The organism is Saccharothrix sp. AJ9571, assembly GCF_021725495.1.
Taxonomy (GTDB): domain Bacteria; phylum Actinomycetota; class Actinomycetes; order Mycobacteriales; family Pseudonocardiaceae; genus Amycolatopsis; species Amycolatopsis magusensis.
In genome coordinates, this window is sequence record NZ_CP091382.1 from 9,785,364 (window position 1) to 9,840,483 (window position 55,120).

Annotated in this window: 58 protein-coding genes (2 of these 58 only partly in view); 32 read left to right on the forward strand and 26 right to left on the reverse strand. The window is 70.7% G+C overall.

Annotation, left to right across the window (positions count from 1 at the left end; translation table 11 throughout):
- Positions 1–25, reverse strand: partial view of an ABC transporter substrate-binding protein gene (locus tag L3Q67_RS44560; RefSeq protein ID WP_499187405.1) — the 5' portion only. Its footprint begins 1,457 nt before the window's first position; only the first 25 of its 1,482 coding nucleotides appear in the window; it begins with the start codon at positions 23–25; the stop codon falls past the left edge of the window.
- Positions 22–1,977 (reverse strand): hypothetical protein, encoded by a 1,956-nt coding sequence (locus L3Q67_RS44565; protein WP_499187406.1) that lies wholly within the window; start codon positions 1,975–1,977, stop codon positions 22–24. The genes L3Q67_RS44560 and L3Q67_RS44565 overlap by 4 nt, the downstream gene beginning before the upstream one ends.
- A 286-nt stretch (positions 1,978–2,263) precedes the next feature.
- On the opposite strand from L3Q67_RS44565, the gene L3Q67_RS44570 reads away from it, so the two are divergent.
- Positions 2,264–4,678 (forward strand): glucan 1,4-alpha-glucosidase, encoded by a 2,415-nt coding sequence (locus tag L3Q67_RS44570; RefSeq protein WP_499187407.1) that lies wholly within the window; start codon positions 2,264–2,266, stop codon positions 4,676–4,678.
- 310 nt (positions 4,679–4,988) lie between these two features.
- On the opposite strand, the gene L3Q67_RS44575 is transcribed toward L3Q67_RS44570, so the two are convergent.
- The 3 genes from L3Q67_RS44575 to L3Q67_RS44585 are packed head-to-tail and all read right to left on the reverse strand — an operon-like array spanning position 4,989 to position 7,583.
- Entirely contained in the window at positions 4,989–5,882 is an 894-nt protein-coding gene (locus tag L3Q67_RS44575) for an alpha/beta fold hydrolase (protein WP_499187408.1), read from the reverse strand.
- 10 nt (positions 5,883–5,892) lie between these two features.
- The gene (locus L3Q67_RS44580) at positions 5,893–6,309 is read right to left on the reverse strand and encodes an acyl-CoA thioesterase (RefSeq protein WP_499187409.1); all 417 of its coding nucleotides are present in this window, start codon (positions 6,307–6,309) and stop codon (positions 5,893–5,895) included.
- Positions 6,303–7,583, reverse strand: a complete 1,281-nt coding sequence (locus tag L3Q67_RS44585) for a hydroxyacid-oxoacid transhydrogenase (RefSeq protein WP_499187410.1) — start codon at positions 7,581–7,583, stop codon at positions 6,303–6,305. Before L3Q67_RS44585 ends, L3Q67_RS44580 begins: the two co-directional genes overlap by 7 nt.
- A gap of 166 nt (positions 7,584–7,749) precedes the next feature.
- Between L3Q67_RS44585 and L3Q67_RS44590 the strand changes: the two genes are divergently transcribed.
- The 4 genes from L3Q67_RS44590 to L3Q67_RS44605 all read left to right on the forward strand — a co-directional run bounded on the left by L3Q67_RS44590 (position 7,750) and on the right by L3Q67_RS44605 (position 12,551).
- Positions 7,750–10,467, forward strand: a complete 2,718-nt coding sequence (locus tag L3Q67_RS44590; RefSeq protein ID WP_499187411.1) for a glycosyl hydrolase family 95 catalytic domain-containing protein — start codon at positions 7,750–7,752, stop codon at positions 10,465–10,467.
- Positions 10,468–10,512: 45 nt separating this feature from the next.
- The gene (locus tag L3Q67_RS44595) at positions 10,513–11,139 is read left to right on the forward strand and encodes a TetR/AcrR family transcriptional regulator (RefSeq protein ID WP_499187412.1); all 627 of its coding nucleotides are present in this window, start codon (positions 10,513–10,515) and stop codon (positions 11,137–11,139) included.
- Positions 11,140–11,141: 2 nt separating this feature from the next.
- Positions 11,142–11,801 (forward strand): enoyl-CoA hydratase/isomerase family protein, encoded by a 660-nt coding sequence (locus L3Q67_RS44600; protein ID WP_499187413.1) that lies wholly within the window; start codon positions 11,142–11,144, stop codon positions 11,799–11,801.
- A 270-nt stretch (positions 11,802–12,071) separates the two neighbouring features.
- A complete protein-coding gene (locus L3Q67_RS44605; protein WP_499187414.1) occupies positions 12,072–12,551 on the forward strand; it encodes a hypothetical protein in 480 nt (159 codons plus the stop codon).
- On the opposite strand, the gene L3Q67_RS44610 is transcribed toward L3Q67_RS44605, so the two are convergent.
- Genes L3Q67_RS44610 through L3Q67_RS44640 form a run of 7 tightly spaced genes read right to left on the reverse strand, consistent with a single transcriptional unit; the run spans position 12,511 to position 17,952 of the window.
- Positions 12,511–12,819 carry a DUF6191 domain-containing protein gene (locus L3Q67_RS44610; protein WP_499187415.1) on the reverse strand — a complete coding sequence of 103 codons (309 nt, stop codon included), beginning with the start codon at positions 12,817–12,819 and terminating at the stop codon, positions 12,511–12,513. The genes L3Q67_RS44605 and L3Q67_RS44610 overlap by 41 nt on opposite strands.
- A gap of 18 nt (positions 12,820–12,837) precedes the next feature.
- Positions 12,838–13,941, reverse strand: coding sequence for a cytochrome P450 family protein (locus L3Q67_RS44615; protein ID WP_499191792.1), 1,104 nt, complete (start codon positions 13,939–13,941; stop codon positions 12,838–12,840).
- Positions 13,923–15,317, reverse strand: coding sequence for a cytochrome P450 (locus L3Q67_RS44620; protein ID WP_499187416.1), 1,395 nt, complete (start codon positions 15,315–15,317; stop codon positions 13,923–13,925). The genes L3Q67_RS44615 and L3Q67_RS44620 overlap by 19 nt, the downstream gene beginning before the upstream one ends.
- Entirely contained in the window at positions 15,314–15,910 is a 597-nt protein-coding gene (locus L3Q67_RS44625) for a GTP-binding protein (protein ID WP_499187417.1), read from the reverse strand. The genes L3Q67_RS44620 and L3Q67_RS44625 overlap by 4 nt, the downstream gene beginning before the upstream one ends.
- Entirely contained in the window at positions 15,888–16,241 is a 354-nt protein-coding gene (locus L3Q67_RS44630) for a helix-turn-helix domain-containing protein (protein ID WP_499187418.1), read from the reverse strand. Before L3Q67_RS44630 ends, L3Q67_RS44625 begins: the two co-directional genes overlap by 23 nt.
- Entirely contained in the window at positions 16,238–16,651 is a 414-nt protein-coding gene (locus tag L3Q67_RS44635; RefSeq protein WP_308158754.1) for a roadblock/LC7 domain-containing protein, read from the reverse strand. Before L3Q67_RS44635 ends, L3Q67_RS44630 begins: the two co-directional genes overlap by 4 nt.
- Positions 16,648–17,952 (reverse strand): histidine kinase, encoded by a 1,305-nt coding sequence (locus L3Q67_RS44640; protein ID WP_499187419.1) that lies wholly within the window; start codon positions 17,950–17,952, stop codon positions 16,648–16,650. Before L3Q67_RS44640 ends, L3Q67_RS44635 begins: the two co-directional genes overlap by 4 nt.
- A gap of 276 nt (positions 17,953–18,228) precedes the next feature.
- On the opposite strand from L3Q67_RS44640, the gene rraA reads away from it, so the two are divergent.
- Positions 18,229–18,723: an RraA family protein gene (rraA, locus tag L3Q67_RS44645; protein WP_499187420.1), complete on the forward strand. Its 495-nt coding sequence runs from the start codon at positions 18,229–18,231 to the stop codon at positions 18,721–18,723.
- A gap of 140 nt (positions 18,724–18,863) precedes the next feature.
- Here rraA and L3Q67_RS44650 read toward each other — a convergent pair whose 3' ends face one another.
- The gene (locus L3Q67_RS44650; protein ID WP_209665095.1) at positions 18,864–19,262 is read right to left on the reverse strand and encodes a phospholipase A2 family protein; all 399 of its coding nucleotides are present in this window, start codon (positions 19,260–19,262) and stop codon (positions 18,864–18,866) included.
- A 144-nt stretch (positions 19,263–19,406) separates the two neighbouring features.
- On the opposite strand from L3Q67_RS44650, the gene L3Q67_RS44655 reads away from it, so the two are divergent.
- The gene (locus tag L3Q67_RS44655; protein WP_499187421.1) at positions 19,407–19,730 is read left to right on the forward strand and encodes a hypothetical protein; all 324 of its coding nucleotides are present in this window, start codon (positions 19,407–19,409) and stop codon (positions 19,728–19,730) included.
- Here the strand turns inward: L3Q67_RS44655 and L3Q67_RS44660 are convergent.
- Positions 19,723–20,421 (reverse strand): nitroreductase family protein, encoded by a 699-nt coding sequence (locus L3Q67_RS44660; RefSeq protein WP_499187422.1) that lies wholly within the window; start codon positions 20,419–20,421, stop codon positions 19,723–19,725. The two genes, L3Q67_RS44655 and L3Q67_RS44660, sit on opposite strands and share 8 nt — an antisense overlap.
- A gap of 35 nt (positions 20,422–20,456) precedes the next feature.
- On the opposite strand from L3Q67_RS44660, the gene L3Q67_RS44665 reads away from it, so the two are divergent.
- From L3Q67_RS44665 to L3Q67_RS44675, 3 genes are all read left to right on the forward strand, one after another.
- Positions 20,457–22,214, forward strand: coding sequence for a S9 family peptidase (locus tag L3Q67_RS44665; RefSeq protein ID WP_499187423.1), 1,758 nt, complete (start codon positions 20,457–20,459; stop codon positions 22,212–22,214).
- 712 nt (positions 22,215–22,926) lie between these two features.
- Complete coding sequence (locus L3Q67_RS44670; RefSeq protein WP_499187424.1) at positions 22,927–23,871, forward strand: HD domain-containing protein; 945 nt, start codon at positions 22,927–22,929, stop codon at positions 23,869–23,871.
- Positions 23,872–23,879: 8 nt separating this feature from the next.
- Positions 23,880–24,221: a VOC family protein gene (locus L3Q67_RS44675; protein WP_499187425.1), complete on the forward strand. Its 342-nt coding sequence runs from the start codon at positions 23,880–23,882 to the stop codon at positions 24,219–24,221.
- Between the two features lie 3 nt (positions 24,222–24,224).
- On the opposite strand, the gene L3Q67_RS44680 is transcribed toward L3Q67_RS44675, so the two are convergent.
- The 3 genes from L3Q67_RS44680 to L3Q67_RS44690 are packed head-to-tail and all read right to left on the reverse strand — an operon-like array spanning position 24,225 to position 27,048.
- On the reverse strand, positions 24,225–25,202 hold the full coding sequence (locus tag L3Q67_RS44680; RefSeq protein WP_499187426.1) for a TroA family protein: 978 nt from the start codon (positions 25,200–25,202) through the stop codon (positions 24,225–24,227).
- A complete protein-coding gene (locus L3Q67_RS44685) occupies positions 25,199–25,984 on the reverse strand; it encodes an ABC transporter ATP-binding protein (RefSeq protein ID WP_499187427.1) in 786 nt (261 codons plus the stop codon). The genes L3Q67_RS44680 and L3Q67_RS44685 overlap by 4 nt, the downstream gene beginning before the upstream one ends.
- Before the next feature lie 2 nt (positions 25,985–25,986).
- A complete protein-coding gene (locus tag L3Q67_RS44690; protein ID WP_499191793.1) occupies positions 25,987–27,048 on the reverse strand; it encodes a FecCD family ABC transporter permease in 1,062 nt (353 codons plus the stop codon).
- A gap of 85 nt (positions 27,049–27,133) precedes the next feature.
- Between L3Q67_RS44690 and L3Q67_RS44695 the strand changes: the two genes are divergently transcribed.
- The 4 genes from L3Q67_RS44695 to L3Q67_RS44710 all read left to right on the forward strand — a co-directional run bounded on the left by L3Q67_RS44695 (position 27,134) and on the right by L3Q67_RS44710 (position 31,152).
- Positions 27,134–27,736 (forward strand): P-loop NTPase family protein, encoded by a 603-nt coding sequence (locus L3Q67_RS44695; protein ID WP_499187428.1) that lies wholly within the window; start codon positions 27,134–27,136, stop codon positions 27,734–27,736.
- Positions 27,700–28,938 carry an alpha/beta hydrolase family protein gene (locus L3Q67_RS44700; protein ID WP_499187429.1) on the forward strand — a complete coding sequence of 413 codons (1,239 nt, stop codon included), beginning with the start codon at positions 27,700–27,702 and terminating at the stop codon, positions 28,936–28,938. The genes L3Q67_RS44695 and L3Q67_RS44700 overlap by 37 nt, the downstream gene beginning before the upstream one ends.
- A gap of 100 nt (positions 28,939–29,038) precedes the next feature.
- Positions 29,039–29,953, forward strand: a complete 915-nt coding sequence (locus L3Q67_RS44705) for an alpha/beta fold hydrolase (protein WP_499187430.1) — start codon at positions 29,039–29,041, stop codon at positions 29,951–29,953.
- 92 nt (positions 29,954–30,045) lie between these two features.
- Positions 30,046–31,152, forward strand: coding sequence for an endo-1,4-beta-xylanase (locus tag L3Q67_RS44710; RefSeq protein WP_499187431.1), 1,107 nt, complete (start codon positions 30,046–30,048; stop codon positions 31,150–31,152).
- Here L3Q67_RS44710 and L3Q67_RS44715 read toward each other — a convergent pair.
- From L3Q67_RS44715 to L3Q67_RS44725, 3 genes are all read right to left on the reverse strand, one after another.
- Positions 31,116–31,508, reverse strand: coding sequence for an STAS domain-containing protein (locus tag L3Q67_RS44715; RefSeq protein ID WP_499187432.1), 393 nt, complete (start codon positions 31,506–31,508; stop codon positions 31,116–31,118). The two genes, L3Q67_RS44710 and L3Q67_RS44715, sit on opposite strands and share 37 nt — an antisense overlap.
- 203 nt (positions 31,509–31,711) lie before the next feature.
- Entirely contained in the window at positions 31,712–31,900 is a 189-nt protein-coding gene (locus L3Q67_RS44720) for a DUF2795 domain-containing protein (RefSeq protein ID WP_499187433.1), read from the reverse strand.
- A gap of 17 nt (positions 31,901–31,917) precedes the next feature.
- On the reverse strand, positions 31,918–32,910 hold the full coding sequence (locus L3Q67_RS44725) for a Rossmann-fold NAD(P)-binding domain-containing protein (RefSeq protein WP_499187434.1): 993 nt from the start codon (positions 32,908–32,910) through the stop codon (positions 31,918–31,920).
- A gap of 136 nt (positions 32,911–33,046) precedes the next feature.
- Here L3Q67_RS44725 and L3Q67_RS44730 point away from each other — a divergent pair, with 136 nt between their 5' ends.
- From L3Q67_RS44730 to L3Q67_RS44750, 5 genes are all read left to right on the forward strand, one after another.
- Complete coding sequence (locus L3Q67_RS44730; RefSeq protein WP_499187435.1) at positions 33,047–33,388, forward strand: YciI family protein; 342 nt, start codon at positions 33,047–33,049, stop codon at positions 33,386–33,388.
- Positions 33,389–33,393: 5 nt separating this feature from the next.
- On the forward strand, positions 33,394–34,653 hold the full coding sequence (locus tag L3Q67_RS44735; RefSeq protein ID WP_499187436.1) for an RNA polymerase sigma factor: 1,260 nt from the start codon (positions 33,394–33,396) through the stop codon (positions 34,651–34,653).
- A 10-nt stretch (positions 34,654–34,663) separates the two neighbouring features.
- The gene (locus tag L3Q67_RS44740; protein ID WP_499187437.1) at positions 34,664–35,647 is read left to right on the forward strand and encodes a glycosyltransferase; all 984 of its coding nucleotides are present in this window, start codon (positions 34,664–34,666) and stop codon (positions 35,645–35,647) included.
- Complete coding sequence (locus L3Q67_RS44745) at positions 35,644–36,537, forward strand: aminoglycoside phosphotransferase family protein (RefSeq protein ID WP_499187438.1); 894 nt, start codon at positions 35,644–35,646, stop codon at positions 36,535–36,537. Before L3Q67_RS44740 ends, L3Q67_RS44745 begins: the two co-directional genes overlap by 4 nt.
- A 408-nt stretch (positions 36,538–36,945) precedes the next feature.
- On the forward strand, positions 36,946–37,530 hold the full coding sequence (locus L3Q67_RS44750) for a DUF4232 domain-containing protein (RefSeq protein ID WP_499187439.1): 585 nt from the start codon (positions 36,946–36,948) through the stop codon (positions 37,528–37,530).
- A 3-nt stretch (positions 37,531–37,533) separates the two neighbouring features.
- On the opposite strand, the gene L3Q67_RS44755 is transcribed toward L3Q67_RS44750, so the two are convergent.
- From L3Q67_RS44755 to L3Q67_RS44765, 3 genes are read right to left on the reverse strand one after another with little or no spacing between them, the layout of a single operon-like run.
- Positions 37,534–38,052, reverse strand: a complete 519-nt coding sequence (locus L3Q67_RS44755) for an MOSC domain-containing protein (RefSeq protein ID WP_499187440.1) — start codon at positions 38,050–38,052, stop codon at positions 37,534–37,536.
- Between the two features lie 4 nt (positions 38,053–38,056).
- Positions 38,057–38,281, reverse strand: a complete 225-nt coding sequence (locus L3Q67_RS44760) for a hypothetical protein (RefSeq protein ID WP_499187441.1) — start codon at positions 38,279–38,281, stop codon at positions 38,057–38,059.
- A gap of 42 nt (positions 38,282–38,323) precedes the next feature.
- Positions 38,324–39,643: an MFS transporter gene (locus L3Q67_RS44765; RefSeq protein WP_499191794.1), complete on the reverse strand. Its 1,320-nt coding sequence runs from the start codon at positions 39,641–39,643 to the stop codon at positions 38,324–38,326.
- 236 nt (positions 39,644–39,879) lie between these two features.
- Here L3Q67_RS44765 and L3Q67_RS44770 point away from each other — a divergent pair, with 236 nt between their 5' ends.
- From L3Q67_RS44770 to L3Q67_RS44805, 8 genes are all read left to right on the forward strand, one after another.
- Entirely contained in the window at positions 39,880–41,061 is a 1,182-nt protein-coding gene (locus L3Q67_RS44770; protein WP_499187442.1) for a cytochrome P450 family protein, read from the forward strand.
- Positions 41,055–41,720, forward strand: coding sequence for a TetR/AcrR family transcriptional regulator (locus tag L3Q67_RS44775; protein ID WP_499187443.1), 666 nt, complete (start codon positions 41,055–41,057; stop codon positions 41,718–41,720). Before L3Q67_RS44770 ends, L3Q67_RS44775 begins: the two co-directional genes overlap by 7 nt.
- A gap of 140 nt (positions 41,721–41,860) precedes the next feature.
- A complete protein-coding gene (locus tag L3Q67_RS44780) occupies positions 41,861–42,520 on the forward strand; it encodes a TetR/AcrR family transcriptional regulator (RefSeq protein WP_499187444.1) in 660 nt (219 codons plus the stop codon).
- Positions 42,517–42,714, forward strand: coding sequence for a ferredoxin (locus tag L3Q67_RS44785; protein ID WP_209665062.1), 198 nt, complete (start codon positions 42,517–42,519; stop codon positions 42,712–42,714). Before L3Q67_RS44780 ends, L3Q67_RS44785 begins: the two co-directional genes overlap by 4 nt.
- Positions 42,711–43,895 (forward strand): NAD(P)/FAD-dependent oxidoreductase, encoded by a 1,185-nt coding sequence (locus tag L3Q67_RS44790; protein ID WP_499187445.1) that lies wholly within the window; start codon positions 42,711–42,713, stop codon positions 43,893–43,895. The genes L3Q67_RS44785 and L3Q67_RS44790 overlap by 4 nt, the downstream gene beginning before the upstream one ends.
- Positions 43,892–45,082 carry a cytochrome P450 gene (locus L3Q67_RS44795; protein ID WP_499187446.1) on the forward strand — a complete coding sequence of 397 codons (1,191 nt, stop codon included), beginning with the start codon at positions 43,892–43,894 and terminating at the stop codon, positions 45,080–45,082. The genes L3Q67_RS44790 and L3Q67_RS44795 overlap by 4 nt, the downstream gene beginning before the upstream one ends.
- Positions 45,083–45,117: 35 nt before the next feature.
- Complete coding sequence (locus L3Q67_RS44800; protein ID WP_499187447.1) at positions 45,118–46,932, forward strand: flavin-containing monooxygenase; 1,815 nt, start codon at positions 45,118–45,120, stop codon at positions 46,930–46,932.
- Positions 46,929–48,449: an outer membrane protein assembly factor BamB family protein gene (locus L3Q67_RS44805; RefSeq protein ID WP_499187448.1), complete on the forward strand. Its 1,521-nt coding sequence runs from the start codon at positions 46,929–46,931 to the stop codon at positions 48,447–48,449. Before L3Q67_RS44800 ends, L3Q67_RS44805 begins: the two co-directional genes overlap by 4 nt.
- Here the strand turns inward: L3Q67_RS44805 and L3Q67_RS44810 are convergent, their stop codons facing one another.
- Positions 48,450–49,619 (reverse strand): epoxide hydrolase family protein, encoded by a 1,170-nt coding sequence (locus L3Q67_RS44810; protein WP_499187449.1) that lies wholly within the window; start codon positions 49,617–49,619, stop codon positions 48,450–48,452. It abuts the gene before it with no gap.
- Between the two features lie 81 nt (positions 49,620–49,700).
- Here L3Q67_RS44810 and L3Q67_RS44815 point away from each other — a divergent pair, with 81 nt between their 5' ends.
- A complete protein-coding gene (locus L3Q67_RS44815) occupies positions 49,701–50,276 on the forward strand; it encodes a CGNR zinc finger domain-containing protein (RefSeq protein WP_499187450.1) in 576 nt (191 codons plus the stop codon).
- A 3-nt stretch (positions 50,277–50,279) separates the two neighbouring features.
- Here the strand turns inward: L3Q67_RS44815 and L3Q67_RS44820 are convergent, their stop codons facing one another.
- Complete coding sequence (locus L3Q67_RS44820) at positions 50,280–50,759, reverse strand: MarR family winged helix-turn-helix transcriptional regulator (RefSeq protein WP_499187451.1); 480 nt, start codon at positions 50,757–50,759, stop codon at positions 50,280–50,282.
- Positions 50,760–51,016: 257 nt separating this feature from the next.
- Between L3Q67_RS44820 and L3Q67_RS44825 the strand changes: the two genes are divergently transcribed.
- Both L3Q67_RS44825 and L3Q67_RS44830 read left to right on the forward strand, forming a co-directional pair.
- On the forward strand, positions 51,017–52,108 hold the full coding sequence (locus L3Q67_RS44825; RefSeq protein WP_499187452.1) for an LLM class flavin-dependent oxidoreductase: 1,092 nt from the start codon (positions 51,017–51,019) through the stop codon (positions 52,106–52,108).
- Between the two features lie 17 nt (positions 52,109–52,125).
- The gene (locus L3Q67_RS44830) at positions 52,126–52,731 is read left to right on the forward strand and encodes an FMN reductase (RefSeq protein ID WP_499187453.1); all 606 of its coding nucleotides are present in this window, start codon (positions 52,126–52,128) and stop codon (positions 52,729–52,731) included.
- A gap of 1 nt (position 52,732) precedes the next feature.
- Here L3Q67_RS44830 and L3Q67_RS44835 read toward each other — a convergent pair whose 3' ends face one another.
- A complete protein-coding gene (locus L3Q67_RS44835) occupies positions 52,733–53,383 on the reverse strand; it encodes a GntR family transcriptional regulator (protein ID WP_499187454.1) in 651 nt (216 codons plus the stop codon).
- A gap of 112 nt (positions 53,384–53,495) precedes the next feature.
- Here L3Q67_RS44835 and L3Q67_RS44840 point away from each other — a divergent pair, with 112 nt between their 5' ends.
- Together L3Q67_RS44840 and L3Q67_RS44845 are read left to right on the forward strand one after the other, a co-directional pair.
- Positions 53,496–54,683, forward strand: a complete 1,188-nt coding sequence (locus L3Q67_RS44840; RefSeq protein WP_499187455.1) for a CaiB/BaiF CoA transferase family protein — start codon at positions 53,496–53,498, stop codon at positions 54,681–54,683.
- Positions 54,680–55,120 carry the 5' portion of an HpcH/HpaI aldolase/citrate lyase family protein gene (locus L3Q67_RS44845; RefSeq protein ID WP_499187456.1) on the forward strand. Its footprint extends 378 nt past the window's final position, so only the first 441 of its 819 coding nucleotides appear in the window; its start codon is at positions 54,680–54,682; its stop codon lies beyond the right edge, outside the window. The genes L3Q67_RS44840 and L3Q67_RS44845 overlap by 4 nt, the downstream gene beginning before the upstream one ends.

Here is a 55,120-nt window from a genome sequence, read left to right on the forward strand (position 1 = left end):
TGATCCGGTCGGTTCCCGTGCTCATCGATACCTCTCCGCGCGTTCGTGCAGGAGCATCGAGCCGCGGCCCCTGCCCTGGGCCAGGTGGTGGAAACTGCTTTCGATGGTGCTGTCGAGCGTGCCGCCGGGGTCGCCGATCGGGTCGCGGGCGAGCCAGAGCGAGACGAGCAGCCAGGCGAGCGTGCTGTCCAGTTCGTCGGCCCACTGCCCGGCGTGCGCCTGCACCTGGTCGTACGGCTCGGCGGTCTTGTCCAGCCGGTTCGGCGCGGCGGTGATCTGGTCCAGTTCGGCCAGCCACGCCTGTGCCTGCCGCACGTCGAGTTCCCCGTCGAACGGCTTGCGCAGGTGGCCCACCGCGTCGGCGACGTTGCCCAGCGCCAGGTCGTGGTACCGCGCGGAGACCGCCCGGCCGTTGCGCTCGTAGAAGTCGCGGCACAGGGTGTGCACGCGGTCCCAGTTCAGGTCGTGGTCGTCCCCGCGCGCGGCCAGTTCGCCCAGCAGCACGCGCCGCAGCAGCGGGTGCAGGGCGTAGCGTCCCTCGCCGGGTTCCGCGCAGAGCCAGAGGTTGTCGCTCAGCGTCTTGAACAACGCGCCTTCGCCCGCGGGCATCTGCAGCGAGAGGATTTCGCGGTGGAACAGGATTTCCACGTCCTGCGCGGCGCTCGCGGTGATCAGGTCCTCGCGGCTGGACGCGGGGAAGTCCTGAAGCAGGTACTCGCGCAACCGCGGGAACTCCAGTTGGAACACCGAACGCAGCGAGGTCGGGTTCGACCGGTCGTAGGTGCGCGCGATCAGGTCGAGCACCTCGGTGGTCGCGCCGGGGTGCCCGTCGGTGAGCCGGTGCACGAAGCCGGGCAGCCGCGAGGTCGGGTGGATGTCGTGCACCACCGCGAGGTCCACGGTGTCGTCCTGGGACAGCGTGCCGAGTTCGATCAGGTACCACGGCCACCAGCGGCCGTGCGCCAGCGCGGCGGGGCCGGCCCAGTCATCGTCCACATCGGACGCGGTGCGCGGGCGCGGCCACGACAGCCCGTTGGTCCGCTCGGTCGACGGGCGGCGGCGCTCCGGCTCGTCCACCCCGGAGGCGGTCGGCGGGTGCCAGCTCTCGTTCCAGTCGGGGTTCCAGCCACGGCTGGTGGCGAACACCGCGAGCGGGTCGTGCTCGGTTCCGGCGCGGCGGCGGGCTTCGGCGAGCACGCGGAGGAACGCCTGCCCGCCGGGGGTGTGCGTGTTGTCCAGCAGCACGGCCGCGTTCAGCGTGCGGCGGGCGCGGTTGACCCCGGAGTAGGCGCGGCGGAGGTCGGCGAGGAAGGCGTCGCAGAAGGTGGCGTCGGCGGCGGCGCGGTCGTCCTCGTCGCCCTGGGCCCAGCGGGCGATCTCGATCAGGAAGTCCTCGCGGCTGCCGGAACTGGCGGGCAGGCTCTTGATCTTGCCGAGCAGGCGCCTGCGGTCGTACCAGCCCAGGCCGCGCAGCAGCAGGTCGGTGGCCTCGGGCCAGCCCGGCGTGCTCTGCCCGCCGATGCCGCCCGCCAGCCGGACCACGTCCACCACGGCGTCGCGGTTCTGCTCCAGCGGCTGGTTCTGCGCCAGCACCTCGCGCAATTTCCGCAGCGCGAGGCGCCGGTCGCCGATTTCCACCGGCGAGCCGACCACGAGCATGCACAGCCACAACCGGGGAAATGCGATCCGGCCGAACTGGCGCCAATGCCTGCTCAGCTCGAAGGCGAGGTGCCCGAGCAGTTCCCTGGGCTCGATGTTGGCCCAGTCCTCTTTCTCGAAATCGACCTGCGCGTGCGGCACGTCCGCGCAGCGGTCCAGGATTTCCCGCAGCAGCGCGGTCTTCCCGGTGCCGCGGGCGCCGAGCGCGACCACCAGCGGACTGCCCCAACTCTGCCCACCGGGACGTGCCAGGCACTTTTCGATGAGCCCCACGGTGATCGGCCGCATTCCGGCCAGGCGGGTCGGCTCACTAGGCATCTTCGCCCTTTGCTCGACGAGTAGTAGCGATCAAATATAGAGAGCGTTCGTCACGAACGGAAAACGGGTGCACGAAATGATTTGGGTCCGGCGTTCATACCGCCGTTCGGGGCTGATCGCTGACGCTTTCCGGTGATTCATCCAGTGGAAAGAGCTACCGGCCGGACCAGTGGTGGCCGTGGTCCGGTTACCCCGATCGGCCCTGTCGCCCGGCCCCGCCGACGAATATGTTGCGACGAACAACAAATTCCTGCCGCCGACGACGCCTGTGGGAAGGACCCCCGCGATGACCCGTTCGCGCACCAGGACAGCTGCCACCCTGCTGTCCTTTTCCCTGCTCGCACTACCCGCGCCCGCCGCTTCGGCGGCGGCCGAGGCACCCGGCGCGCCGGGCACCGGCGCGGCCTGGACCACCGGTGGCAAGGAGGGATTCGGCACCTCGGCCACCACCGCCTCGAAGGTCTGGTTCACCCTCGGCCAGGGCATCAGCCACGAGGTCTACTACCCGACCGTGGACGTGGCCAACGTCCAGGACCTGCAGTACGTGGTCTCCGACGGGGCCGGGTTCACCCAGCTGGAACGCGACCACACCAGCAAGCAGGTAGTGCTCACCGATCCGCGCTCGCTGAGCTACCGCCAGGTCAACACCGCGGCCAACGGCCGCTACCGGATCACCAAGACGCACACCGCCGACCCGGCCAGGGCGACCGTGCTGGTCCAGACCCGGTTCGAGGTGCTCAGCGGCGGGCCGCTGCAGCTCTACGCGCTCTACAACCCGTCGCTGAACAACAGCGGCATGGGCGACACCGGCGCGACCTCCGGCGGTCAGCTGGTCGCCTCCGACGGCCCGGTGTCCAGCGCACTGGCCGCCTCCACCGGCTTCACCAAGCTGACCAGCGGGTACAGCGGCAGCGCGAGCGACGGTTACGCCGACCTCAGCGGCAACCACGCGCTCGACACGCAGTACGACTCCGCCTCCACGCCCGGGAACCTGGTGCAGCTGGGCCAGATCCCGGTCGGCACGGACACCACCTTCACCCTCGCGCTGGGTTTCGGTGGCAATCGCGGCGCCGCCTCGGCCAACGCCTCGGCCTCACTGGCCGGTGGCTTCGCCGCCGCCGACACCGCCTACCGCGCCGGCTGGGACGCCTATCTGTCCTCTTTGGACGCGGTGCCCGGCTCGATCACCGCTGGCGGGCTGACCACGCAGTACAACGTGGCACTGATGACGCTGAAAGCCCACGAGGACAAGACCTACCTCGGCGCGAACGTGGCTTCGCTGACCAACCCCTGGGGTGAGGCGAAGGACGGGAACGGCACCGGCGACTGCGGTTACCACGCCGTCTGGTCGCGTGACCTGTACCAGGTGTCGACCGCGCAGATCGCCGCCGGGGACACCGCGGCGGCGAACCGTTCGGCCGACTACCTGTTCAACGTCCAGCAACGGCCGGACGGCTCCTTCCCGCAGAACACCCGGCTCGACGGCACCAACTGCTGGACCAGCCTGCAACTCGACGAGGTGGCCTTCCCGATCGTGCTGGTGTGGCAGCTGAACCGGTTCGACGCGGCGATGTGGGCGAAGGTGAAGAAGTCGGCGGACTTCCTGGTCTCACGCGGCCCGTCCACCCCGCAGGAACGCTGGGAGGAGAACGGCGGCTACTCGCCGTCCACCATCGCCGCGGAGATCGCCGGGCTGATCTGCGCCGCCGACATCGCCGAGCGCAACGGCGACACCGCGAGCGCGAACACCTACCGCACCACCGCCGACCAGTGGCAGGCGCAGGTGACCGGCTGGACCTTCACCACCTCCGGTCCGCTCGGCGACGGCCGGTACTTCGAGCGCATCGACGGCAACGGCAATCCGAACGACGGCCAGAACATCTTCATCCAGAACGGCGGCGGCAACCACGACGAACGCTCCATCATCGACGCCGGCTTCCTGGAACTGGTGCGCCTCGGCGTGAAGCCCCCGGCCGATCCGGACGTCGCGGCTTCGCTGCCCGAGGTGGATTCGACGATCAAGGTGACCACGCCGAACGGGCCGTTGTGGTACCGGTACAACCACGACGGCTACGGCGAAACGGCCTCCGGCGGCCCGTACACCGGCGCCGGTGTCGGCCGGTTGTGGCCGCTGCTCACCGGCGAGCGCGGGGAGTACGAACTCGCCAACGGGCGGTCCGCGACCACGCACCTGGCCACCATGGCGGCCGCGGCCAACCCGGGCTACCTGATCCCCGAACAGGTCTGGGACCGCGCGAGCGCCAGCGGCTTCACCTTCGGCGAAGGCACCGGCTCAGCGACCCCGCTGGCGTGGTCGATGGCCCAGTTCGTCCGGCTCGCGCACTCGATCGACGCGGGCGCGCCGGTGGAGACGCCGTCGGTGGTCAAGCAGCGGTACGCGAACGGGTGCGCCCACGTCTCGGCGAACTTCTCGGTCAACGCGACGACCACGTGGGGCCAGAGCCTCTTCGTCGTCGGTGACCGGCCGGAGCTGGGTTCGTGGAACCCGGCGAACGCCGTGCCGATGTCCTCGGCGAACTATCCACTGTGGACGGCCACGGCCGGGCTGCCGAAGGGGACCGCGTTCCAGTACAAGTACCTGCGCAAGGAGGGCGGCACGGTCACCTGGGAATCGGGCGGGAACCGGACGGCTACGGCTACGGGTTGCACGCTTGGGTTGAACGATACTTGGCGGTCGTAGGTGGTATCTGGGACCGCCCCGGTTTTTTAGTGTGACTACGGTGAAGACCTCGATGTCAAGGCGGGAGAGATGCCTTGACATCGAGGTCTTCGCCGTGTTTTTGGCTGTGGACCGGGGCGGGGTGGGGGGTCTGGGCGGGTCCCTGGTGGAGTGCCCGGGCGGCGGTTGCGCTGGGGGTTGGTGGTGGCTGCGCTGGGGGGTGACGGCTCTGCCGAATGCTATGAGTGGGGCATTACTTGCGTTGAATGCAAGTAATGCCGCATTCATAGCGTTTGGCCGCCTCGGGCGCGCGTGGCTTGGGGCGGCATGGTCAGGGCAGTAGGGCGGTTACGGCGTCGGCGAAGGGGTGGGGGGATTCTTGCGGGACGTTGTGGCCGATACCCGGCAGCAAGCGGTGGGTGTACGCGCCGGTGAAGTATTCGCGGTCCTCCGCCGCGCTGGGGCCGCCGACGCCGTCCGCGCCGCTTTCGAGCACCACGGACGGCACGGTGATCAGCGGCTCCGCGGCCAGGCGGGCCTCAATGTCCTGGTAGCGGGGATCGCCGTCGGCGAGTCCGTAGCGGTGGCGGTAGGAGTGGATCACCACGTCGACGAAGTCCGGGTTGTGCAGGCTCGGCGCGCTGGCGGGGAAGGCTTCCGCCGCCGCGGCCCACTCCGGCGACCACTGCCGCCACAGCAGCTCGCACAACTCCTCGCGGTTGCGCTCGAGCCCCCGCCTGCCGCGCTCGGAGTGGAAGTAGTACTGGTACCAGTAGGTGCTTTCCCACTCGGGCGGCGCGGGTTCGCCCGCGTAGGCGAGGTTCTGCACGTTGTAACCGTCCACACTGACCAGTCCGGTGACCCGCTCCGGCCACAGCGCGGCGGCGATGCACGCCGCGCGGCCACCCCAGTCGTACCCGGCGACCACGGCCTTCTCGATGCCGAGCCCGTCGAGCAGGTCCAAGAGGTCCTGCGCCAGCGCGCCCTGCTGCCCGGATCGGACCGTCGCGGGATCGCGGAAGCTCGTCCCGCCGAAGCCGCGCAGGTAGGGCGCCACCACGAAAGCACCACGCCCGGCCAGCGCCCCGGCGACCTCGTCGTAGGCACGCACGTCGTAGGGGAAGCCGTGGAGCAGGACCACCGGCGCCCCACCGGGATCGCCCGCCTGCTCGTAGGCGATGTCCAGCACCGGGGTGGTGACGCGGCCGGTCGACGAGAAGCTCATGGGCCGATCCTCACACAGCGGCGATCAAGGCTTCCAGCGATTTGCGCAGGCCGCCGTCGACCTCCACCGGCCGCCGCGATCCCCGGTCGACGAACACGTGCACGAAGTAGCCCTCCGCGATCAGCTCACCGGCCCCGGAGAACATGCCGATCTCGTAGCGCACGCTCGACCGCCCCAGGTGCCCCACGCGCAGGCCCACCTCCAGCGAACCGGGGAAGGACACCGAGCCCCGGTAGTTGCAGTGCGACTCCACGCACAACCCGATCACCGCACCGTGCTCGATGTCGAGCCCGCCCTGCTCGATCAGCCAGGTGTTGATCACCGTGTCCATCACCGAGTAGTGCACCACGTTGTTGACGTGCCCGTAGACGTCGTTGTCCTTCCACCGCAGCGGAACCGACTGCACGAAGGGGTACTCGCTCACCACAGCTCCACCGACCCCCGCAGGATTTCGGCCAGGTCCTCCTCCGACGGCTCCCGGGGTGCCGTGGCCAGCAACCGCTGCTGCTTCACCGTTCCCGAGACCAGCGAGTCCACATCGGACTCCGAGTAGCCCACCGCGCCGATCCCGTTGGGGATGCCGATGCGCCGCATCAGGTCACGCAGCACGGCGGGCAGGTGCTCTTCGGCGTCCCCCGGCCACTCGAACTCCGGTGCCAGCAACCGCGCCACCCGCAGGTGCCGGTCCGGCGCGGCGGAGAAGGTGAATCGGAAGGCCGCCGGCGCGGTCAGCGCCACCGCCATCCCGTGCGGCACCATCGCTTCGTCCCCCGGATAGCCCTCCGGGTGGAAGTCCCGCACCTGCCCGGCGATCGGGTACGCGTTCGCGTGCGGGATGTGCACGCCCGCGTTGCCGAACCCCAGCCCGGCGAACGTGGCCGCCAGCGCCATGTCCTCCCGTGCCTGGAGGTTCGAGCCGTCCGTCACCGCGGCGGCGAACGACCGCGAAAGCAGCCGCAGTGATTCCTCGGCGAACATGTCCGCCAGCGGATTCGCCCCGCAGTACGGCACCCGCTCCTCCGGCCGCTTGCGCGGGTAAGCGGTGTAGGGCTTCGCGGTGTAGCTCTCGGCGGCGTGGCACAGGATGTCCATCCCGCTCGCCGCGGTCACCGCGGCCGGCTGGCTGACCGTCAGCCGCGGGTCGACCACCGCCAGCGCCGGTCGCAGCCGCAGGTGGCTGATCCCGCTCTTGACCCGCAGCGACAGCACGTCCAGCACGCACACCGTGGTGCTCTCCGCGCCGGTCCCGGTGGTGGTCGGCACCGCCACCAGCGGCTTCAGCGGCTTGCTCGGCGCCCGGCCACCGCCGACCGGCGCGTTGACGTAGTCCAGCAGCTCGCCGTCGTTGCTGGTCAGCAGGTTGACCGCCTTCGCGGTGTCGATGCTGGACCCGCCGCCGACCGCGACGAAGGCGTCCCACGGGCCGTGGGCGCGGGCGTGGTCGACCGCCTTGGCCATGCTCACATCCGTCGGCTCCACGTGCACGGCGTCGAAGACCTCGGCTTCGATGCCGTACCCGGCGATGCCGTCGGCGATCCGGCGCGGCCAGCCGGTCGCCGCCACGTCCGGGTCGGTCAGCACGAGCACGCGCCGCGCGCCGTACTGCGTCAGGTCGTATCCGATCTCGTCGCTCGAGCCGCTCCCGTACTTCAGCGCCGGGGCGCCGTAGGTGAAGACCGTCTCTTGTTCCGCTGAAGGCACGCCTCACCGTACCTCGCACCGCCGGTCGGGGTCTTGCCCTCGATTCCGGGATGCCCTTATCGTCGAACAGCCGGGACATCGGATGACTTGAGCGTGACATCCCGCCAAACCCGGCGTTCGCCCGGACATCACCGTGGATGCATCCGATCTTTGCCGAGGGAGCCTGATGACCAGGACGAAGGCACGCAGGTGGCTCGCCGTGTTCGCTGTGTGCGCTGTCGGGGCGCTGACCGCCACGATCCCGGCGCTCGGCGAAGCCGCCGGGCCGAGCGAGGCCGCCGGGCCGCGCCAGGAGAACGGCATGACGCTCTGGTACGACGAACCGGCCACCGACTGGGAGTCCCAGTCGCTGCCGATCGGCAGCGGGGCGCTGGGCGCGAGCGTGTTCGGCGGCGTCCAGGCCGAGCAGCTCCAGTTCAACGAGAAGACGCTGTGGACCGGCGGCCCCGGCTCGCCCGGCTACGACTTCGGCAACTGGACCGCCCCGCGACCAGGCGCGCTCGAAGCGGTCCAGCAGCGGATCGCCGCCGAAGGCCAGGCGGATCCGGAATGGGTGGCCGACCAGCTCGGCCAGCCGAAACACGGCTTCGGCGCGTACCAGACCTTCGGCGACCTCCGGCTGACGCAGCCGCAAGCACCCCCGGAGGTCGGTGACTACCGCCGTCACCTCGACATCTCGACCGCCACCGCGGGCGTGCGCTACACCTCCGGTGGCACCGAATTCACCCGCGAGTACTTCGCCTCCGCCGCCGACGACGTGATCGTCGCGCGCCTGTCCGCGGGCGAGCCGGGACGGGTCGGCTTCACCGCCGCGATCACCGCACCGGACAACCGGTCCAAATCGGCGTCAGCGAGAGACGGCCGTCTCTCGTTTTCCGGGAGCCTGCACGACAACGGCATGCGCTTCGCCTCCCAGGTCCAGGTGCTCAACGACGGCGGCACGCGCACCGACAACGCGGACGGCTCGGTCACCGTCCAGGACGCGGACGCGGTCACGCTGATCCTCGCCGCGGGCACCGACTACTCCCCCGCGTATCCGGCCTACCGGACCGGTGAGGACCCGGCTTCCGGCGTGAGTCAGCGCGTGGACCAGGCGGTCGCCAAGGGGCTGCCCGTGCTGAGGTCCGCGCACGTCGCCGACCACCGTGCCTTGTTCGACCGGGTCGACCTGCAACTCGGCCAGCAGCCGCCCGCGATGCCGACCGACGACCTGCTGCGCTCCTACCAGGACGGTTCGGCTTCGCCCGCCGCCCGGAAAGCGCTGGAGGTGCTGTACTTCCAGTACGGCCGGTACCTGCTGATCGCCTCGTCGCGGCCGGGCTCGCTGCCGGCGAACCTGCAGGGCGTGTGGAACAACTCCACCTCACCGCCGTGGAGCGCCGACTACCACGTGAACATCAACCTGCAGATGAACTACTGGCCCGCCGAGACGACGAACCTCGCGGAAACCACGGCTCCGCTGTTCGACTACGTGGACTCGATGGTGCCGCCGGGCGAGGTGACCGCCCAGGAGATGTTCGGCAACCGCGGCTGGGTGGTGCACAACGAGACGAACCCGTTCGGCTTCACCGGGGTGCACGACTGGGCAACCGCGTTCTGGTTCCCCGAATCCGGTGCCTGGCTGGCGCAGCACTACTACGAGCACTACCGGTTCACCCGCGACGAGGTGTTCCTGCGCGACCGGGCGTACCCGATGCTGAAGTCGCTGGCGCGGTTCTGGATCGACGAGCTGGTGGTGGATCCGCGCGACGGCAAACTGGTGGTCACCCCGAGCTATTCGCCCGAGCAGGGACCGTTCACCGCCGGGGCGTCGATGTCGCAGCAGATCGTCGGGGATCTGCTCACCAGCACCGTCGAAGCCGCGAACCTGCTGGGCGACAACGCTTTCGCCACCGAAGCCGGGGACGTACTGTCCCGATTGGACCCCGGGTTGCGGATCGGTTCCTGGGGGCAGTTGCAGGAGTGGAAGACCGACCAGGACGACCCGGGCAACCAGCACCGCCACGTGTCGCACCTGTTCGCGCTGCACCCCGGCAACCAGGTCACCCCGCGCGAGACACCCGAACTGGCCGAAGCCGCCAAGGTCTCGCTCACCGCTCGCGGGGATGGCGGGACCGGCTGGAGCAAGGCATGGAAGATCAACTTCTGGGCGCGCCTGCTGGACGGCGACCACGCGCACACCATGCTCTCGGAACTGCTCAAGAACAGCACGCTGACCAACCTCTGGGACACCCACCCGCCGTTCCAGATCGACGGCAACTTCGGGGCCACCGCCGGGGTCGCGGAAATGCTGCTGCAGAGCCACGCGGACGCGGTGGACATCCTGCCCGCGCTGCCGGGTACGTGGGACAGCGGTTCGGTGCGGGGATTGCGGGCTCGCGGGGACCTGACCGTGGACGTCGAGTGGAGCGGTGGCTCAGCCACCCGGCTCGGCCTGGCCGCGGGCCGGACCGGGACCGCGGATGTCCGAAGTGGACTCTTCGCCGGTCCCTTCGATGTGCGCGACACGACTACCGGCGAGACCGTCGAAGTCGCGCACGACGGCGAGCGGATCACGCTGGCTGCCGAGCGGGGTCACCGGTACGAGGTGACGGCGCTGGCTTCGGTGGCCATCACGGCACCGGAGACGGTCGAGCCGGGCGTGCCGTTCACCGCGGAGGTCACCGTCGCGGCCACCGGTGAAGCACTGCCGCGTGGGGACGTCCAGCTCACGCTGCCGGAGGGGTGGACCGCGATCCCGGCGGCCCAGCCGTCCGCGCCCCTGCGCGCGGGCACGGACCGGACGCACCGCTTCGAGATCACCCCGGTCACCGGCGCCGCGACCCTCCACGCGACGGTCCGCGGTGATGGGTGGCAGGTGCGCGCCCGGAAACCGGTGGGCTAGCTCACTTCCGAGTTTTGGAGCACGTGTTCTGTTATAGTCGCCGGCATGCCCCGCCCTCGTGTGCACGACCTCGACGCGTTGCTCGACACCGCCGAGCGGCTCGTCGCCGAGGTCGGGGCGGCCGGGGTCACCGCGCGGTCGCTGGCGGCGGCGGCCGGCGTGCCGAACGGCACGATCTACCACGCCTTCGGCTCGATCAACGCGCTGCTCGGCCGGGTCTGGCTGCGGGCGGCGAGCGACTTCCTCGACCTGCAGATCGAACTGGCCGACCGGGACGACCCGGTGGACGCGGTGCTGGGCGCCGCGAGCACCCCGGCGGTCTTCGCGCAGCGCCGCCCGGCCGCGGCGCGCATGTTGCTGCTGGTCAAGCGTGAGCACCTGCTCGGCCCGGACCTGCCCGGCGAACTCGCCGACGACCTCCTCGCGCTGGACAAGCGCGTGGTGTCGCTACTGGTCCGGCTCACCCACCGGATGTGGGGCCGCCGCGACGGTCCCGCCGTCGAGGTGCTCACCACCTGCGTGGTCGACCTGCCGACCGCGTTGTTCCGCCGCGCGCTGAGCGGCCCACCGGGCGACGGTGTCAGCGCCGACACCCGGCGACGACTCGAGGCCGCCGTGCGGGCGGTGCTCGCCATCGACCCACCCGACCACCACCGATCCACAAAGGACTGAATGTGCCCGAGCTGAAGCACCAGGAACCCGTCTACGTACTCGACCTCGGCGACGGCGAGAACCGCTTTTCCCCGGAGTGGCTGCAAAGCGTCCACTCCGCGCTGGACACCGTCACCGAGGGCTCGGCACCGGCGGTGCTGGTCACCGTCGGCGGCGGCAAGTTCTACTCCAACGGCCTCGACCTCGAATGGCTGATGGCCCACGGGGACCAGGCCGGCCAGTACGTCACCGATGTGCAGGAACTGTTCGCGCGGGTGCTGACGCTGCCGGTGCCGACGGTCGCCGCGCTCAACGGCCACGCCTTCGGCGCCGGGGCGATGCTCGCGATGGCGCACGACTTCCGCGTGATGCGCGAGGACCGCGGCTACTTCTGCTTCCCGGAGGCGGACATCAACATCCCGTTCACCCCGGGCATGGCCGCGCTCATCCAGGGCAAACTCACCCCGGCGGCGGCCGTCGCCTCGATGACCACCGGCCGCCGCTTCGGCGGCCCGGACGCCCGCGACCTCGGCCTGGTGGACGCCATCGCCGCCGAGTCGAAACTGCTGGACGAGGCGAGCGACGTGGTCCGCGGCCTGGCAGGCAAGGACCGCGGCACGCTGGGCGCCATCAAATCCACCATGTACGCCCCCGCCGTCACCGCCCTGCGCACCACCCCCTGACCCCGCCCTGAATGCTATGAGTGGGGCATTACTTGCAATGAACGCAAGTAATGCCCCACTCATAGCATTCGCCTGCCCAAATTCATCCCATCCCCGGCGAGTCCCACACTCCCGCAGCCGAACTCCACACTCGTGCAGATGAACTCCACGCTCAGGACGCTGAGTTCCACACACTCGGCGCACCCCGGCCGGACACGAATGTGGCTTTGGGGGCGGATTCGGCCCCCAAAGCCACATTCGTGTCCCCGGAGGAGGGCTACGATCGGGTGGGTGACGGTGACCAGTCAGCGGCGGCTCACGTTGGTCGCCGTGCTCGGGATGGCGTATTGGTTCTTCGGCAACCTCTACGAGGCCGTGGTGTTCTCCCCGAACTGGGTCCAGGACAACCCCGCGCAGTTCACCCGGCTGCACGAGTTCTTCGCCAGCACCAGCCCGACGCTGTACTTCGTGCCGGTGACACAGCTGGCGATCCTGCTGATCTGGGTGCTCTGGTGGCGCAACCGCGACGACGAGCTGAAGCGCGACTACCGGCGCGCGGGCGTGGTGGCGGTGGTGAACGTGGCCTTGTCCGCGTACGTCATCGCCGTGCTCTTGCGCCGGATGTTCGGCGAGGACTACCTTTCAGCCGACCTGACCGCCACGGCGTGGCAGTGGAACGCGCTGAACGTGGTCCGCATGGTGCTCACCGCGGTGACCGGTTATTACCTGTTCAGCGCGTTCCGGAAGCTCGACCGCCGGGCGGCAGGGTGACGGTGCCCCGGTCGAGGTCGATGCCGTAGGCGGGCGGGGCGCTGTCGCCCTCTTCGTCGCGCAGCATTTCCACCGACGCCCGGTGTTCCAGCTCCCGGCGCTTGGTGCCGTAGAACATCGCGGTGACCTCGTTGATGTAGGTCGCGGTGAGCGGGGTGCCCGCCCGTTTGCGCCGCCTGGCGCGCACGAGTTCGAACACCCCCACCGCCACCATCAGCAGGGTGCCCACCGGGATGCTCCACGCCAGCAGCGTCTCCACCGGGTCCATCCCGCCAAGGTACCCCGATCAGCGCAGGGTGACCGGAAGCGTCAGGTGCCCGTTCGAGATGAACGACGCCGTGGTCGAGAGCTCCGCCGGGTCCACCGCCAGCGCCAGATCCGGGAACCGCGCGAACAAGGCGGGCAGCGCGATTTCCGCTTCCAGCCGTGCCAGTGGCGCACCGAGGCAGAAGTGCACGCCGTGCCCGAAGGACAGGTGGTTCTTGTTCGGGCGCGACAGGTCGAACTCGTCGGCGTTCTCCCCGGCCTCCGGCGACCGGCCGGCGGCGGCGTACGACGCCAGGATCGCCTCGCCCGCCTTGATGGTCACCTCGTCGCTGACAACGATGTCTTCGACGGCGTACCGCAGCGGGAGGTGCGCCACGGGCGCTTGCCAGCGCAGGGTTTCGTCGAGCACGTCACTCCAGGTGTACGTGCCGTCGAGCACCTGGCGCAGCTGCCCGGGATGGGTCAGCAGCGCGGTGATCGCGTGGTCGAGCAGGTTGACCGTGGTCTCGTGCCCGGCCGAGATCATCAGGATCAGCGTGTCGATCAACTCGGCTTCCTGCAGCGCCGAACCGTCTTCGTCACGCGCGGCGATCAGGCCGCTGGCGAGGTCGTCGCCGGGGGCCGCGCGCCGGGTCGCCACGAGCTCACCGAGGATCCGGTACAGCTGCTCGCCGTTGGCCGCCGCCTCCTCGGCCGTGGCACTGGTGTTGAACACCCCGTCGACCGCCTTGCGCAGATCGGCCCGGTGCTCGTCCGGCACGCCGAACAGCTGGCAGATCACCTCGATCGGCAGCGGGTAGGCGAAGTTCTCCCGCAGGTCGACCGTGCCGGTGGTGCCGTCGAGCCGGTCGAGCAGGCCGTGGGTGATCTCCTCGACCCACGGCCGCAGCGCTTCGGTGCGGCGGTAGGTGAAGGCCTTGGACACCAGCGACCGCAGCCGCCGGTGCTCGCCACCGTAGGCGGTGAACATGTTCTGCACGGCCACCCAGATCATCAGCGGCCAGTCCGCGGGTACCGTGCCGTCCCGCCACGCCGCCCAGTGCTGCCGCGGGTCCTTCGAGACCTTCGGATCGCTCAGCAGGCGCTTGAGCAGATCCGGGTCCGTCACTGACCACGCCACCACCTGGCCAGGGAGTTCCACCAGCGTCGCGGCGCCGCGGGCGCGGAGTTCGGCGTTCTCGGCGTGGATGTCGCGGCCGGTGGGGTCGAGGACGAGGGGGCTGGGTGCGGATTCCAACGGTGTTCTCCAGTCGGTTCGGTGGACGGAACTGGCGCGGGAACGGTGTTGCGAACGGGGGTGAACTGCACGGGCAGCGCGGCCAGCGCGCGGTGGAACGGACCCGGCCGCCAGCGCAGCTGGTCGTCGGGCACGGCCAGGCGCAGGTCGGGCAGCGCGTCGAGCAGGGTCTCGATGGCCGTGGTGGCGATCAACCTGGCGGGCCCCTGCGCGGGGCACGAGTGCACCCCGGCGCCCCAGGCGATGTGCGCCCGGTTGCCCACGCGCTGCTCGGCGCGCAGCGCAGGATCGGTGTTGGCGGCGGCGAAGCTGATCACCACCGGTTCGGCGGCGGGCAGGTGCGTGCCCAGGAGGTCGACCGCGGGCCAGGGGTAACCGGCCGAGTAGTTCGCCATCGGCGGGTCGCCCCAGAGGATCTCTTCGAGCGCGTCCTCCACGTGCAGGCTGCCACCGGCCAGGTCACCGGCGAAGCGGTCGTCGATCAGCAGCAGCCGGATGCCGTTGGCGATCAGGTTCTGCTGCGGTTCGGTGCCCGCGCCCATCAGCAGCACCAGCTGGTGCAGCAGTTCCTCGTCGGTCAGCCGCGCCGGGTGCGCCATCATCCACGACGGCACGTCCTGGCCCGGCTGCGCGCGCTTGAGCGGGAGCAGTTCGAGCATGCTCGCGGTCAGTTCCGCGTTGGCGCGCTCGGGGTCGACCATGTCGAAGATGCCGCGCATCCCGGCGACCAGCCGGTCGCCCAGCGCGGGCGGGCAGCCGAAGAGGTGGTTGAACACCTGAAGCGACAACGTGGTGGCGTAGTCGTTGAGCAGATCCGCCTTGCCGTTGGCGGAGAACCGGGCGATCAGCTCACGCGCGGTCCGCTCGATGTAGTCGCGCAGGGCGTGCGGGTTGAGCCGCGAGAGGCTGCCGGTGATCGCGCTGCGCAGGCGGGCGTGCACCGCGCCGTCGGTGAACAGGCAGTTGGGGCGGTAGCCCATCATCGGCAGGACCGGGTTGTCCTCGGGCTGGTTCTGCTGCCAGCGCCGGGGATCGCGCGGGAAGGTCGACGGCGCGCGGAGCACCTCCAGCGCGGCTTCGTAGCCGAGTACCAGGCTGGCGTTCACCCCCGGGGCCAGTTCGACCGGCGCGATCTGCCCGTGCGCGGCCCGCATCCGGGCGTACACCCCGGCGGGGTCGCGGGCGAACTCCTCGTCGTAGAGGCGGGCGCGCTCGGTGTGCGCGGGACAGCCGGGCGGCGGTCCGGCGGCGGGAAAGGTCACGGGTGCTCCTGGCGGATCGGATCGAAGAGGTAGTCGACAAGACTGATCAGCGCCTGCGCGGACGACACGCGGTCACGGGCGTCGCAGCTGACCAGGCGGGTCTCCGGGAGCAGATCGAGTGCTTCGCGGAGTTCGGCTTCGGGGAACCGCGGTGCGCCGTCGAATTCGTTGACCGCGACCGCGTACGGCAGGCCCAGTTCCTCGAGCAGGCCCATCACGTCGAAGGACTCCTCGAGCCGGGTGGGGTCCACCAGCACCAGCGCGCCGAGCGCGCCGTAAGCGAGGTCCTTCCACATCTGCGTGAACCGCTGCTGGCCGGGCGCGCCGAACAGGTAGAGCACGACGTCGCTGCCGAGGGTGAGCCTGCCGAAGTCCATCGCGACCGTGGTGGTGTTCTTGCCGCGGACCCCGGACAGGTCGTCCACCACCGCGCCTGCCTGCGTCATCGTCTCCTCGGTGCGCAGCGGCCGGATCTCGGACAGGGTGCCGACGAAGGTGGTCTTGCCCACCGCGAACGGCCCGACGACCAGGATCTTCACCGAGGTCCGGACGGTGGCGGGGACGTATCCGTCAGGTGAGAGCACGGAGGCCATCGAGTACCTTCTGCAGGAGTTGGTGGTCGGGGATTTCGGCCTGGCGCACGGCGGCGCGGGCCTCGATGTGACCGGAGTCGAGCAGGTCGGACAGCAGCACCTTGGTCACGCTCGTGGGCAGGTCCAGGTGCGCGGCGACCTCGGCGACGGCCAGCGCGCCCCCGCGGCAGAGCTCCATCACCCGCCGCTTCTCCGGGCTCAGCCCGACCACCGGCGCCCAGGTCGCGAGCACGACCGTGGCCACGTCCAGCGTGTTGCGGGTCGGGTGGGCGCGGCCTTCGGTGACCACGTGCGGCCGCACCAGTGCCTGCTCGCGCCGGTTCCGGGTCATGCCGGGAAGCGCGGCGGCGCGGTGAGTTCCTGGCCGAGCCGCTGCACCAGTTCCTGCATGCGGGAGGACACGCCTTCGACGTCGACGCGGCCCGTGGTGGAGACCGCGACGTAGGCGCCCTGGCCGGCCGCGGTGAGGAAGACGAACCCGCCGTCGAACTCGATCAGCGTCTGGCGCCACTGTTCCGGGGGCTGGCGGCAGAATTCGCCGGTCGCGCGGGCCAGTGACTGCAGGCCGGACACGGCCGCGGCGGTGCGCTCGGCGTCGTCGCGGTCGATGCCCGCGGAGTGCGCCATCAGCAAGCCGTCGGCGGACAACAGCACGGCGTAGAGCGTCTCCGGCATCTGGAGCGCTTGGTCGAGCATCCAGCCGAGCCGGTTCGTGGTCGCGTCCGTGCTGTTCGAGCTCACTGGGATTCCCTTTCTACGTCGGCGGAATTGGCACGGCCACGGCGGGTGCCGCGTTGCCAGGCCGCGGCGGTGGCGACCGAGTTCGTGGACGGCGCCGAGGGCGCCGGAGGCGCGGCCTGGGCTACGGGTGCTGTCGGCGCGGCGGGCACGGGCGGTTTGGCCGTGACCGTGGCCGCGGTCCGGCGGCGGCGCCGGGGCAACCCGTGCGCGGTGGTGCCCAGCTCGGATTTCGCCGCGACAGCCACGGGTTCGGGCCGGGGCGACGGGCTCGGTATGCGCTTCACGGGTTCGGGCTCCGGAGTGGCGGCCGGCGGGTTCGGGGTCGGCGTGGTGATCCGCGTGAGCAGTTCGGTGGGCAGGAACAACACCGCGCGGACCCCGCCGTACGGCGAGCGGGTGTCCACCGAGACGCGGAACCCGTACCGGTTGGCGAGCGCGCCGATCACCGCGAACCCGATGCGCGGCGGCACGCCGAGCGCGGCGATGTCCTGGCCGCCGTGCCCGTCGAGCAGCCACGCCGCGCGCTGCACGGCTTCCACGGTCATGCCGACCCCGGCGTCGTCGATGATGATGGCGAGCCCGTTGTGCGCCTGCTGGAAGGTGACCTGTACCGGCGAGCCCGGCTGGGAGTGGCGGGCGCCGTTGTCCAGCAGTTCGGCCACCGCGAGCACCACAGGCTCCACCGCCTGGCTGACCACGGCGGTGTCCGAAGGCGCCGGGATCTGGACGCGCGCGTAGTCGCGGATGCGGCCGGTCGCGCCGCGGACCACGTCGGTCAGCGTGGCGGCCGAGCGCTGCAGGCCGGGCCAGGAACCGCAGAGCACCGCGGTCGCCTGGGCACGGCGGCCCAGCTGCGCGTTCGCGTGGTCGAGGCCGAGCAGGCCGTCGAGCACGGACGGATCGTCGTGGCGCTCTTCCATCTCCGAGATCAGCACCTGCTGCTCACCGGCGAGGTTCTGCACCGTGCGCATCATCGCGCGCAGGGTGGCGGCGGCGGATTCGGCGGCCTGGCGGCGGGTCTGGCCGAGCAGGTCGGTGATCGTCTCGAGCACACCGCGGTGCGGGTCGCCGTGGCCGGTGTCGCGCAGCGGGCCGGGCACGGTCACCGCCGGGTTGGCCAGCGACTCCGCGAGCGCGGGCAGCCGGACACCGATCAGGTGCCGCTCCTCGGCTTCGCGGGCGGCCAGTTCGGCGTGCGCGGCGTCGCGGTAGCGGCCGAGGTTGACCGTGACGCGGCGCTGGCGCAGCAGCAGCACGGTGAGCACGAGGCTGAGCAACAGCAGGCAGCTCGAAACTGCCATCAGCAGGGGGTATTCCATGGAATCCTCACGGTCGGCGGGCGCGGGCCACCAGTCGGCTAGGCGAACACCGGGGGGCGCGCCGGGTCCGCACCCGGGCCGCGATCACTGCGCCGAACGAGGAAAATCCGGGCGGGCCCGAGAAACGACGGCATGTGTGCGGCTCCACAACGGCGGGGACGGTCGTCACACCGCGCCTTGGCACGATGTCAGCAGCGAGTACCGTAGCGCAAACCCCGCGTGTTCTCCCAGACTTCGCGAAGAAAGGCAGCCGCATCCGTGAGCCCGGTCTTCACCACCGCCGATCTCGTCGACGAACACGGCGATCGGCTGCTCGTCTGTGACACCCAGTTCCGCGAATTCGGCGGGCACCGGCGATTTTCCGGTCCGGTGCGCACGGTGCGCTGCCACGAGGACAACGGCCTGGTCCGGGAACTGCTGCGGACACCGGGCGAAGGCGCGGTGCTCGTGGTCGACGGCGGCGGTTCGCTGCACAGCGCGCTGACCGGCGACGTCATCGCCGCTTCGGCGGTGGAGAACGGCTGGGCCGGGCTGATCATCAACGGCGCCGTGCGTGACAGCGCGGTGCTCGCCGGGCTCGCGCTCGGGGTCAAGGCACTGGGCACGAATCCCCGCAAAAGCGCCAAGAACAGCGCGGGGGAAGTCGACGTGCCGGTGAGCTTCGGCGGGATCACCTTCCGCCCCGGCGATTCCGCCTACGCCGACGAAGACGGGGTGGCCGTGCTGCCCGCGGCTTCGCGCACCAGCAAGTAGCGGCGTCGGCCGGCGCGGCGATTTCCCCTTCTGGATCGAGGAAGTGAAAGGTCAGCGCGACCCCGGCGGGCCGCAGGGACCACTGGAGAACTCCCGGCAGGCCCTCGCGCGACCGGGAGCGTCCAGGTGGATCACCGAGCTTAGGCGGGGTCCCCGGTGTTGCGGACGACGTTGTAGTAGGTGTCGGCGATGAAGTCGCACGGGCCGCGGGCCGGGCCGGTGCCGAAGGTGTACTCGCACTGCTGGTGCATCTTGTCGAAGAACAGCCGGTCGCAGCGCAGCGTGTTGGCGCCACCGGCTTCCTCGCACATGTCGTGGTGCGCGCACGGGCCGCGGAAGTCGACCTGACCCCACGGCGGCACCACCGGCTTGTCGGGCGACCAGGTGCAGTAGTCGTGCCACGCGCCGCGGCTGGTGTCGTAGACGTACCCGCTCGGCACCGGCACGAAGGACGCCGCCTGCGCGCTGCCCGCCGCCATGCCGAGCCCGCCGGCGGCGCAGGCCAGCACCACCGCGAACCGTCGTAGTTTCCCGTTCATCCCCAGCTCCCCGCAGTTGCCGTTCCACTTGTTGGAAGATCAGTTCGACAACTCTTAACCTAGACTGGGCGGGCCTGCGTGCCCAGGGTCCGATCGACCCACACAGGAAAGCGGGGTGAAAGCGGCACCCGGAAACTGACGCCGGTGAAGCTCACCTTCCTGATCCTCGGTTTCCTGTTCCTCGGCTCGGCTTTCGCGCTGGGCGCGATCATGGCGGACGAAGCACGGCTGGCCGGCATGCTGGAGTGGACCTGCCGGCCGCCGAACTCGGTGGGCTGGGTGGAGTGCCACACCACCAAGAGCAACGACACCTTCCTCCGGCTGGACGCCGATCACCTGGTCACCCAGATCCTGCTCGGGCTGACCGGCGTCGGCTGCCTGATCGCCGCGGCGGCGGTCGGCCCGCGGCAGCCGCGGCCGGTGCCGCGGGCGATGACGCCGCCGCAGTGGCAGCAGCAGGTCAGGTGACGCGCACCAGCACCTGGTCCAGCGATTTGCGGACCAGGTTCGGCACCACGCAGTCCCGCGCCGGATAGCCGACCGGGATGACCGCGAACGCCTTCTCGTTGCGCGGGCGCCCGAGCAGTTCGCCGAGGAACCGCATCGGTGACGGGGTGTGCGTGAGCGCGGCGAGGCCGGACAGGTGCAGCGCGGTGAGCAGCATGCCCACCGCGATGCCCACCGACTCGTCGACGTAGTAGTGCTTGTGCGTGCCGCCTTCCTCGTCGAGGTAGAACCGCTGCTGGAAGACCACGATGAGGTAGGGGGCGTCGGTCAGGTGCGTCTTGACCGCGTCGGTGCCGAGCGGGCGCAACGCGGACAGCCACTCCTCCCCCAGCCTGCCCTCATAGGACACGCGCTCCTCTTCCTCGGCCGCCTCCCGGATGCGCTGCTTGATATCCGGATCGCTGACCAGCACGAAGGTCCACGGCTGCTGGTGGGCGCCGCTGGGTGCGGTGGCGGCGACCGCGATGGCGTCGAGCACCACCTGCTCGGGCACCGGGTCGGTGGAGAACGCCCGCACCGTGCGTCGGGTGTCCATGCGGCGGCGGAGTTCGGCCGCGGTGGTCAGGGATTCGTCGGCGGAGGGACGAACGGGCCGGTAGGGCACCGGTTCGAAGGGGTCGCCGTAGTTCGGGGTCCAGTGCGGTTCGCGCATGACGTCATTGTTCGGGTGCGGATAGGGTCGGCACAATGGCAACACTGACCGCTTCGATGATCACCGACGCCGCGACGCCCACCGGACCACGGATTTCGCCTGACGGCCGCCAGGTGGCCTACGTGGTGGATGGCTCCCTCTGGGTGGATTCCCGGGAGCTCGGGGTCGCGGGAACGGGTCCTCGCTGGTCACCCGATTCGCGGTGGCTGTACTACCTCGATGGGCGATTGCACCGGTTTTCCCTGGAAACCGGGGAAATCCAGCCGTTGATCGAGGATGCCGCGGCCTGCCTCCCGCTGGACGCCGACCGGGTCGTCGTGGTGACGCGGGCCGAGCCCGGACCACGCGACCCAGTGGTCTGGACCGATCCACTACCGATGAACACCCTGTGCCTGCTCGATCCGGGCACCGGGGAAACGCGTCCGCTGGACCTGCCCGGCCGTCACGTCATCGAATTCGCGCGGTGCCCGGAAGACGACCTGCTCGCCGTGCTCACCCGGGCGACCCCGGAGCAGGATCCCGTGCACCCCACCACCGAACTGCACCTGGTCGATCCGGCCACCGGCGTCGTGCGGCACCTGGGCCAGACCGAACTCGTGGCGCATTCGCCGGTGTGGTGGCGCGCGGACGACGGCTGGCGGGTCGCCTACCTCGCCACCACCCCACCGGGCGTGATCGGCGGACTGGCGGTGTTCGACGCCGAGCACCGGAACCTGTCCGCCGGGATGCCCTGCTGCCCGACCGAACTGGTGCAGGCCGGGGATTTCCCGCTCGCGGTGTTCGCCGACGGCCTCGACACCGCGCTGTACCGCTTGGAACACAACGGATTCCGGCGGCTGCACCTCGAGCGGGGACGCCTGTTGGCGCTCAGCGCTGACGATTCGGGTGGGGCCGTCGCGTTGCTGGCGAGCACCGCGTACGAACCGCGGAACGTGCACACCGGTCCGCCGGAGGGTCCGTTGCGACAGGTCACCGACACCCGGCCGGAACTACGCGGAATCACTTGGGGCACCCAGGAACGTCTGGCGTACCGGGCGGCCGACGGGCTCGAACTGGACGGCTTGCTGATCCTGCCGCCGGGGCGCACGCGTGAGGACGGGCCGTTCTCGCTGATCACCGTCCCGCACGGCGGCCCGTACGATCGGTACGCCGACGAGTTCGCGCTGAACTGGTTCCCGTCCGGCCAGTGGCTGGCGGCCGCGGGGCACGCGGTGTTCCTGCCGAATGCCCGTGGCGGGCAAGGACACGGGCACGAGTTCGCCGCGTCCGTCGCGGAAGCCGTCGGCCTCGAGGAATGGACCGATGTGCTCACCGGCATCGATCTGCTGGTGTCGGAGGGCGTCGTCGACCCGGATCGCCTCGGCATCGGCAGTTGGAGTCACGGCGGGTTCGTCAGCGCGTGGGCGGTCGGGCAGACGGACCGGTTCAAGGCCGCGCTGATGGGCGCCGGGATCAGCGACTGGGGCATGCTCGTGGCCACCGGCGAAGAAGGCGTGCTGGAAGCCGGGCTGGGCGGCGGCCCGACCTGGACCGGCCCCGGCCCGTACATCGAGCTCAGCCCGATTACCCACGCTGCCAAGGTGTCCACGCCGGTGCTGATCGTGCACGGCGAGCGGGACACCAACGTTCCGCTCAGCCAGGCCATCGCCTTCCACCGGGCACTGCGGTACTTCGGCGTCGAGCACGAGTTCGTGGTGTACCCGCGCGAAGGCCACCGGATCAGCGAACGGGCCCACCAGCTGGACCTGTTGCAGCGCATGCGTGACTGGTTCGAACCGCTACTGCGCACGTGACCTGGCCACATCCGAGCTCCAGACCGTGGCAGCCGAACCCCACGTTCACGCAGCCGAGTTCCACACTCAGGCAGCCGAGTTCCACATTCCGCCCCCGGATCCCACGTTCAGACGGCCGAACTCGACGTCAGGCAGCCGGATCCCACGTTCAGGCCAACGTGGGCCTCGCGATGGACACGAATGTGGCGTTGGGGGCCGATTGCGCCCCGAAAGCCACATTTGTGTCCCTCCGGGCCATCCGAACGTGGGACTCGGGTGTCTGAACGTGGGACTCGGGTGCGGGAGTGTGGGGTTCGGGCGTCTGAACGTGGGGTTAGGGGGAGCGGCGGTGTGGGTGGGGGGTGCAGCGTAGGCGCGGGCGGGTCGGGCGCCGGTTGCGGTGGTGGCGGGCCGGGTGGTGGGACGGGCGGTGCGGTGGGGACTTCGCGAGGATGTCCCGTGCCTGCTCCGTGGTGACCAGGTCCGGGAAAGGCACGCTGTCGATGTCCGCGCGCCACGCCGTCAGCAGTCGGTCAAGTATTTCGGGTGGGAGGTCCCGATTCATCGGCACGCCTCGCAGTCCGTCCCCTCATCAGCCGTAGTCGCGGCTGCTCGGCGCGGCGTTACCCACCCGGGCGAGTCAGGCGCCGGGTGCCGATGACGGAGAGCAACCGCCGTGCCTCTTCCGCGCGGACCGCCGGTCGCGGCGCACGAGGTCGACTAGGCTCGAACCGTGAACGCGGTGGCCGGCCTGCTGGGACGCACGGAGTGGTATCGGGATCCGTTGTGGGCGGTGGAGTTCCGGCTGACGCCGGTGGAGCGCAGCCTGCTGCGGAGCCGTCCGGTGCGGCGGCTGCAGTTCGTCGCGCACGCCGGGGCGGCGGCGGTCACCACGCACCAGACGTACTCGCGGCTGGAGCACAGCCTCGGCCTGCTGTCGCTGGTGGCGCACTTCGCCCCGGACGACACCCTGGCCAGGGTCGCCGCGCTCGTGCACGACCTCGGGCACCTGCCGTTCAGCCACACCTTCGAGGGCGTCGGCGGACTCGACCACCACGTGCTGGGCGTCCGGCGGACCCGGGAGCTGGAGCCGCTGCTCGCCGAGCACGGCATCGACGTGGAGGACGTCCTTACCGTCGACGCCCGGACGCCGCCGGTGCTGAGCGGCCGCCGCGGCGCGCTGAAGCTGGACCACCTCGAGTCGTTCATCCGCAGCGGCCGCGCCCACGCGCGGCTCACCGAACCGCCGCCGGACACCCTGGCCCGGCTGCGCCTGGTCGACGGCGAGGTGCACACCGACCAGGCCACCGCCGCCTACCTCGCCGAACTCGCGGCCGGCGAGGCCGAATACCTGTGTGCCTGGGAGAACGTGGTCCCGAACGCCGTGGTCCGCGGGCTGGCGGGCATCCTGCTCGACGACCACCCGCGCATCTGCGAAGCGACCGACGACGAGATGTGGGCGTTGCTGCTCGAAGACCCCCGGACCAGCGAAGACGCCCGCCTCCTCCGGGAGGACCCGCTGGCCTGGGACGTCTTCCCGCCCGGGCACGCCGCGGGCTTCCCGTACGAAGTGCGCTACCTCTACCTCGACACCCCCTGCGTGAACGGCGAGCCGGTCCCGATCCGCGAGATCCGCGCACTGCCGTGGCGGTGCACGGTCGCCCGGCGCGAACCCTAGGAGCAACGATGAGCACCGCCCTGTTCGCCGGTATCTCCGTTTCCGACTTCCCCGCCGCACTCGCCTGGTACGAAAAGCTCTTCGGCGCGCCTCCCACCTTCTTCCCCAACGACATCGAGGCCGTGTGGGAGATCGAGGAACACCGGTCCGTCTACCTCGAACTGCGGCCGGAGCACGCCGGCCACGCCCTGCTCACCCTGTTCGTCGACGACCTCGACGGGGTCGTCACCGGGATCACCGGGCGTGGCCTCGAACCGGCCCACCAGGAGACCTACTCGAACGGCGTCCGCAAGATCACCTACCGCGACCCGGACGGCAACGAGCTCGGCTACGGCGGCGGTCCCGCCTAAGCCCTAGCGGGGCAGCTCACGCAGGTACTTCGCGAAGCCTTCGAGCCCGTCGATGTTGCGCGGACCGCTGATGCCCTCGTTGTAGTCGAGCACGTAGAACCGGTTCTGCACCACCGCGGGCAGCTGCGCGGTCGCCGGGGACGACTTCAGGAAGTCGATCTTCTCCTGCGCCGGCTTGTCGCCGTAGTCGAGGATCACCACCACGTCCGGCTGCGCGTCGACCACCGCTTCCCAGCCCACCTTGGTCCAGCGGGCGTCGACGCCGTCGAAGATGTTGCGGCCACCGGCGAAGCGGATGATGTCGTTGGGCGGCACCTGGTTCCCCGCGGTCGAAGCCTGGTCGGTGCCCGAGTCGTAGAGGAAGACCTTGAGCGGGTCGCCCTTCGGCGCGGTGGCGATGACCTGGTCGACGCGGCGCTGGTAGTCGGTGATCACCTGCTGGGCTCGGTCGGAGACGCCGAAGATCTGCCCCAGCCGCCGCAGGTCCGTGTACAGGCCCTCGAACGGCGTCACCTTCTCCGGGAAGTTCGGGTAGTTGAAGCAGGATTCGGAGTGCATGAAGCTCTGGATGCCGAGGCCGTCCAGGATCGCCGGGGTGATGCCGCGCTGGTCGCTGAAGCCGGAATTCCAGCCCGCCACCACGAAGTCGGCCTTGGCGTCGACCACGAGTTCGCGGTTGAGCAGGTCGTCGCCGAGGAACTGGACCTTCGCGTACTCCGCGGCGTACGGCGACTCCGCCACCGGCGGGTTCGCCGGCGGCATCACGTAACCGTGCACGTGCTCGGTCAGCCCGAGCGCGAACATCTTGTCCGCGCTGCCCGCTTCGTAGACCACCGACCGCTGCGGCTTGGTGTAGCGCACGTCCTCACCGCAGCGCTTCACCACGACGTCCTGCGCGGCCGGGGCGGCGCCTTCGACCTGCGCTCCGCACCCCGCGGCCAGCAGCGCCACCGCCGCCAGCACGGGAACCGCCTTGTTCATACCGAACTCCTTCTGTCACTGGTCAGGGCGTAGAGCAGTTGCGGGTCGCCGGTGAGCGGGTGGTCCACCACGGTCACCTCGACGCCGAACACCTCGCGCACGAGTTCGGCGGTGAGCACCTCGGCCGGGGTTCCGACGCGGACCAGCGAACCGGCGGAGAGCACGCCGATCCGGTCGCAGACCGCCGCCGCGAGGTTGAGGTCGTGCAGCACCACGAGCACGGTCAGGCCGAGCGTCCGCAGCATCGACAGCAGCTCGATCTGGTGCCGCACATCGAGGTGGTTGGTCGGCTCGTCGAGCACCAGCACCGCGGGTTCCTGCACCAGGGCCCGCGCGATCAGCACGCGCTGGCGTTCGCCGCCGGACAGCGACAGCACCCCGCGTTCGGCCAGGTGCGTGACGTCGAGCCGGTCCATCGCGTCGCGGCACAGCTCCTTTTCGCGTGCGGTGAGCGCCTGGTTGCCGGTCAGGTGCGGGAACCGGCCCAGCTCGACGAGTTCGGTCACGGTGAAGTCGAACTCGCTGCTGCTTTCCTGCGTCAGCGCGGCGATCGCCCGCGCGGCGCGGCGGTTGCCGAGTTCGGCGAGGTCGGTGTCCCCCAGCCGGACCGCGCCGACGTGGGGCTTGAGCGCGCCGTACACGCAGCGCAACGCGGTCGACTTGCCCGAGCCGTTCGGCCCGACCAGTCCGACGACCTGCCCGGAACCGACCGGCAGGCTCAGCCGGTCGACCAGGGTTTTCCCGTTCAGCACCACGGAAACGCCATCGAAGCGCAGGTCCATCGCTAGCGCCCTCCGAACAGGTAACCGCGGCGGCGCATCAGGGTGATGAACACCGGCACGCCGATCAGCGCGGTGATCACGCCGAGCGGCAGTTCACGCGGCGCGACCACGGTGCGCGCGGCGAGGTCCACCCAGACCATGAAGATCGCCCCGGCCAGTGGCGCGATCAGCAGCACCCGCGCGTGCGAGGCGCCGAACACGATCCGCACCAGGTGCGGGATCACCAATCCGACGAAACCGATCGCGCCGCTGACCGCGACCATCGCGCCGGTCACCACCGCGGTCAGCACGAACAGCCCGCGCCGCAACGTTTCCGTGCGCACGCCGAGGCTCGCGGCGGCCTCGTCGCCGAGGGAGAGCACGTCCAGGCTGCGCGCGTACCGGCGCAGCACCAGCACACCCACGAGCACCGCGACCGCCACCACCGGCAGCGAGCCCCAGGTGGCGCCGCCGAAACTGCCCATCGTCCAGTAGAGGACCGTGCTGGTGGCCTCGCTGTCCGGCGCGAAGTAGATGATCAGGCTCATCACCGCCTCGAACCCGAAGGCCAGCGCGACCCCGGTCAGCACCAGCCGCAACGGCGTGATCCCGGCACGCGAGCGGGCGGCCGCGTAGACCAGCACCGAAGCCAGCAGCGAACCGAGGAACGCGCCGATAGACACCGCGTAGATGCCGAACACCGCGAGCGCGCCGAAGGAGGTCACCGCCACCGCGCCGACCGACGCCCCGGACGAGACGCCGAGGATGAACGGGTCCGCCAATGCGTTGCGCACCATGGCCTGGATCGCCACGCCCACCGCGCCGAGCCCGGCGCCGACCACGGCCGCGAGCAGCACGCGCGGGGTGCGCACCTGCCAGATGATCTGGTAGCGGCTGAACTCCTGCGCCGGGATGCCGTCGCCGGTGATCGCCGCCCACAGGTACCGCGCGGTGTCGCCGGGCGGGATCACCGCCGAGCCCAGGCCGATCGCCAGCACGATCGACCCGGCCAGCACCGCCCCCAGTCCGGCGGCGACCACCACCGCGTCCCGCCCCACCCCGGCACGCCGGGTCTTCCCCTTCAACACCTTCGCCTCCGCCGTTCGCCCGCCGCAGCCTGGCGAACATGAACTTCATTGTCAAATAGCCGGATGACCATAGGATGGCGGCATGCGCGTACTGGGACCCATCGAAGCCGTGCCACTCGACCGGGTGCGGCGGATCGCCGTGGCCGGCCCGCCCGGCTCGGGCAAGACCACACTGGCCGCCGAGCTCAGCCGCCGGCTCGGCGTGCCGTTCACCCAGTTCGAGACCTTCTTCCACGGTCCGGGATGGACGGTGCTGCCGGACTGGCAGGAGAAGGTGCTGGCCCACGTCGACGGCGAGTCGTGGGCGATCGAATGGCAGGGCGAAGAAGTGCGTGAGCAGTTGACCGCGCGCACCCAGGTGCTGATCTGGCTCGACCACCCCCGGTGGCTCACCACGGCCAGGGTGGTCACGCGCACGCTGCGGCGCCGGTTCGGCCGCGGGAGCGCGATCCCCGGCGGCAACACCGAAGGCCCGCTGCACACCTTCTTCACCGACCGCGACCACATCGTCAGGGAGTCCTGGCGGCGGCACGCGTGGTTGCGGGCCAGGGTGGCGCGGTTGATCACCGAGGACCGGCACCCGGACCTGGTGGTCGTCCGGCTGCGCGGGCAGCGCGAGGTCGACGCCTGGCTGGCAAGATCGGGTTCGTGGCTGAAACCGTGCACATCCCCGGACTGGTCCTGACCGAACACGAATTCGCCGTACCGCTGGACCACGCTCGTCCCGACGGCGAGCGCATCACCGTTTTCGCCCGCGAGGTCGCCACTCCGGACGGCCGCGACCGGCCGTTCCTGGTGTTCCTCCAGGGCGGCCCCGGCCAGGAAGCCCCGCGCCCGAGCGGTTCGCCGGTCGCGCCCGGCTGGCTGGCCCGCGCGCTGCGCGACTACCGCGTGCTCATGCTCGACCAGCGCGGCACCGGCCGGTCCACCCCGGTGGGCCTGCTGCCCGGGCGCACGCCCCAGCAGCAGGCGGACTACCTCAAGCACTTCCGCGCCGACTCGATCGTGCGCGACGCCGAGTTCATCCGCACCGCGCTCGGGGTGGACACCTGGAGCGTGCTCGGCCAGTCCTTCGGCGGCTTCTGCACGCTCAACTACCTGTCCACCGCACCGGAAAGCCTGCGGGAGGCCTACTTCACCGGCGGACTGCCGCCGGTCGGCCTGCACCCGGACGAGGTCTACCGCGCCACCTACGCGACCGTGCTGGAGCGCAACCGCCGGTTCTACCTGCGGTACCCGGGCGATCGCGACCGCGTGCGCGCCCTGCACGAGCGGCTCGACGCCGGAGAAGTGGTGCTGCCCAACGGTTCGCCGCTGACCAGCCGTCTCTTCCAGCAGGCCGGCAGCATGCTGGGCATGAGCGACGGCGCCGAGCGCCTGCACTACCTGCTCGAACGCGATCCGGCCTCCCCTGCGTTCGCCCACGACGTGGCCGCCTCACTGCCGTTCAACGCGCGCAACCCGCTCTACGCCGTGATCCACGAGGCCAGCTACGCCGACGGGCACGCCACGCGCTGGTCGGCCGCCCGCGTGCGGCCCGCCGAGTTTGAAGACGACGTCACGCTGTTCAGCGGGGAACATGTCTACCCGTGGACCCTGAGCGACGACCGCGGCCTGGCGCCGCTCGCCGAGGCCGCCGACCTGCTCGCCGAGCACGAGTGGCCGCGGCTGTACGACGCCGATCGCCTGCGTGCCTGCGAGGTCCCGGGCGCCGCGGCGATCTACACCGAGGACGCCTACGTCGACCGGGCGCTCTCGGAGGGGACCGCACGACTGCTGCCGCGCCTGCGCCCGTGGCTGACCAGCGAATACGAGCACGACGGCCTGCGGGTGAGCGGTGCTCACGTGCTCGACCGGCTCATCGCGCTCGCCCGCGGGCACGCCTGACGCTCGGAGATTCGGGGGAAAGATCCCGGTACGCGGTCGATTTCGCGGGCGCGCGCTCGACACTCCAGTGCACCCGCCAGCACGACCGGAGGAGACCCCGATGACCCCGAAGTTCCTGCCCACCGCCGCGGCGGTGCTCGCCGTGCTGCTGTTCGCCGGCTGCCAGCCCGGCGGCGGGCAGCCGGCCGAGCCCGCCGCGCCCCCAGCCGGACCGCCGCCGGTGCAGACCGGCTACGCGCAGGTCAACGGGCTGAACATGTACTACGAGACGCAGGGGCAGGGTCGCCCGCTGGTGCTGCTGCACGGATCGCTGTCCACCATCGAGACCTCGTTCGGCAAGCTGCGGCCGGGGCTGGCCCAGTCGCGGCAGGTGATCGCGGTGGAGCAGCAGGGCTACGGGCACACCGGCGACATCGACCGGCCGCTGGCGATCGAGCAGATGGCCGACGACACCGTGGCGCTGCTGGACCACATCGGCGTCGGCAACGCGGACTTCTTCGGGTACAGCATGGGCAGTTCGGTGGCGTTGCAGATCGCCATCCGGCACCCGGAGAAGGTGCGCAAGCTGGTGCTGGCGTCGGTGTCGTACAATAACTCCGGTTTCCACCCCGGGATGCTGGACGGCATCGACGAGCTCAAGCCGGAGGACCTGGCCGGCACCGTGTACGAAAGCGAGTACCTGGCGAAGGCGCCCGACCCCGCGCACTGGCCGGTGTTCCTGGAGAAGACCAAGGACCTCGACAAGAACTCGCCGGAGGTCCCGGCGGAGACCATCCGGGCCATCAAGGCCCCGGTCCAGCTGATCGCGGCGGACTCGGACATCGTCACGCCCGAGCACACCGTGGAGTTGTTCCGGCTGCTCGGCGGTGGCGTGATGGGTGATCTCAACCCGCTGCCGGCGTCCCAGCTGCTGGTGGTGCCGGGCACCTCGCACATCGGCCTGGTGGACCGCGCGGACTTCCTGCTGCCCGCCATCCCGCCGTTCCTGGACGCCCCCATGCCCGGCGAGGGCTGAGCCGGACGCACCCTTGACGGTCGCGCTGGTCGCGGCTTAGTGTCGCCGAAACTTTCCCATGGTGTTTCGAAAGTTTCGAGGAGCGAGTGCTGATGCAGCCGATTCGTCTGGTCACCGCCCTGTTGACGGCCGCGGCGCTGGTGGTCCCGCTGTCCGCCACGGCCTCGGCCGCCCCGCCCACGGCGGACCAGCACGCGAAGACCCTCCGGCAGGCGGCCCCGAAGAAGTTCCGCATCGGCAGCGCGGTGGCCGGCGGCGGGCACCACGAGACGATGCCCTACCCGGACCCGTTCACCGCCGACCGGCCCTACCGCGACCGGCTCGCCGCGGAGTTCAGCTCGGTGTCCCCGGAAAACCAGATGAAGTGGGAGTACCTCCACCCCGAACGCGACCGGTACGACTTCGCCGCCGCCGACGCGATCGTGCGGTTCGCCCAGCGGAACCACCAGGTCGTGCGCGGGCACACCCTGTTGTGGCACAGCCAGAACCCGGCTTGGCTGGAGCAGGGCGAATTCACTCCGGACGAACTGCGCGCGATCCTGCGCGACCACGTCCGCACGGTCGTCGGGCGCTACCAGGGACGCATCCAGCAATGGGATGTGGCCAACGAAATTTTCACCGAAACCGGGGAACTGCGCACCACGGACAACATCTGGCTGCGCGAACTCGGCCCCGGCATCATCGCCGACGTGTTCCGCTGGACGCACCAGGCCGATCCGCACGCGGAACTGTTCTTCAACGACTACGGCGTGGAAAGCGTGAACGCCAAGAGCGACGCCTACCTCGCGCTGATCCAGCAGTTACGCGCGCAGGGCGTACCCGTGCACGGCTTTTCCGCACAGGCGCACCTGAGCACCCGCTACGGGTTCCCGGCCGACCTCGAATCCAATCTCAAGCGCTTTTCCGCGCTGGGCCTGGAAACCGCGATCACCGAACTCGACGTGCGCATGGATCTGCCCGACGGCGGGGTACCCACCGCCGAGCAGCTCACCCAGCAGGCCGACTACTACCGGCGCACGCTCACCGCGTGCCTGAACGTCCGCGGCTGCGATTCCTTCACCATCTGGGGTTTCACCGACAAGTACTCGTGGGTGCCGGTGTTCTTCGAGGGCGAAGGCGCGGCGACGGTGATGTGGGAGGACTTCTCGCGCAAACCGGCCTACTACGCGCTGCGATCCGCCCTGGCCGACAAGCGCTGAAGCAGGGCGTCGCGGGCTTCTTCGGTCGTGTCGTAGCACCGGAAGTACTCGCGCAGTCCGCCGACTTCGAGCGCTCGGCGGACCGCGTGGGTCATCCGTGACAACGAGAGTTCGATGTCGGCCCGTGCGTTGGCCAGGCAACTCAAGCCCGCGCTGCCGAGGAAATTCACCCCGGACAGTTCGACCACCACCGCCCGCGGCGAATGTTCCCGGCGCAGGTCCTCGAAAGCGGCGGTGAGCAACGGCGCGGTGGCCATGTCGATGTCACCGGTGGGGGCGATCAAGCCGATCCCGTCCGTCAGCAGGGTCGTGCGGACGGACAGCGGCGGACCCGGGCGGTACACGGAAAAGTCCATGGAGGGAGCTCCCTGCGCTGATGTGGCGTGGCGTTGGGCAGACCGGGCGAACACCCGGCTGGGCTCCTGGCTGAACCTCACTCCCGAAGGTACGGTGCTTCGCCGGATCGGACAACCCGAGTCGCCGCGTGGTCACCGCTTCGGCGGGCCGACCGCAGGGGCCGGCCGGTGCGGGTTCACCCGCCCGGTCGACCCGGGTGCGCTCACCCGCCGATCTCCTTGCTGACACCGCTGGGGCCTTCGTACTCGCGGTCGGGGATGCCGCGCAGCGCCTCCAGAGTGCTGTCATCAGCGCCGTTGTCCTGCGCCGCCTTGATCAGGTCGTCCCGGCTCGCCGGGTAGTCCACGCCGGACAGGTGCTTCTGGACCTCGATGGGATTCGGCTTGCTCATGCTCACTCCTTGGTCGGTCAGTCGTCGTGCAACGGGGGCGTCGGGTGGCCACCGTCACCATGCAGGCCGGCGAGCAGTTCGCCGACCGCGTCCCAGGCACCCACCCGGGGTGTCCAGCCGAGCTCGTCCCTGGCGCGCCCGGTGTCCATCAGCGGCAGCCGGACGACGGTGTCGAACAGGCCGGGGTCGACCGGCACCGCGTGCAGCCGGAAGGCCGCCGCCACCATCGAACGCACCACCGCCCGCGGCACCCGGACCAGCGGCCTGCCCAGCGTCGACGCCAGCCCCCGCCCGTCCAGCGGCGGTTCGGCCGCCAGGTTGAACGCGCCCCGCACCGGTCGCAGCAGTGCGCGGCGCACGGCGTCACCCACATCGCTGGCGTGGATGACCTGCACGCGCAGTCCCGGCACGTCCGGGACGAACGGCAGCAACCGCGGGCGCAGCAGTTGCCCCGGCACGAGCGGGCCCGCGAACAGGCGCCGCTGCTCAGGAGCCGCCGGGCGCTGGAACACGAACCCCGGGCGCAGCCGCACCACCCGCATCGACGGGTGGTCCTGCTCGAAGGCGTCCAGGTAACGCTCCACATAGGACTTTTCGCGCGGGTAGGCGGCCCCGGGCCAGCCGTGGGTCGGCCAGCTCTCGTCCACCCGGTCGTCCACCGGTCCCGGCGCGTACGCCCCGATCGACGAGCTGTAGACCAGGTTCGGCACCCCGGCCCGCGCGGCCGCCTCGAACACCCGGATGGAGCCGAGCACGTTCGCCTGCCAGGTGATTTCCGGGAAGCGGGACGGCTGGAACTGCCAGGCCAGGTGGACCACCGCGTCGGCACCGGTGAAGTCCAGCTCGTCGGTGCGGATGTCGACCTCGGCGAACTCCGTCTTCGGCGGCCGCCACTCCGGCTCGCGCCGGGCGAGTCCGCGAACGGACTCCACCGACGGCTCCTGCGCGAGCGCCCGGATCACGGCCGTACCGAGGTTCCCGGTGGCACCGGTGACGACTACCTGGGACATGCCTTCCCGGTACCCGGCGCCCCCGCCCGCAAACGCCGGTGACCCGGCCGGGAAAAGTTTTTGGCTAGCCTGTCCATCCGGGCCCGGCCCGTTCGTGGTGAGGTCACCAACCCCGCTGAGGCTAAGGAGCCCGACCGTGAAGTACCTGATGCTGATCCACGCCGCCACCGACGTCACCGAGCCCGAATGCACGCCGGAGGACTGGATGGCCTACGACAAGCAGGTCCGCGACGCGGGCATCTTCGTCTCCGGGGAATCGCTGGCCGACCTGGTCACCGCGACCACCGTGCAGGTCGACCGCCAGGGCAAGCGGGCGGTGACCGACGGCCCGTTCGCCGAGACCCGCGAGGTGCTCGGCGGCTTCTACGTCATCGACGTGCCCGACCTCGACGTCGCACTGGACTGGGCCGCGCGCTGCCCCGGGTCCCGCGACGGCGGCGCCATCGTGGTGCGGCCGGTCGCCGACTTCGACAACTGACGGCGATGGGCGCGCCGGTGTCTTCCGTGTCCTCTGTGTCCTCCATCGAAGCCGTCTTCCGCGAGGAACACGGCAGACTGCTGGCCGCCCTCGTTCGCCGGTTCGGCGACCTCGACCTGGCCGAGGAGGTCACCTCCGAAGCCATCGAGGTCGCCTTGGCGCGCTGGCCGGTCGACGGGGTGCCGCCGAAACCGGGCGCCTGGCTGATGACCACGGCCCGCCGCCGCGCGGTCGACCGCCTCCGCCGCGACCGGACGCTGGCCGCGCGGGTGGCGGTGCTGCAGGTGGAAGCCGACCGGGCACCCGCACCCGAGGTGACCGGCGACGCCGAACTGCCGGACGAGCGGCTGCAGTTGTTCTTCACCTGCGCGCACCCCGCCCTGCCCGCCGAAGACCGCGCCGCGCTGACCCTGCGCTGCCTGGCGGGCCTGACCACGCCCGAGGTGGCGCGGGCTTTCCTGGTCCCGACCGCGACCATGGCGAAACGGATCGTGCGGGCGAAGAAGAAGATCCGCGAAGCCCGCATCCCGTTCCGCGTGCCCGGCGCGGACGAGTTGCCGGAACGGCTGCCCGGCGTGCTCCAGGTGGTGTATTCGATCTTCACCGAGGGGTACGCGGCCAGTTCCGGGCCGGACCTGCAACGGCTCGACCTCGCCGAGGAGGCGATCCGGCTGACCCGGATCCTGCACCGGCTGCTCCCCGCCGAACGCGAGGTCACCGGGCTGCTCGCGCTGGTGCTGCTGATCCACGCCCGGCGGGACGCGCGCACCGGCGCGGGCGGCGAGCCCGTGCTGCTCGACGAACAGGACCGCACCCGCTGGGACCACGCGATGATCGGCGAGGGCACCGCGCTGGTCCCCGTGGCGCTGAGCGGCGGGCCGCCGGGACCGTACGGCGTGCAGGCCGCGATCGCCGCGCTGCACGACGAAGCCGCGGACCTCGAGCACACCGACTGGCCGCAGATCGTCGCGCTGTACGACGTGCTGCAAACGCTTGCGCCCTCCCCGGTCGTGGCGTTGAACCGGGCGGCGGCGGTGGCCATGCGCGACGGGCCGCAAGCGGGTCTGGCGCTGCTGGACGAACTGTCCGCGGAACCGCTCCTGCGTGCCTACCACCCGTACCCCGCCGCCCGGGCCGATCTGCTGCACCGGCTCGGCAGGCTGTCCGAGGCGAGGGCCGAGTACCAGCGGGCGCTCGAACTGGCCGGGAGCGAGCCGGACCGCAAGCTCCTGCGGCGCAAACTGGAAGCGCTCGAAACCGCGTAGGTTCGACCGCATGCGCGTGCTCTTCGCCAGCCTGGCGTCCGTCGGTCACACCTATCCCCTGATCCCGCTCGCCACCGCCGTGCGGGCGGCCGGGCACGAGGTGCACTTCGCCGCCGGCGAGGCCGTGCACGCACCCCTGGCCGCGAACGGCTTGCGCCCGTTCCGGCCCGCCGACTCGTTCTACGAGATCTACGCCGAAGACCTGGCACCGGAACTGACGCGCCTGCGGCCGGATCTGGTGGTGCACGAATGGGGCCTGCCCGGCGCGGCGGCCGCCGCCGCGGCGGCCGGGATTCCCGGGATCTGGCACGGGTTCGGGCGGATGTTCCCGGCCGGGATCGGTCTCGAACGGCCCACCGGGGACGGGCGGCCGCACTTCGACATCTGCCCGCCTTCCCTGCAGGACCCGGATTTTCTCGCCACGGGGAATCGCATCCCGCTGCGGCCCGTGCCGTATTCGCCACCCGAGTCGTGGGAGGCACCCGTGAAACCGTTCGTCTACCTGACGCTGGGCACCGCGTTCGGCACCGTGGAACTGCTCACCACCGCACTCGACGGTCTGGCGGCCACGGGCGCACACGTCCTGGTCGCGACCGGGCGGCTGGCTCCCGAAGAACTCGGCGAGCTGCCGGACCACGTCACCGCGCGTTCCTGGATGCCGCAGGCGCAGGTGCTGCCGCACGCCGACGTGGTGGTGCACCACGGCGGGAGCGGGACCACGCTCGGCGCGCTCGGCGCCGGTGTCCCGCAACTGCTGCTGCCCCAGGGCGCCGACCAGTTCGCCAACGCCGACGCGATCGACGCCGCGGGCGCCGGTATCCGCACCGGGGAAACCGCCGAGGAGATCACCGCGAACGTCCGGAAGTTGCTGGAGCCCAAGGAAAACAGCTACCGCGAAGCCGCACGGGCGGTGGCCAGGGAAATCGCGGAACTGCCCTCACCCGAGGAAATCGTTCGGCGGCTGCCCGAACTGATTCCATACTGGAGCGCATGAAGACTTCGATCGTGCTCCCGGACTCGTCGCGCGCCCGCCTGCTGCAACGGTTCGGCGCCGCGGCCGCCGCGTGGTGCGACGATCTCGACGCGCTGATCGAAGACTTCGCGGACGGCTGGGGGCTGCGCCCGCTCGAACTGCTGCCCGCCGGCAGCAATTCGGTGGTGCTGCGGTGCGATTCCGAGGCACACGGCCAGGCCGTGCTGAAACTGACGCCGGACCCGGAGATCGCCAGGCAGGAAGCCACCGCGCTGCGTGGCTGGACCGGCGTGCGGCACGCGGTCGACCTGCTCGACGCCGACCCCGACCGTGGCGCGCTGCTGCTGGAATGGCTCCCCGAACCGGTGCGCCTGGTCGACGCCGAATGGTCGCTCGAAGAGGTCGTGCCGTTGCTGGCCGCACTGCGCGTGGCACCGCCGGACGGGGCTTCGCTGCCGTCGCTGGCCGACCGCGTGGAGTTCATCTTCGACCTGACGGACGGCCGCGCCTCGGAGTTGCCGCCGCTCGACTTCCTGCCGAGGCTGCTCGCCGAAGGCCGCGCCGCCTGCCGTGACCTGGCTCAAGGCGGCACTCCGGGCCTGGTGCACGGAGATCTGCACGCGGGCAACGTGGTGCGCGCGGGGCACGGCCGCGGCCTGGTCGCCATCGACCCGCGCCCGTGCCTGGGTGACCAGACGCTCGACCTGGTCGATTGGGCACTGGACGGCACCACGGACGAGCGAACCGCGCGCGAACGCGTGGACCTGTTGAGCGACGGGATCCCCGGCGTCGACCGGGTTCGGCTGTGGGCGTGGTGCCGGGGGCTGGCGGTGGCCATCGGCGTCAGCCTGCTGCGGCTGCGGCCGGACGATCCGTGGGGCAGCTTCATGCTCCGGTGGGCACGCGGATAAACCCGTTGCCCGCCCGAGTCCCACACTCAGGAAGCCGAACCCCACGTTCCCGAAGCCGAGTCCCACACTCAGGAGGCCGATTTCCCCGTTCGCGGGCCCGAACCCCACATTCGGCCCGGGCAGCCACCGGGTAAGCGCGGCCACCGCCCTGGCCTCGAATGCGGGGCCGGACGTAACACTCAGGCCCGCGAACGGGGAACTCGGCTACCCGAACGCGGGTTTCGGCTGCACGAACGTGGAACTCGGCTGCACGAACGTGGGACTCGGCTGCGGTCGAATCGGCAGCTGCCGCTCCCCAGGTTGCGAAACCTTGACGAACTTCATCCAATAGAGGGTGAGAAGCAACCGGATCGGGTGGTCACGCATCTTAAGAAGAGAGCTCCGAGGAGACAACGAGGAGGAACGGCCATGAGCCAGCAGCCGACCAGGACCCGTGCACTCCGGCGGATCACCTTGACCGCGGCAGCGCTCGGTGCGACTTCGGCACTGACCGCGTGCGGCACCGCGGCCCCACCCGAAGTGTCCACTGTGGATGCTCAGCCGGTGGCGATGACCGGTGCGCAGGCCGGGGACGGCCTCTGCAAGGCGGCTTCGCTCGACCTCGGCCTGATCCCGGACGAGGGTGGGGCGGGCATGAACAAGAAGCACCTGAACCTGCGGTTCACCAACAAGTCCGGGACGGCCTGCTCGCTCCAGGGCAGCCCCGGAGTGTCCTTCGTGGCCGGTGACGACGGGCACCAGCTCGGCGAACCGGCCGAGCGCGTGCCCGCCGACCAGGGCACCCTCGTCCGGATCGTTGCGGGTGGGTACGCCCAGAGCCCGCTGACCGTGGTCAACGCCGGGGTGTACGACGAAGCCGAGTGCCGGCCCGCCCTTTCGCGCGGCCTGCGGGTCTACGCGCCGGGGGACACCGCGGCCATGTTCGTGCCCTTCGAGCAGGACGCCTGCACGGTCGCCGGGCAGCACCAGCTCTCCGCCGACGTCGTCCGCTAGGGCCTACGAGGACAGAACGCTCAGCGAGGCGGGTCCGAGGCGAAGCAAGCCGTCATCGAGCGGTTCGCAGCGGATTCCGCCTCGCGAGCGCAGACCGCGAAAGGCGCCGGGGGCGAGCACGACGTCCATCCAGGCACACGGGTGGGCCGGGCGGTGCGCGCGGAACCGGACCGGGCCGTCGCCCGAATCGAGGCAGAAGACCGTGCCGCGGGCCAGGCCGTCGACCTCGAACCCGCGCAGGGCGATGTTCCGGCGGGTGAGGTGCGGGTCCGGCGCGGCGGGCAGGCCGAGCGCGCCGGCCAGGTGGTCGAGCGATCCGGCGTCGAAGACGGTGACGGCGGCCTGCCGGTGCGCGGGGTGGTTGAAGTAGCGGTCACCGGTCAGGCCGAGGCCCGCGCGCACGGTGACCCGCTCGCGCCCCGCCGGTTCCGGGTCGGGTCGCGGGCCGTCCGCGGGCCTGCCTTCGAAGGCGTGGCGCGAAGACACCAGCAACGCGACGATCTCCACCGGGTACGAGAGCACGCGATCACTGCCCGCGCATCGACCGCCGGATCTCGTCCAGTTTGGACTTCGCGGCTTCGTCGCGGTCGGCCAGTTTCTTGTCCAGCGACTCGACGGTCTCCTCGCCACCCAGCCCGGCCAGCTCGGTCGCGCCGTCCGCGGTGGCGGAGCGCTTCTCGATCTTGTCGCGGACGAAGTCGAAGTTCGGCACCCCGGCGCTGGTGTAGTCGCCTTCCGGTGGCTCGGTCATCGGCTGTTCCCCTCTGCTTTCCCCGGCACTTCTCCCCCGACACTAGCCCTGTCGCGGGCGCCGCGGGATGAAGCAGGCGATGAACGCCGCGACCAGCGCCGCGCCCGCACCGATCGCGAGCACCACGCGGAACCCGGTGGGCGAGGGCACCTCGGCCGGACCGAAGGGCACGGTCAGCTGCGAGAGCACCACCCCGGCCACCGCGCTGCACACCGACGTGCCGATCGAGCGCATCAGCGTGTTGAGGCTGTTGGCCGCCGCGGTCTCGGTCACCGGCACCGCCGACATGATCAGCGCCGGCATCGCGCCGTAGGCCAGGCCGATGCCCGCGCCGATCAGGCTGGAGACCACCACCAGCTGCCAGATCTCGCTCATCAGCACCAGGTTGAGCCCGTACCCGGCGGCCACCACCAGCGCCCCGCCGATCAGCGTGGTGCGCGGGCCGCTGAGCCGGGTGATCCGCGCCGAGACCGGGGCCATCGCCATCATCACCAGCCCGGACGGCGCGAGCACCAGGCCGACCACCACCATCGGCTGCCCGAGGCCGTGCCCGGTCCCGGCGGGCAGCTGAAGCAACTGCGGCAGCACCAGCGACATCGCGAACATCGAGAAGCCGAAGACCACCGACGCGAGGTTGGTCAGCGCGACCGGGCGACGGGACGAGGTCCGCAGGTCGACCAGTGGTTCCCGGATCCGCAGTTCCCACCGGACCCAGGCCAGCAGCACCACCGCCGCGCCGCCGAGCAGGCCGAGGGTCAGCCCGCTGCCCCAGCCCCACTCCGCGCCCTTCGACACCGCGAGCAGCAGGCACAGCAGCACGATCGCCAACCCGATCGCGCCGACGAAGTCGAACCGGCCGCCCGAGCGGACCGCCGACTCCGGCACCACCGCCACCACCAGCGCGGTCGCGAGCACGCCGAGTGCCGCGGCGACCCAGAACAACACGTGCCAGTCCACGCTTTCCGCCAGCAGGGTCGCCAGTGGCAGGCCCAGCGCCCCGCCGACGCCGAGCGAGGCGCTCATCAGCGCGGTGGCCGAGCCGAGCCGTTCGGCGGGGAGTTCGTCACGCATGATGCTGATGCCGAGCGGGATCACCCCGGACGCCAGGCCCTGGAGCACGCGCGCCACCACCAGCGGCGCCAAGCTGGTGCTCAGCGCGGCGAGCACCGAACCGGCGACCAGCAGGCCGAGGCTGATCAGCAGCATCCGGCGCTTGCCGTACATGTCGCCGAGCCTGCCCATGGTCGGCGTGGCGACCGCGGCGGCGAGCAGGGTCGCGGTGATCGCCCAGGCGGTGTCGGCCGGGGTGGACCCGAGCAGGCCCGGCAGCACGGGCACCAGCGGGATGACGACCGTCTGCATCAGCGCGACGGTCACGCCGCCGAAGGCCAGCACGGCGACCACGAGGTTCGGCCGGCGGGCGGGCGTCGGCACGGCGGCCGGACCAGGCGAAGCGGGCGTGGTGGATACGGACGCCACGAGGCGGCCTCCCGGGGACTCGGCGGATCGCACCAGGATTAAAGCAGGCGCTTGACTTAGTATAATGTGTCCGGTTTGACTGACCGGCAACCCCCGAGCGAATCCCAGGAGGACACCCGGTGCTGGACTACCCCATCCCGAACCCGGCCCCGCTCGACCCACCGGCCGAGTGGGCGGACCTGCGCACCGGTTGTCCCGTGGCGGACGTGCGCCTGCCCAGTGGGGATCGCGCCGCGCTGCTCACCCGCTACGCCGACGTCAAGCAGGTGCTGGCCGATCCGCGGTTCACCCGCCAGCTCAACGCCCCGGACGCGGCCCGGCTCACCGACAGCGAATCGGGCGGGGTGTTCAACGCCGACATGGCCGCGCGCATCCCCGACTCCGGCGAAGACCACCAGCGCTGGCGCCAGCAGGTCGGCCGGTGGTTCACCGTGAAGCGGATGACCGCGCTGCGCCCGGGCATGGTGGAGATGGCCGACCGGCTGATCGACGACATGGTGGCGAGCGGCGCCCCGGCGGACCTCAAGGCGGCACTGGGTTTCCCGCTGCCGGTGTGGGTCATCTGCGACCTGCTCGGCGTACCCGATTCCGACCGCGAGAAGTTCGCCTACTGGTCGGACACCCTGCTGAACCTGACCCGCTACACCGAGCAGGAGATCGCCGCCGCGCAGGCCGAGTTCGTCGCGTACATGGGCGCGCACGTGGCCGCGACCCGCGAAGCACCCGGTGACGACCTGCTCAGCGCGCTGATCACCGGCGGGGAGCTGTCCGAGGCGGAACTGGTGGCGACCGGGCAGGCGCTGCTGGTCGCCGGGCACGAGACCACGGCGAACATGATCGGCAAGATGGTGGGCATGCTGCTGGCCGACCGCTCCCACTGGGAACGGCTGCTGGCCGATCCGTCGCTGGTGCGCTCGGCGGTCGAGGAGGTGCTGCGGTTCGACGCCAACCCCGGACTCGGGATGCCGCGCTACATCACCGAGGACGCCGAGATCGGCGAGGCGGTGCTCCCGCGCGGCACCACGGTGATTTGCAGCATGGGCGCGGCCAACCGCGACGAGACGGCGTTCACCGCGGCGGCCGAGATGGACCTGGGCCGCAAACCCAACCCGCACCTGGCCTTCGGCGCGGGCGCGCACTCCTGCCTCGGCCAGGCGCTGGCGCGCACCGAACTGCAAGTGGTGCTCGAAGTGCTGCTGCGCAGGCTGCCCGGATTGACCCTCGCGGTGGCCCCCGAGGACCTCGAACGCGTCGAGGGACTCGTGGTCGGGGGCCTGCGGACCGTCCCTGTACGGTGGTGATCGTGGTGACCGATGTCGGCAGGACCCCCAGGGCCGCGCAGGTCGGTGCCACCAGGCAGCAGATCCTGAGCACGGCGGAACGGCTGTTCGCCGAGCAGGGCCTGTACGCGGTGTCCAACCGCCAGATCAGCGCCGCCGCCGGGCAGGGCAACAACGCCGCCGTCGGTTACCACTTCGGCACCAAGGCCGATCTCGTCCGGGCGATCATGCGACGGCACTCCGGTCCGATCGAGGCGCTGCGCATGGAGATGGCCGCCGCCGTCGAGGGCTCTCGCGAAGTGCGGGACTGGGTGGCGTGCCTGGTCCGGCCGATCACCACGCACCTGGCCTCCTTCGAGGGCGAGTCGTGGTACGCGCGGTTCAGCGCGCAGGTGATGACCGACCCGGCGTTCCGGCCCATCATGGCCGAGGAGTCGCTGGCCACCCCGTCGCTGCAGCTGGTGGTGAGCAACTTCCGCCAGTGCCCGCCGGATCTGCCCGACGAGGTGCGGGCCGAACGCGGGGACATGCTGCGCACGCTCATGGTGCACGTGGTCGCCGAACGCGAACGGGCCCTCGCCGAGGGCACCGCCACCCCGCGCGCCACCTGGGACGAGGCCGCCACCGGCCTGATCGACGCCATCACCGGCCTCTGGACCGCCCCCATCACCCGCCCGTAGGGCCGACACTCTGTTACAGCACGCAGGTGCGTTGTCACAGAGTGGTCTCCGACGTAAAAGTAAGTCAGTCGCTTGACTCAAGCTCGCGAAGTCGGTTAGCTGTTTTCCAGAAGGCAGCCGGCGGAGTGAGGAGGCACGCGGTGGCCCGCGACGCAGTGAGCACCCGCGAGTCCATCCTCACCGCGGCGGAGCGGTTGTTCGCCGAGCACGGGGTCACCGCGGTGTCCCACCGCCAGATCGGCGAAGCGGCGGGGCAGGGCAACAACTTCGCCGTCGGCTACCACTTCGGCGATCGGGTCGGGCTGGTGCGGGCGATCCTGCGGCGGCACACCGAACCGATCGAGCGGACGCGGACCCGGATGGTCGAGCAGGCGGGCGAAAGCGGGGCAACCCGCGACTGGATCGCTTGCCTGGTAAGGCCGTTCACCGAGCACATGGCGGAGTTGGGCAGTCCCACCTGGTTCGCCCGCTTCGGCGAACAGGTGATGACCGATCCGGTGCTGCGGCAGGTCGTGGTCGACGACGCGCTGGCGGACGAGTCGATCCGCCGGGTGCTCGCCGGGCTCAACCGCTGCCTGCCCGCGCTGCCGGTGCCGGTGCACCTGGAACGCGGCGACATGGCCAGGCACCTGATCACCCACCGCTGCGCCGGGCGCGAACGCGCGCTCGCCGAAGGCACCGAAGCCCAGTGCACCTGGGCGCACACCGCCACCGGCCTGATCGACGCGATCACCGGCCTGTGGACGGCGCCGGTCACCCCGATCGGCGCCCGGAACCCCGTGAGGAAGGACGAGACGTGAAGATCACCGTCGACGAGGACAAGTGCTGCGGCGCCGGTTCGTGCGTGCTGGCCGCGCCGGACGTGTTCGACCAGCGTGACGAGGACGGCGTGGTGGTCCTGCTGGACGCCGAGCCCGCCGAGCACCTGCGGACCGCGGTGCGGGAAGCCGCCGACGTCTGCCCGGCCGCCGCGATCGCGCTGAGCGAGGCGTGAGCGGTCCGGCGGGCGTACTCGTCGTCGGCGCGTCCGCTGCCGGGCTGGCCACCGCGGAAGCCCTGCGCCGCAAGGGTTACACCGGCGAGCTGACGTTGCTGGGCGACGAGCCGCACGTGCCGTACGACCGGCCGCCGCTGTCGAAGCAGGTCCTCGCCGGAGCGTGGCAACCGGAACGCGCGCACCTGCGCACCCGCGAAGTCCTCGACGCACTCGACGCGCGGCTCGTGCTCGGTGACGAGGCCGTCTCGCTGGACGTGGCGAACCGCACCGTGCACACCGCGGCCGGGCGCGCGCTGTCCGCCGACGCGGTCGTGCTGGCCACCGGCGTCCGCCCGCGCACGCTGCCCGGGCAGGAAGGCCTGCGTGGCGTGCACGTCTTGCGGTCGCTGGACGACGCACTCGCGTTGCGCGGCGACCTGCTCGCCACGCGAAGACTGCTGGTCGTCGGCGACGGCGTGCTCGGCGCCGAAATCGCCGCCACCGCCCGGGGCCTCGGTGTGGAGGTGGTGCTGACCGGACCGCAGGCCGCGCCACTGGCCGCCCAGCTCGGACCGCTGGTTTCCGGGCTGCTGGCCGAACTGCACGCGGAGAACGGCGTGAAGCTGCGCCTCTGTGCCGGGGTCGACGAGCTCACCGCCGCGGACGGCCGGGTCACCGGCTCGCGCCTGAGCACCGGCGAGGTGCTGGAAGCCGATCTCGCCGTGGTCGCGCTCGGAGCGGTTCCCTGCACGGGTTGGCTGGAGGACAGCGGGCTGGTGCTGGGCAACGGCGTCGTGTGCGACTCCCGGTGCCGTGCCGCCGACGGCGTCTACGCCGCCGGTGATGTGGCGCGCTGGCACCACGAGCGCTTCGGCTCCTTGCTGCGCCTGGAAAACCGCACCAACGCCACCGAGCAGGCGGGGGCCGTGGCCGCCAACATCCTCGGCGCCGACCAGCCGTACACGCCGATCCCCTACTTCTGGACCGACCAGTTCGACGCCAAGCTGCAAATCCACGGGGTGCTCGCGCCCGACGCCCAGGTCAGCGTGGTCGAAGGCGACCCGGCCGCCCGCCGCTTCGTCGCCCGCTACGACCGCCACGGCAGGCCCGTCGGCGTCCTCGGCTGGAACATGCCGAAGCAAGCCCGGCTGCACCGGCAGCAGCACCTCGCCGCACCCACTACCGGAGGAACCGCATGACCACCACGACGCCGGAGTACCCGATGGCCAGGGCCGCGGGCTGCCCGTTCGACCCGCCGCCGGAGCTGCGCGAACTCCAGCGGGAGACCCCGCTGACCCGCGTCCGGCTGTGGGACGGCAGCACGCCGTGGCTGGTCACCCGCTACGCCGACCAGCGCGCCGTGCTCACCGATCCCCGGGTCAGCGCCGACATGACCCACCCGACCTACCCGCGCCAGGCCGCCGGTGGCGGCACGCTCAGCTTCATCGGGATGGACGACCCCGAGCACGCCCGGCTGCGGCGCATGGTCGGTTCCGCCTTCGCGGTGAAGAAGGTCGCCGCGATGCGCCCGATGGTCCAGCAGATCGTCGACGACGCGCTCGACGAGTTCCTCGGCGGCCCGAAGCCCGCGGACCTGGTGGAGGGCTTCGCGCTGCCGGTGCCGTCGCTGGTCATCTGCGAGCTGCTCGACGTGCCCTACGCCGACCACGGTTTCTTCCAGGACAACAGCAAGACGATGATCAACCGCGACTCCACCCCGGAGCAGCGGGCCGAAGCGTCGGGCAACCTGGGCCGGTACCTCGGCGCCCTGATCGCGTCCAAAATGGACAATCCGGGGGACGACCTGCTGTCACGGCTGTGCGAGCGCATCAAGGCCGAGGAGCTGAGCATCGAGCAGGCCACCGCGATGGCCGTGCTGCTGCTCATCGCCGGGCACGAGACCACGGCGAACATGATCGCGCTGAGCACCCTGCTCCTGCTGCGCAACCCCGATCAGCTCAAGCTGCTGCGCGAAGCCGACGACCCCGCCGTGGCCTCGCGGACGGTCGAGGAGATGCTGCGCTACCTCAACATCACCCACGGCGGGCGCCGCCGGGTCGCGCTGGAGGACCTCGAAGTCGCCGGGCAACTGATCCGCAAGGGCGAGGGACTGGTGCTGCCCAACGAGATCGCCAACCGCGACGCCGACGCCTTCCCCGACCCGGACCGGCTCGACATCACCCGCGAGGCCCGCCACCACGTCGCCTTCGGCTTCGGCGTGCACCAGTGCCTCGGCCAGCCGCTGGCCCGGCTGGAACTCGAAATCGTCTACCGCACGCTCTACCGCCGCGCGCCGGAACTGGCGCTGGCCACCGACTTCGAGAACATCCCGTTCAAGCACGACGGTTTCGTCTACGGCGTCTACGAACTCCCCGTCACCTGGTAGTTACCTCCCTCCCACCACGCAGCAGGAAGGCAGTCATGACCACCCCGAACCAGCAGGTCCCGCTCGCCGAGGACCTGGGCTTCGACCCCGAAGAACTGCGCGCCAGATACCGGGCCGAGCGCGAGCGCCGGATCCGGCCGGACGGCAACGCGCAGTACCAGCGGCCGGAGGGGGCGTTCGGCTCCTACGCCGCGGACCCGCACGCCGATCCGGACTTCCACCGGGAACCGCTGCACGACCGGGTGGACGCCATCGTCGTCGGCGGCGGGTTCGGCGGTCTGCTCGCCGGGGCGCGGCTGCGCCAGGCCGGGGTCGACCGGATCCGGCTGATCGACGACGGTGCGGACTTCGGCGGTACCTGGTACTGGAACCGCTACCCCGGCATCCACTGCGACATCGAGTCCTACGTGTACCTCCCGCTGCTCGAAGAGGTCGGCTACGTGCCGAAGTGGAAGTACGCGCCGGGTGAGGAGATCCGGGAGCACTCGCGGGCCATCGCCAGGAAGTTCGACCTCTACCGCGACGCCTGCTTCCAGACCAGGGTGACTTCGCTGCGCTGGCACGACGAGGACGAGGAATGGCAGGTGGAAACCGATCGCGGTGACCACCTGCGCGCGCGGTACGTGGTGGTCTCCAGCGGCACGCTCAGCACCCCGAAGCTGCCCGGCATCCCCGGTATCGAAACCTTCACCGGGCACACCTTCCACACCAGCCGCTGGGACTACGCCTACACCGGCGGTGACGCGAACGGCGGGCTGACCGGGCTCGCCGACAAGAAGGTGGCCGTGATCGGCACCGGCGCGACCGCCATCCAGGTCGTCCCGCACCTCGGCCGCGACACCGAGCACCTGTACGTGTTCCAGCGCACGCCGTCCACAGTGGACGTACGCGCGAACCGCCCGACGGACCGGGAGTGGGCGGCTTCGCTGGAGCCGGGCTGGCAGCGCAAGCGCCGGGACAACTTCCTGGAGGTGGTCACCGGCAGGCCCGCGGAAGAGGACCTGGTCGCCGACGGCTGGACCGGCAGCGCGCAGTTGCTGCAGAAGCTCATCCCGAGTGACTCCTACCCGGACCTGTCGCCGGAGCAGCGCGAGCGGGTGGACGAGATCGTCGACTTCCAGAAGATGAACGAACTGCGTGCCAGGGTGGACTCGCTCGTCGAGGACCCGTCGACCGCCGAACTGCTGAAGCCCTGGTACCGCTACATGTGCAAGCGGCCCACGTTCAGCGACGACTACCTGCAGACCTTCAACCGGCCCAACGTCACCCTGGTGGACACCGCCGATCACGGCGGGGTGGAGCGGATCACCGAGCGCGCGGTGGTGGTCGGCGGCCGGGAGTACGAAGTGGACTGCATCGTCTTCGCCACCGGCTTCCAGGTCGGCATTTCCGGGGTGCTGTCGGGGAAGCTGCCGGTGCACGGGCGTGGCGGCATCTCGATCTTCGAGCACTGGGGCAGCGGGCCGCGGACGCTGCACGGCTTCTACAGCCACAAATTCCCCAACCTGTTCCACCTCGGGCCGCTGCAGAACGCGGCCTCGGTGAACTTCGTGCACATCCTCGACGAGCAGGCGACGCACATCGGCGAGGTGGTCGCCGAAGCACGGCGACGCGGGATCCGTTGCGTGGAGCCGAGTTCGCAGGCCGAGAGCGAATGGGTGACCACGATCGAGGAGAAGTCGGTGGACGAGTACAAGTTCCACGCCGAATGCACCCCCGGCTACTACAACAACGAAGGCATGCCGCACCCGCGCCGGTTCTCCTTCGGTGACGGGCCGGTGGCGTTCCACCAGGTGCTGCGGGACTGGCGGGCGAGCCGCATGGACGACGTGCTGGCGGACGCCGAATGAGCGCCGGCCGTCAGCTGACCCCGCCCGGCAGGCTGCCCGGCTCGAACGGCGTGTCGTTCGGGCCGGACGGGCGGCTGTACGTGGCGCAGTTCCTCGCCGGGCAGATCAGTGCGGTCGACCTGGCCTCCGGGGACATCGAGGTGGTGGTGCCGCCGGGCGGGCCGATCGAATCGCCGGACGACCTGGCCTTCGGCGCGGACGGTTCGATGTATGTCACCGACCTGGTGCCCGGCCGGGTGTGGCGGCGCGATCCCCTGGGCGAGTACCGGCTGGTGTCGGACGAACTGCGGCTGCCCAACGGCATCACCTGTGTCGGCGACCGGCTGTTCGTCAACGAGATGAGCTTCGACGGCCGGGTCGCCGAGCTGACCGGTGGCGAGCTGCGTGTGCTGACCGGCGGGCTGGCCATGGGCAACGCCATGCAACTCGGCCCGGACGGGTGTCTCTACTACCCGCACATGCTGACCGGCCAGGTCTTCCGGATCTCGCCCGACGGTGGTGAGCCGGAACTGGTCGCCGCGGACGTGCACGAGCCGGTCGCCGTCCGCTTCGACCTGGACGGCACGCTGCTGGTGCTGTCCCGCGGTGAGGCGGGCATCGTCACGCGGATCGACCTGGCCGGTGGCGGCGCGCGTTCGCTGGTCACCAGCGGGGTGGTGGGCCTGGACAACGCGGCGTTCGACGCGGAGAACCGGATGTTCGTCTCCAGCTACGCCAGTGGTGGCATCGCGGAACTGCACCCGGACGGCCGGACCCGCCAGGTGGTCGACCCGGGCTTCGACGGCCCGTACGGCGTGACGGTCGACTTCGGTGGCCGGGTGTACGCGGGGGACCACTACCGCCTGGCCACCCCGGACGCCACGGTCCTCGGCGGGGTGCGGACGCAGGCCCTGATGATCTTCACCCACGGCGTCGTGGCCGACGGCGAGCTGCTGCACCTGACCTCGCAATACGGCGAGGTGCGGACGTACAACCCGGCCACCGGCGAATCCCGTTCACGCGCCGGCGGCCTCGCCCGTCCCCAGGGCATCGCCGTCCGGGACGACGGCGCCCTGGTCGTCGCCGAAACAGACGCGGGCCGCATCCTGCTGATCGATGCCGCGGACGAGGTGAGCGTGCTGGCGGAGAACCTGACCCACCCCGTCGATGTGGCTCTGGACGCCTCGCGACACTGCTACTTCAGCGACGACCACGACGGCGCCGTCTACCGGATCGACGACGGCGAAGCAGTTCCGATCGCCACCGATCTGGGTGCTCCCCAAGGCCTCACCGTGCGCGGTGACGAGCTCTGCACCATCGAAACCACCCATCAGCGACTACGCGCGATCTCGCTCACCACCGGCGCAGTCCGTACGGAGGCCGAAAACCTGCCCACCACCCCACCGGAATCCACGCCCCGAGCCCTCTTCAGCCACGGCATGCCCGGCACCCCGCTCCCCTTCGCCGGTCTCACCACCGCCCCCGACGGCTCGCTGCACCTGACCGCCTCCGGCACCATCCTCCGCTTCGACCCCTGATCAGGGCAGCCGATGGGCGGCCAGCACCGCCGCGAGACCTTCTTGCAGATCGTTGACGAAGTACTCGGGAACCTCCAGCGACGGGAAGTGTCCCCCGGATTCGGGGGACCTCCACCGGACGATCTGCCGGTACCGCTCCTGCGCCCAGGCACGCGGGTACTTCTCGATGTCGCGGGGATACGTGGTGATCGCCGCCGGGACGTCGACCCGGAGTTCGGGGTCGAGCGCGTTGTGGCTTTCGTAGTAGATGCGGGCCGACGAGGCGCCGGTCCGCGTCAGCCAGTACAGGGTGACGTCGTCGAGAACGCGATCCCGGGAAATCGTCTCGAACGGGCTGTCCTCGGTGTCCGACCATTCGGCGAACTTGTCGAGGATCCAGGCGAGGAGCCCGACCGGTGAGTCGACGAGCGAATAGCCGATGGTCTGCGGCCGGGTCGCCTGCTGCTTCGCGTACGCCGCGCGGTGACGCCAGAAATGGTGGGTTTCCTCGGCCCACTCGCGCTCCAGTGCCGTCAGCCCGTCCGTGGTCGCCCCCGGCAGACCCTGCGCGAACGTGGTGTGGATGCCGAGAACGTGCTCCGGGAACCGGCCGCCGAGGACCGTGGTGATATTGCCTCCCCAGTCGCCGCCGTGGGCGAGGAACTTGCGGTAACCCAGCCTTCCCATCAGTTCCACCCAGGCGGCCGCGATCTTTTCGGTTCCCCACCCGGTGGTGGCCGGCTTGTCGCTGTAGCCGAAGCCCGGGAGCGAGGGAACCACGACGTGGAACGCGGGCGCGTCCGTGTTTTCCGGGTCTGCCAACTCGTCCACCACGTCGATGAATTCGGCGATGCTGCCCGGCCAGCCGTGGGTCAAGATCAGCGGCGTGGCGTCCGCCCGCGCGGATCGGCGGTGCAGGAAGTGGATTCCCAGCTCGTCGATGGTGGTGCGGAACTGGCCGATGCGGTCGAGGCGCTCTTCGAACGATCGCCAGTCATACCCGGTGCGCCAGTAGTCCACGACCTCGGCGAGGTCGGCGAGAGGAACGCCCTGGTCCCATCGGCGGGGGTCGGGCCCGGCGCGATGGACCGTTTCGGCCTCCGGTAGCCGCGCCGCGGCCAATCGCGCGCGCAGATCGTCGAGGTCAGCGTCTGTCGCGTGGGCTTCGAATGCTTGAACGCTCCTGGGCATGAGACCTCCTGGCATCGTGGAACCGGCTAAGACGGTTCTAGCAGCCTTCGAGGCCCGGGGGCAACCTGCTAAGGTGGTTCCATGCGTGCCGAGTTCCCCGATTTCCGTCTCGGCACGGTGCTGGCGACCAGCTTCACGGCGACGCTGACGGAGCGTCAGGGCGACGCCGTGGAGCGCATTCCCACACCCCAGCGGCTCGTCGACTGGCTGGCGGTGAGCGGCCTCGCCGTGGACTCCTGCACCACCGCCCAACTCGAACGCGCCCGGGAACTGCGGGAGTCGATCCACGCCGCCGCGACAGCCGCCGCGCTCCAGGCCCCTCTTCCCGCGTCCGCCGTCCAAGTCATCAACGATTGCAGCGCTCAGGGACGAGCCGCGGCCATCCTGACACCCGAGGGCAAGCGGCAATGGCGGCTCGGTTCGGCTTCCCGCGTGGAAGACGCCCTCAGCGTGATCGCCGCCGACGCGATCAGCATCATCTCCGGGGAACGAGACGGAAGATTGGCCCTGTGCGCGTCGCCGACCTGCCAAGCCGCCTTCTTCGACACCAGCCAAAGCCGCACCCGGAAATGGTGTGACATGAACACGTGCGGGAATCGTCAGAAGAAAGCGCGCTTCAACGCCAGCCGGCGCAAGGGTTCCAGCTCGGCGAAGTGATCGTCACTCGCGCTGTTCCGACAGAACCGTGTCCATGGTCACCTGCAGATCCCCCAGGAATTGCTCGAACCGCGCCACCTCGGCCGCCGAGTACTTCTTCAGCAAAGCACCCATGTGCTCGGCCAGCGGCCCGAAGTACTCCCGGCCCGGCCCTGACATTTCCGGGCTGCTCCGCAGCGTCACGATCCGCCGGTCCGACTGTTCCCGGCTTCGGACGATGTACCCCGCCCGTTCCAATCGGTTGAGCAGAGCCGTCGTCGCGCCCGAACTGAGCGAGATCCGCTCGCTCAGCCGCGCCGGCGAGAGGGGCACGCCGTTGTCTTCCGCGTAGAGGATTTCGACCAGCGCCGCCGCGTCGGTGGAGTGCAGGCCGAGGTGCGCGGCGAAACCACGGGTGAACTCGGTGTAGTGCGCGCCGAACCCGCGCAGCCCGTCCAGCATCCGGTCCACCGGCGTCAGCCCGCTGGAGCCGACCTTCTTCATGACCACTCCCGCTGCTCGAGGTTCGAACTTCATGACGGAGGCACCGCTCGACGCCCTCCGGCTACCCGGCGGTGAGACCGGTGAACGCGCCCAGTGGATCGGCTTCCCACCGCCACTCGTCCAGGCCACGAACGGCGAGCCGCCGCCTGCTCGCCCTCCCCGCGTGAGCCAGTCGTCTCGCGGGAAATATTCTTCCGCGCGAGACGTTTACCCGGGTAGCGCCACCCCGGGCGCCGGAGGACCACAGGAGGCTCCCCATGCAGTTCGGCATCTTCACCGTCAGCGACGTGACCACGGACCCGACCACCGGGCAGACCCCCGACGACACCCAGCGCGTCCGGTCGATGCTGAAGATCGCCCAGCACGCCGACCAGGCCGGGCTCGACGTCTTCGCCACCGGGGAGCACCACAACCCGCCCTTCGTCGCCTCCTCCCCGACCACCCTGCTCGGCTACCTCGCCGGGGTCACCGAGCACCTCACGCTGTCCACCTCGACCACGCTGATCACCACGAACGACCCGGTGAAGATCGCCGAGGACTACGCGATGCTCCAGGTGATCTCCGACGGCCGGATGGACCTGATGCTCGGCCGCGGCAACACCGGCCCGGTCTACCCGTGGTTCGGCCAGGACATCCGCCAGGGCATCCCGCTGGCCATCGAGAACTACGCGCTGCTGCGGCGGCTGTGGGCGGAGGACGTGGTCGACTGGGAGGGCAAGTTCCGCACCCCGCTGCAGGGCTTCACCTCGACCCCGCGCCCGCTGGACGGCGTGCCGCCGTTCGTCTGGCACGGCTCCATCCGCAGCCCGGAGATCGCCGAGCAGGCGGCCTACTACGGCGACGGTTTCTTCCACAACAACATCTTCTGGCCGATGTCGCACACCGCGCAGATGGTGAACTTCTACCGCCGGCGGTTCGAGCACCACGGCCACGGGCAGGCGGACCAGGCGATCGTCGGCCTCGGCGGGCAGGCGTTCATGCGGAAGAACTCGCAGGACGCGTGGAACGAGTTCCGCCCGTACTTCGACAACGCGCCGGTCTACGGGCACGGCCCGTCGATGGAGGACTTCACCGCGAGCACCCCGCTGACCGTGGGCAGCCCGCAGCAGGTCATCGAGCGGTACGCGGGCATGCGCGAAGGCGTCGGCGACTACCAGCGCCAGTTGTTCCTCGTCGACCACGCCGGCCTGCCGCTGAAGACCGTGCTGGAGCAGATCGACCTGCTCGCCGAGGAGGTCGTCCCGGTGCTGCGCAAGGAGATGGAGGCCCAGCGGCCCGAGCACGTGCCCGCGAACCCGCCGAGCCACGCCGACCGCGTCGCGGCCAAGCAGGCCGAACTCGTTTCCTGAACCAGGAGGACCCACTGATGGACGAGGTCAAGATCGTCACCATTTCGGCGGGGCTGCGGCAGCCGTCGTCCACCCGGTTGCTGGCCGACCGGCTGGGCGCGGCGACCGTCGCCGCCCTCGAAGCCGAAGGCGCCAGGGCGAGCGTGGAAACCGTGGAACTGCGGGACATCGCGCACGACGTGGTGAACATGATGCTGACCGGCTTCCCCGCGGGCGGCCTGCCGGAGGTGCTGGAGAAGGTCACCGGCGCGACCGGGCTCATCGCGGTGACCCCGGTGTTCACCACCTCCTACTCCGGGTTGTTCAAGTCCTTCGTGGACATCCTGGACAACCGGGCGCTGACCGGGGTGCCGGTGCTGCTCGGGGCCACCGGCGGCACACCGCGGCACTCGCTGGCGCTGGAGTACAACCTGCGCCCGCTGTTCACCTACCTGCACGCGGACGTGGTGACCACCTCGGTGTTCGCCGCCACCGACGACTGGGCGGACGACGGTGCCCTGCTCCGGCGGATCGACCAGGCCGCGGGTGAACTGGCGAAGAAGGTCGCCGACGCGCGGCCGCGCAAGCCCGCCGACGAGTTCAGCTCGGTGCCCAGCTTCGAGCAACTGCTCCGCCGGGGGTGATTCAGGAGCCGGCGCGGTCGAGCCGGTAGCGCCCGCTGAACTGCACGTGCTCGACCATGATCCGCTCGGCGGTGGTCCCGTCACCCGCCTTCAGTGCCTTGAGCAGGTGCTCGTGCACGGTGAGGTGGTTGCGGGCCTGGTCGGGGTCGAGCCAGAGGGAGGCGTGCGCGGGCACTGGGAAGTTGTTGCGCACGGCCCGCGCGTGCGCGCCGAGGAAGGCGGGGCCGCCGATGTCCGCAATGGCCAGGTGGAACTCGCGGCTCTGCTCACCGAGCAGTTCGTAGCGGCCCGCCTGCTCGTCGGCGACCATCCGCTCGTGGATCGCCCACAGCCGCGCCAGTTGCGCTTCGGTGATCCGGTCCGCGGCCAGGCGGGCGCTGAGCCCTTCGACCACGGCCCGCACGCTGTAGTACTCCACCAGCGCGTCGGCGGACAGGTCGACCACCGTGGCGCCGTGGTTCTGCTCGTAGCGGATGAGCCGGTCGTTTTCCAGGCGCCGCAACGCTTCCCGCACCGGCGTGATGGACACGCCGAGCCGCTGGGCGATCTCGGTGGCCCGCAACGGCGTGCCCCCGGAGAGGCGGGCGTTGCGCAGGTCGTCGAGCAGCGAGGCGTAGACGTAGTCCGCCTTGCTCTGCGGTGGTCCAGCCATGCCCCAAACCCCTCTCGATACCCGCGGTGGCGACCACGCTACCGGGCGGCGCCGATGTGACCCGCACAACAGGATCCTGGCCGAGATCGCCGGATCTTATAACTTATGAGTCATGAGCCCTCTGTCGTCGTTCCGCGTCCTCGACGTCGCCACCCTGTTCGCCGGGCCGTCCGCGGCAGCCATGCTCGGGGACTTCGGCGCGGACGTGATCAAGATCGAGCACCCCCGCAAGGGCGACCCGGCACGCGGCCACGGCCCGGCTGCCGAGGGCGCCGGGCTGTGGTGGAAGTCCTTGGCCCGCAACAAGCGCGCGGCCGCGGTCGACCTGTCCTCCGCCGACGGCCAGCGCATCCTGCGTGACCTGGCTGCCCGCAGCGACGTGCTGGTCGAGAACTTCCGGCCGGGCACGCTGGAGCGCTGGGGCATCGGGCCCGGCGAGCTGCACGAGCTCAACCCGCGGCTGGTGATCGCGCGGATGACCGGCTTCGGCCAGACCGGGCCGATGGCGAAGCGGCCCGGGTTCGGCACCCTCGCCGAGGCGATGAGCGGGTTCGCCTCGTCCACCGGGGAGCCGGACGGCCCGCCGGTGCTGCCGCCGTTGGCGCTGGCCGACGGCATCGCCGGGCTGGCCATGGCCTACGCGATCATGGTGGCGCTTCAGGCCCGCACGCGGACCGGGCGCGGCCAGGTCGTCGACATGGCGATCATCGAGCCGATCCTGGGCCTGCTCGGCCCGCAGGTCACCGCGTACAAGGCGCTCGGCGTGCTGCCGCAGCGCACCGGGAACCGGTCCAACAGCAACGCGCCGCGCAACACCTACCGCACGCGTGACGGCCGCTGGGTGGCGGTCTCCACCAGCGCGCAGTCCATCGCCGAGCGGGTGATGCGCCTGGTGGGCAGGCCGGAACTGATCGACGAGCCGTGGTTCGCCACCGGGCAGGGCCGGGTCGCGCACGTCGACGAACTCGACGCGGCGGTCGCGGACTGGATCGCCGCGCGCGACAGCGAAGAGGTGATCACCGCCTTCGAGGAAGCGCAGGCGGCCATCGCGCTGGTCTACGACGCCTCCGACATCGTCAAGGATCCGCAGTACCAGGCGCTGGGCACGTTTTTGGACATGCCGGACGAGGATCTCGGCGAAGTCACCCTTCAGAACGTCCAATTCCGGCTTTCCGAGACACCCGGCGAAATCCGGTGGCCTGGCCCGGCGAAGGGCAGGCACACCGACGAGGTCCTCGGTGAACTCGGCTACGACGCCACCCGCATCGCGGATCTGCGGGAGCGGGGCGTAGTCGCGTGAGCACACCAGCAACGGCACTGACCTGGCTCTACGTCCCCGGCGACCGGCCGGAGCGGTTCGAGAAGGCCGCCGCGAGCGGGGCCGACGTCGTGCTCATCGACCTGGAGGACGCCGTCGCGCCCGCCGACAAGGACGCCGCGCGCGCCACCGTCGCCGAGTACCTCGCGCGACCGCACGACGGGCCGCCACGGCACGTGCGGATCAACGACGGTGACCGCGGCCGCGCCGACCTCGCCGCGCTCGCGGGCCTTCCCGGCTTGTCCGGGATCCGCCTGCCGAAGGTGGAATCGACCGTCCAGCTCGACGCGCTGCCCGGGGACTTCCCGGTGCACGTGCTGATCGAATCGGCACGCGGGCTCGCCGCGATGGACGAGATCGCCGCCCATCCCCGCGTCGCCGGTCTCGGCCTCGGGGAACAGGACCTGGCATCGGCACTG

What these genes read in the sequence shown, in the direction of transcription:
- L3Q67_RS44565 (WP_499187406.1), bottom strand. Translation starts at nt 1,977, where the DNA reads ATGCCTAGTGAGCCGACCCGCCTGGCCGGAATGCGGCCGATCACCGTG.
- L3Q67_RS44570 (WP_499187407.1), top strand. Translation starts at nt 2,264, where the DNA reads ATGACCCGTTCGCGCACCAGGACAGCTGCCACCCTGCTGTCCTTTTCC.
- L3Q67_RS44575 (WP_499187408.1), bottom strand. Translation starts at nt 5,882, where the DNA reads ATGAGCTTCTCGTCGACCGGCCGCGTCACCACCCCGGTGCTGGACATC.
- L3Q67_RS44590 (WP_499187411.1), top strand. Translation starts at nt 7,750, where the DNA reads ATGACCAGGACGAAGGCACGCAGGTGGCTCGCCGTGTTCGCTGTGTGC.
- L3Q67_RS44595 (WP_499187412.1), top strand. Translation starts at nt 10,513, where the DNA reads ATGCCCCGCCCTCGTGTGCACGACCTCGACGCGTTGCTCGACACCGCC.
- L3Q67_RS44610 (WP_499187415.1), bottom strand. Translation starts at nt 12,819, where the DNA reads ATGGACCCGGTGGAGACGCTGCTGGCGTGGAGCATCCCGGTGGGCACC.
- L3Q67_RS44625 (WP_499187417.1), bottom strand. Translation starts at nt 15,910, where the DNA reads ATGGCCTCCGTGCTCTCACCTGACGGATACGTCCCCGCCACCGTCCGG.
- L3Q67_RS44630 (WP_499187418.1), bottom strand. Translation starts at nt 16,241, where the DNA reads ATGACCCGGAACCGGCGCGAGCAGGCACTGGTGCGGCCGCACGTGGTC.
- L3Q67_RS44640 (WP_499187419.1), bottom strand. Translation starts at nt 17,952, where the DNA reads ATGGCAGTTTCGAGCTGCCTGCTGTTGCTCAGCCTCGTGCTCACCGTG.
- L3Q67_RS44650 (WP_209665095.1), bottom strand. Translation starts at nt 19,262, where the DNA reads ATGAACGGGAAACTACGACGGTTCGCGGTGGTGCTGGCCTGCGCCGCC.
- L3Q67_RS44660 (WP_499187422.1), bottom strand. Translation starts at nt 20,421, where the DNA reads ATGCGCGAACCGCACTGGACCCCGAACTACGGCGACCCCTTCGAACCG.
- L3Q67_RS44665 (WP_499187423.1), top strand. Translation starts at nt 20,457, where the DNA reads ATGGCAACACTGACCGCTTCGATGATCACCGACGCCGCGACGCCCACC.
- L3Q67_RS44675 (WP_499187425.1), top strand. Translation starts at nt 23,880, where the DNA reads ATGAGCACCGCCCTGTTCGCCGGTATCTCCGTTTCCGACTTCCCCGCC.
- L3Q67_RS44680 (WP_499187426.1), bottom strand. Translation starts at nt 25,202, where the DNA reads ATGAACAAGGCGGTTCCCGTGCTGGCGGCGGTGGCGCTGCTGGCCGCG.
- L3Q67_RS44685 (WP_499187427.1), bottom strand. Translation starts at nt 25,984, where the DNA reads ATGGACCTGCGCTTCGATGGCGTTTCCGTGGTGCTGAACGGGAAAACC.
- L3Q67_RS44695 (WP_499187428.1), top strand. Translation starts at nt 27,134, where the DNA reads ATGCGCGTACTGGGACCCATCGAAGCCGTGCCACTCGACCGGGTGCGG.
- L3Q67_RS44705 (WP_499187430.1), top strand. Translation starts at nt 29,039, where the DNA reads ATGACCCCGAAGTTCCTGCCCACCGCCGCGGCGGTGCTCGCCGTGCTG.
- L3Q67_RS44710 (WP_499187431.1), top strand. Translation starts at nt 30,046, where the DNA reads ATGCAGCCGATTCGTCTGGTCACCGCCCTGTTGACGGCCGCGGCGCTG.
- L3Q67_RS44715 (WP_499187432.1), bottom strand. Translation starts at nt 31,508, where the DNA reads ATGGACTTTTCCGTGTACCGCCCGGGTCCGCCGCTGTCCGTCCGCACG.
- L3Q67_RS44720 (WP_499187433.1), bottom strand. Translation starts at nt 31,900, where the DNA reads ATGAGCAAGCCGAATCCCATCGAGGTCCAGAAGCACCTGTCCGGCGTG.
- L3Q67_RS44725 (WP_499187434.1), bottom strand. Translation starts at nt 32,910, where the DNA reads ATGTCCCAGGTAGTCGTCACCGGTGCCACCGGGAACCTCGGTACGGCC.
- L3Q67_RS44735 (WP_499187436.1), top strand. Translation starts at nt 33,394, where the DNA reads ATGGGCGCGCCGGTGTCTTCCGTGTCCTCTGTGTCCTCCATCGAAGCC.
- L3Q67_RS44740 (WP_499187437.1), top strand. Translation starts at nt 34,664, where the DNA reads ATGCGCGTGCTCTTCGCCAGCCTGGCGTCCGTCGGTCACACCTATCCC.
- L3Q67_RS44745 (WP_499187438.1), top strand. Translation starts at nt 35,644, where the DNA reads ATGAAGACTTCGATCGTGCTCCCGGACTCGTCGCGCGCCCGCCTGCTG.
- L3Q67_RS44750 (WP_499187439.1), top strand. Translation starts at nt 36,946, where the DNA reads ATGAGCCAGCAGCCGACCAGGACCCGTGCACTCCGGCGGATCACCTTG.
- L3Q67_RS44760 (WP_499187441.1), bottom strand. Translation starts at nt 38,281, where the DNA reads ATGACCGAGCCACCGGAAGGCGACTACACCAGCGCCGGGGTGCCGAAC.
- L3Q67_RS44765 (WP_499191794.1), bottom strand. Translation starts at nt 39,643, where the DNA reads ATGCAGACGGTCGTCATCCCGCTGGTGCCCGTGCTGCCGGGCCTGCTC.
- L3Q67_RS44795 (WP_499187446.1), top strand. Translation starts at nt 43,892, where the DNA reads ATGACCACCACGACGCCGGAGTACCCGATGGCCAGGGCCGCGGGCTGC.
- L3Q67_RS44800 (WP_499187447.1), top strand. Translation starts at nt 45,118, where the DNA reads ATGACCACCCCGAACCAGCAGGTCCCGCTCGCCGAGGACCTGGGCTTC.
- L3Q67_RS44805 (WP_499187448.1), top strand. Translation starts at nt 46,929, where the DNA reads ATGAGCGCCGGCCGTCAGCTGACCCCGCCCGGCAGGCTGCCCGGCTCG.
- L3Q67_RS44810 (WP_499187449.1), bottom strand. Translation starts at nt 49,619, where the DNA reads ATGCCCAGGAGCGTTCAAGCATTCGAAGCCCACGCGACAGACGCTGAC.
- L3Q67_RS44815 (WP_499187450.1), top strand. Translation starts at nt 49,701, where the DNA reads ATGCGTGCCGAGTTCCCCGATTTCCGTCTCGGCACGGTGCTGGCGACC.
- L3Q67_RS44820 (WP_499187451.1), bottom strand. Translation starts at nt 50,759, where the DNA reads ATGAAGAAGGTCGGCTCCAGCGGGCTGACGCCGGTGGACCGGATGCTG.
- L3Q67_RS44825 (WP_499187452.1), top strand. Translation starts at nt 51,017, where the DNA reads ATGCAGTTCGGCATCTTCACCGTCAGCGACGTGACCACGGACCCGACC.
- L3Q67_RS44830 (WP_499187453.1), top strand. Translation starts at nt 52,126, where the DNA reads ATGGACGAGGTCAAGATCGTCACCATTTCGGCGGGGCTGCGGCAGCCG.
- L3Q67_RS44835 (WP_499187454.1), bottom strand. Translation starts at nt 53,383, where the DNA reads ATGGCTGGACCACCGCAGAGCAAGGCGGACTACGTCTACGCCTCGCTG.
- L3Q67_RS44840 (WP_499187455.1), top strand. Translation starts at nt 53,496, where the DNA reads ATGAGCCCTCTGTCGTCGTTCCGCGTCCTCGACGTCGCCACCCTGTTC.